The organism is Pseudomonas sp. 2,4-D, from assembly GCF_030418155.1.
Classification (GTDB): domain Bacteria; phylum Pseudomonadota; class Gammaproteobacteria; order Pseudomonadales; family Pseudomonadaceae; genus Aquipseudomonas; species Aquipseudomonas alloputida.
This window is the reverse complement of sequence record NZ_JAUHUI010000031.1, coordinates 1-57,671: the sequence shown is the minus strand read 5'-3', so window position 1 is coordinate 57,671 and position 57,671 is coordinate 1. Positions and strand designations below refer to the sequence as shown.

The following is a 57,671-nucleotide window of genomic DNA, read 5'->3' as shown; positions in this document are numbered from 1 at the left end:
GCACTGGTGTTCGACTTCAGCATGCGCCTGCTGCGGCTAAAGGTGACCGACCTGCTCGGCAAGCGCGCCGACCTGCGGGTGAGCGACCTGGTCTACGGCCATGCCCTGCGCCTGCGCAACTCGGTGCGGCCGAAGTCCACCGGCTCATTCATCTCGCAGTTGCGCGAGCTGGAGTCGATCCGCGACCTGATCACGTCCAGCACCGCCACGGTACTGGCCGACCTGCCGTTCTTCCTGCTGTTCCTGTTCGTGTTCTGGCTGATCGGCGGCGTACTGGTGTTCATCCCGCTGGTCGCGCTGCTGGCCATGGTGTTACCCGGGTTGCTTGCACAACGGCGCCTGGCACGGTTGGCCAATGCCTCGATGCGTGAGTCGGCACTGCGCAACGCCATGCTGGTGGAAAGTATCCAGGGCCTGGACGAGATCAAGGCACTGCAGGCAGAGGCACGCTTCGAACGACAGTGGAACCAGTACAACGCGGCCTGCGCGCACACCAACCTGCGCCTGCGCACCCTCACCAACGGCCTGGTGACCTGGACGCAGAACGTGCAGGGTGCCGTGTTTGCCGTGGTCATCGTGATCGGCGCCCCCATGGTCATCGCCGGCGACCTCACCACGGGTAGCCTGGTGGCGGCATCCATGCTTTCATCGCGGATGATGGCACCGCTGGCCCAGCTGACCCATGTGCTGACCCGCTGGCAGCAGGCCAAGGTCGCGCTGCAAGGCCTGGACAAGCTGATGCAGTCGCCGGTCGACCACCCCGAAGGCGAAGCCCGCGTGCACCTGCCGGCCATTCACGGCGAGTACCGCCTGCGCCAGGCCAACTTCCGCTACAGCGAAGACTACCCGCCAGTGCTGAACATTGGCCGGCTGGACATCCAGCCGGGCGAGCGCATTGCCGTGCTGGGCCGCAACGGCGCCGGCAAATCAACCTTGCTGCAGGCGCTGGGTGGGGCCATGGACCTGGTGCAGGGCGAGATCAGCCTGGACGGCATCGCCATGGCCCACCTTGACCCTGCTGACCTGCGCCGTGACGTCGGCCTGCTGCCGCAGTACGCGAGGCTGTTCCACGGCACCCTGCGGGAAAACCTCACCCTCGGCGCCGGCCAGGCCAGCGACCAGGAACTGGTGGCCGCGCTGGCCGCCACTGGCGCACTGGACTTCGTCCGCCGCCTGCCCAAGGGCATGGACCACTTGATCCTCGAAGGGGGCGTGGGCTTGTCTGGCGGCCAGCGCCAAGCCCTGGTGCTGTCGCGCCTGCTGGTACGCCAGCCGCAGGTGCTGCTGCTGGACGAACCGACCGCGTCGCTGGACGACATGACCGAGCGCAAGCTGCTGGATAACCTGGAGCGCTTCTGTCAGGGCCGTACATTGGTGATCGCAACCCATCGACTGAGTGTTCTGCAGCGGGTCGACCGCATCCTGGTGCTGGACGCCGGGCGCATCGTCATCGATGACGCGCGCGATGCCGCCCTGGCCAAACTGCAAGGAGCCCAGGCATGAGCAACCATGAACTCCCGGCCTCCTACCTGGACGGGCAGGACGACCAGGCGGTATTCCGCGCCGGCCGCATCATCACCCTCTGCGCGCTGATGCTGGCGGCGTTCCTGGCCTGGGCCGCCTGGTTCGAGGTGACCGAGGTATCCACCGGCACAGGCAAGGTCATTCCAAGTTCGCGAGAGCAGGTCATCCAGTCGTTCGAGGGCGGTATCGTCGCGCAGATGAGCGTGGCCGAAGGCGACCTGGTCGAGCGCGGCCAGGTGCTGGCCCAGCTCGACCCGACCAAGACGGCTTCCAGTGTTGGTGAAAGCGAAGCCAAATACCGCGCTGCCAGGGCCAGTCAGGCCCGCCTGCAAGCAGAGGTGACCGGCAAGCCACTGACCTTCCCGGAGAGCCTGCGCGACTCTCCTGACCTGATCGATGCCGAAACCGCGTTGTACCAGACCCGCCGCCGCGGCCTGGAACAGACCCTGGCGGGTATTCAGGACTCGTTGCAGCTGGTGCGCAGCGAGCTGAAGATCACCGAGAACCTGGCAAAGATGGGTGCCTCCAGCCGGGTTGAAGTGATCCGCCTGAACCGCCAGCGTTCCGAGCTGGAACTCAAGGCCAACGAGGCACGCTCGGACTATCTGGTGCGCGCCCGGGAAGAACTGGCCAAGGCCAGCGCCGAAGCGGACGCCCTGTCGGAAGTGATCCGCGGGCGCAGCGACTCGCTCACCCGCCTGACCCTGCGCTCGCCGGTGCGCGGCATCGTGAAGGACATCGAGGTCAACACCCTGGGTGGCGTGGTGCAGCCCGGTGGCCAGGTGATGAAGATCGTGCCGATGGACGAACGCCTGCTGATCGAAACCCGCATCGCGCCACGGGACATCGCCTTCATTCACCCCGACCAGGCGGCCAAGGTCAAGATCAGTGCCTATGACTACTCGGTATACGGCGGGCTGGACGGCAAGGTGGTGGGCATCTCGCCGGATACCCTGCAGGACGAGGTCAAACCGGAAATCTACTACTACCGCGTGTTCATCCGCACCGAACAGGACAACTTGCAGAACAAGGCCGGCAAGCGTTTTGCGATCGTGCCAGGGATGATTGCCACGGTGGATATCCGAACGGGCGAGAAAACCATCCTCGATTACCTGATCAAACCGCTGAACCGGGCCAAGGAGGCCCTGCGTGAACGCTGATCCAAGCGTTTACACACCTCCCCTGTGGGCGCGGGCATGCCCGCACCCGCAGGGGCCCAGGTACTCCTGGGTTCTGTGCAAATTGCCTAAAGCCTGACCCAAACAGGCCGATAACCGGTTATCCCCTGCTCCCCACCGAAGGTCACCATGGCCACGCAAAATGCCCGCGCGGATTCGCTATCCCTGCTGCTGTTCACCCTGCGCAGCGGCAAGCTGATGGCAATCAACCTGCTCAAGGTCAGCGAGATCATCCCCTGCCCGCCGCTGACCAAGCTGCCTGAGTCGCACCCCCACGTAAAAGGTGTGGCAACCCTGCGCGGCCACTCGCTGTCGGTCATCGACTTGTCTCGCGCCATTGGCGAACAGCCACTGGTCGACCCGCAGGGTGGCTGCCTGATCGTTACCGAGATCAGCCGCTCGCGCCAAGGCCTGCATGTACAGGCGGTCAGTCGTATCGTGCATTGCCTGAGCACCGACATCAAACCGCCGCCTTACGCCTCGGGCACCCGCTCGTTCATCACCGGTGTGACGCGCGTCGACAACACCCTGGTGCAGGTGCTGGACATCGAAAAAGTCATCCACGCCATCGCCCCGCCCGTCGCCGAGCCAGTGCACAGCACCTTGAACGAAGAAGATGCCAGCCTGCTGGCCGCCGCCAATATCCTGGTGGTGGACGACAGCCAGGTGGCCCTGCAGCAGTCAGTGCACACCCTGCGCAACCTCGGTATCGAATGCCACACCGCGCGCAGCGCCAAAGACGCCATCAATGTGCTGCTGGAGCTGCAAGGCACCGCGCAGGAGATCAACATCATCGTCTCCGACATCGAAATGAGCGAAATGGACGGATACGCCTTCACCCGCACGCTGCGTGAAACTCCTGACTTCCAGCACCTGTACGTGCTGCTGCACACCTCGCTGGACAGTGCCATGAGCAGTGAAAAGGCGACCCAGGCCGGGGCCAATGCCATCCTTACCAAGTTCTCCTCGCCAGAGCTGACCGATTGTCTGGTGGTGGCGGCGCGTACCGTGGTGTTCGCCGAGCACTGATATATTCAGCGACAAACTCCCCGGCTTACCGCCGGGGGTGACTCGGGCATAATTCGCGCCCCTCGCAAGAAAATTGCCGGAATCGCGTATGAAGCTTCTTAGCTCTATCTTGATCAGCTGCGCCCTCTTCAGCGGTATTGCCCAGGCCTCCAGTAGCCAGGCCTGGAACGAGCAGCGCCAGCAGATGCTCAAGGCTTGCCTGACAGCCAGCCAGTTCAAGGACGCCCATGCCCGCGGCAAGCCCGCCGAGTTCGATGACCAGGCAGGCATGAGTGCCCTGCTGATCGAAGGCGTCTACCCACAGAAGCACATGCAGCAGCGCGCCGGCACCGAACTGTGCCTGTACGACCGCCAGCACCAGCGTGCTTTCGTCAGTGAATGGAGCCCGGAAGCCAAGTGACCGACCGCTTACGTTTCGGCTGTACCGGCTGCGGCAAATGCTGCACCGGCCACCATGTGCCCCTGACGCTGGCCGAAGCGCGTCGCTGGGCGGACGATGCCGGCCAGGTGGTGGTACTGATCGAGGCCTTCGTCGTGGACGGCCCCGGCATGCCGCTGGATCAACGTGACCATGTGCTGCGACGCTCCCATCCGGTGCATTGCGGCGAAGGCGAGGCACGCGTCTCGGTGACCTTTGCTGCATTCAACCCAGGACGTTGCCGTAACCTCGACGCCAACGACCTCTGCACCATCTATGAGCAGCGCCCACTGGTCTGTCGCATCTATCCGGTAGAAATCAACCCGCATATTCCACTGCGGCCAGACAGCAAGGACTGCCCGCCGGAGGCCTGGCAACAGGGGCCGGAGCTGATTCACGGCACGCAACTGGTCGACGTGGAACTGCAGGCGCTGGTACAGGCTTCGCGCCAGGCCGATCGCGATGACATTGCCGCCAAGGTGGCGGTGTGCCAGGCGTTGGGCATGACGACCAGTGCGCTCAAGGGTAACGGTTTTACCGCCTACTTGCCGGATATGGGGGCGTTTGCTGCGGCGCTGGCGCAGGTACAGGGGAATGAAGGGGCGCAGTGGACCTTGCATGTGCAGGATGAAGCGCTGACGACAAGCTTGCAGGCACTGGGTTTGCGCACAACCCATGAAACCCCGGTTTATTACGCCTTTATCGGTTTCTAGCCTGGCCATTTTGCCCAAGGCGGCGCACTGTGCAGGCGCCCTAGCACGGGACTTTCGCCGAAAGCCCCGTTGTTTCCTCCAAGGATCGTTACCTTTTGCGCAACAGTGCTTATCGCACTTCGCTCTGTTTCGAGTGCACTGAAAGGACTAACTTTACCCCTGTCCTCATTAGCACTTGCACCGCAAGAAGGTAGTTTCAAATGTCCAACAGTATGGGTATTGCCAGCGTCTTCGTCCTGTCTTCCCTGTTGTTGTCGCCCCTGGCCATGGCCGAAGAATCCCCGGCATTCGTTGCCCGTAATGCAGAGTTCGCGGCTGTCCATCAAGAGGCCCGTGACGCTGTAGCCGCAAACAAGGCCGAAACCGTAAAAGACGCGAAACAGACAGCTTCCAAAGTCAGCGTCGATGCCAATGCCGACAGCTGATCACGCGCTGTCGCTGCTCCCGTTTTCCCTTGGCTACGCCATGGGCACCCCCGGTGCCGATATGTTAGCCTTTTAAAGCCGCTGCCGATCAGCGGCTTTTTTTATGTGCTTTAACGCTCAGCCCGGCTGTAACGTGTACCTATAAAAAAGACGCACATTCAAATATAAAAACTGCCCCACCGTCAGACCCAAGGAGCTAGTACCGGTGCCTTCCGCGTTTCGTTTTACCCCGCTTTTCATTGCGTTGTCTGCAACGATCCCTCTCGCCGCCCAGGCAGATGAAGACAAGGCTGATGGCTTCATCGAAGGTTCGTCCTTCAACCTGCATTTTCGTAATGCCTACTTCAACCGCGACAACCACAACGCCGGCGTGCGCGACACCCGCGAGTGGGGCCAGGGCGCGGTAGCGCGTTTCGAGTCGGGCTACACCCCGGGTGTAGTCGGCTTTGGCCTGGATGCTCATGCCATGCTGGGCCTGAAGCTCGACGGCGGTGGCGGCCATGCCGGCACCAGCATCCTGCCCGAACACATCAAGGACGACGGCGAACTGGGCGCTGCCCCGCATTCGTTCTCCACTGCCGGTGCTGCGGTCAGGCTGAAAGCCTTCGACACCGAGCTGAAAGCCGGTGACCTGTTCCTCACCAACCCGGTGATCGCCGGCGGCGAAACGCGCATGCTGCCGCAAACCTTCCGCGGTGTAAGCCTGACCAACACCAGCATCGACGGCCTGTTGCTCGAAGGTGGCCAGGTCAGTTTCACCCACCCGTACAACCAGAGCGGCCACCGCCGCATCGACACCTACTACGGGTCACTGGATGAGCACGACAAGAGCAAGCACCTGAACTGGGCCGGCGCGTCGTGGAGCGGTACCGAGCACATCACCGCCAACCTGTACGCCGCCGAGCTGAAGGACATCTGGAACCAGTACTACGCGGACTTCGACTACACCTATGTGGTCAATGACCTGGTCAGCCTGAACCCGGGCGTGCACTTCTATCACACCCAGGACACCGGCCAGGCCCTGCTAGGCAAGATCGACAACAACACCTACAGCGTGCACTTCACCGTCAACGCAGGCTTCCACAGCGTCACCGCTGCCTACCAGCGAGTGAACGGCAACACGCCATTCGACTACATCAACCTGGGCGACAGCGTGTACCTGGACAACTCGCGCATGTACTCGGACTTCAACGCGCCGAACGAGCGTTCGTGGAAACTGCAGTACGGCTATGACTTCGCCGGTGTCGGCGTGCCTGGTTTGTCCACTTCGCTGTCCTACTCGCGCGGCGAGGCTGACCTGACCAAGGCCACTCAGGACACCACTCACTACGACTACTACCGTGAGGATGGCAAGAACGCCATGCACTGGGAGCGCGACCTGGACGTGAAATACGTGTTCCAGGAGGGTGACCTCAAGGACCTGTCGGTGCTGGTACGCTATGCCACTCACCGCGGCAGCCAGGGTTATGCGTCGATCGACAGCAACAGCGACAACGATGAACTGCGGGTAATCGTCGATTACCCACTGAACGTGTTCTGATCTTGCGCTGCAAGCATCGCAAATAACCCTGTGGGAGCGGGTTCAACCGCGAAGAAGGCACCGCGGTGTTGGGCACCGGCTGCGCCGATGTTCGCGGGTAAACCCGCTCCTACAGGCGACGGCAAATCGAAAAGTACGGTACACCGTGCTTCCGTCGGACAAATCTTGTCCGACAATGCCCGCTTCCCTAGAATATCGCCGCCGCGAATGGCCCTGCCCACGCAGTAGCGAGCATGCCCACCCAATCCCCGCGTTTCGCAGTCTACAGGTCGCACCCCGAGCTGATCCTCAACCTGGGCAGTTGCCTTGCCGTGCTCGCCATCGTGGCCATCGTCAGCTACTTGCTTGCCCGCGAGCGCGAAAGTATCGAGCAGTCGGCGGTGCGCTCGTCGAACAACATCGTGCAGCTGATCGAAAGCGACATTCTGCGCAACGTCGAACTCTACGACCAATCACTGCAAGGCCTGATCTGGGCCGTCGGCCGCAAGGAACTGCCGGAAGTCCCCGGCCCGATACGCCAGCGCCTGCTGTTCAATGAAGCCTTCGTCGACCGCAAGCGCGGTGACGTGCTGTGGCTGGACAAGCAAGGCAATATCGTTGGCGACTCCACCAGCAGCGTGCCCCGCAAGGCCAACTTCGGCGACACCGGGGTGTTCAAGGCCCACCAGCACAATGCCAACCTCGGCTTGCTGGTGGGCCCCCCTTTCAAGGCCAAGCTTGGCGACCTGGACTGGTGTATCAGTTTCAGCCGACGTATCTCCGGCCCCAATGGCGAGTTCGCCGGGTTGGCAGCGGGTGCGCTGCGCCTGTCGTACTTCAATGAGTTGTTCCAGCGCCTGGACATTGGCCACGACAGCAGCATCAACCTGTTCAATACCGATGGGCAGTTGCTCGTCCGCCAGCCCTACCGCGGGCAGGACCCGCTGATTGGCACCTACTACACCGAACGGCCCAATTTCAAACGCATCCTCAGTGAACAGAGCGGTAGCTTCACCGCCCGCTCCCACAGCAGCGGCAAGCTGCGCATGTTCACCTTCGCCCGGGTCGCGCAGTTGCCACTGATCGTGCTGGTGGCGCACTCGGCCGACGAGGTGTTCGAGTCCTGGCGCCGCACGGCCATTCTGGTCAGCGTCGCCACCGGCGGTCTGTGCGTGGGCATTCTCTGGCTGACTTTGCTGCTGGGCCGCGAACTGCGCCGCCGCCACGAAGCCGAAGAAGACCTGGCCATGCTCGCTTCCACCGATAGCCTGACTGGCCTGGCTAACCGCCGCAGGCTGGACCATGTGCTGCGTCAGGAATGGGCCCGTGCTCAACGTAGCCGTAAGCCGCTGGCGGTACTGATGGTGGACGTGGACCACTTCAAGGCATTCAACCAGCGCCATGGCCATGCCGGTGGCGACCATGCCTTGCGCGAGGTGGCCAAGGCCATCGAGACATGCATTCGTCGCCCCGCGGACCTGGCTGCGCGCTATGGTGGGGAGGAGTTTCAGGTAGTGTTGCCGGAAACCGATCTGGCCGGTGCCCAGCTACTGGCTGAACGCATCCGCGCCAGCGTCGAGGCGCTGGCGCCGTTTGCGGATGATGCCCACGCCGTGACCGTGAGCATCGGTATCGGTCTGTCCGGCACCCAGCAGGACCTTGGCAGGCTGCTGGGTGCTGCGGACGAAGCGCTCTACCGCGCCAAGGCCAATGGCCGCAATCGGGTAGAGGGCCCGCTCGATTAGGAGCGGGCGCGAGCGGCGTTGCGCAGGGCCTTGACCTGGTCATGGTTGCGCTGCACGCCTTGCAGCTGCTTTTCCACCAGGCTGTAGGTCATGTCGCTGGCGGTGCGGCCCAGTTTCACCAGCTTTTCGCGGGCTTCCTTGTAGGCCTTGAGGGCGTGGTCCTCGCCCCGCTCCACCTCGTTCAGCACTGCTTCCTCGTCCTTGCCGGTGACCATCGACTTAAGGTTGACCCAGCCGCGGTGCAGGTCGCCACTGATGCTGGTAGAGGTTTCAGGATCGCCGCCCAGACGGCGCACTTCGCTCTGCAGCTCACTGGCAGCGTTGGCGCACTCGCCCGCACGCTGGACGAAGAACGCTTTCAGTTCGGGGTTCTTCACATCATCGGCCGAGGCCTTGAAACCTTTCTCGCCATCCTTGCTGTACTCGATCAGGTCGTTGAGTACATCGATCACGTCTTTGTTGGGGTTGCTCATGGTCGAACTCCTTGGCAGGTGATAGTCCTCTAGAGAGTTGCAGTGTTCGTGCCACGCTTTCAAAAAACGTAAAACCCTTACTATTCAATAACTTACAGCTTGATTGACGACTGATGGTTACGGCGTTCTGCATGATTGCCGCTTGGGGCTTCGTGCAGATTGCAGTATGGTCGGCGCCTTTCCACAGCCAGGTGCGCGAAGATGAAGCCGGAAACTCTCGAACTACTGGTGACCCGCAGCATGCCGTTCGGCAAGTACCAGGGAAGGATCATTGCCGACCTGCCCGGTGACTACCTGGCATGGTTTGCGCGCAAGGGCTTCCCGGCAGGGGAACTGGGCGGGATGCTGGCGTTGATGCATGAGATCGATCACAACGGGCTGGGTGATCTACTGGTGCCGTTGCGGCAGAAACATCGCCGTTGAAAGGCCAACGCGGGCTCTGTGGGAGCGGCCTTGTATCGCGAAAGGGCTGCGAAGCAGCCCCAGATTTTCAGCTTCGCAACTTAGATTGCCGGGGCCGCTTTGCGGCCCTTTCGCCACACAAGGCCGCTCCCACAGAACGAGGTCTGCTCATACACTTTTAGCAGGCGCCACGGCCAACTCCACACGCTCGCTCTTCTTGATAACCGCATACACCACCGCTGTCACCAGGCTACCCGCCACAATCGCCAGCAAATACAGCAACGCATGGTTGATCGCGTTGGGGATCAACAACACGAACAAGCCGCCATGCGGCGCCATCAGCTTGCAGCCAAAATACATCGACAATGCCCCGGTCAACGCACCACCGGCGATACTGGCCGGGATCACCCGTAACGGGTCCTTGGCGGCAAACGGAATCGCCCCCTCGGAGATGAAGCACAGCCCCAGCGCCAGCGCCGCCTTGCCCGCCTCGCGCTCGCTCTGGGCGAACTTGCGCCGGGCCAGGAAGGTGGCAATCCCCAAGCCAATCGGCGGCACCATGCCGGCGGCCATGGTGGCCGCCATTGGCGCGTAGCTCGACGATGCCAGCAGCCCCACCGAGAACGCATAGGCGGCCTTGTTGATCGGCCCGCCAAGGTCGACGCACATCATGCCGCCCAGCAACAGCCCCAGCAGGATCGCATTGGTGGTGCCCATGCTGTCGAGGAAGTGCGTCAGGCCTTCGAGCATCGCCGCTACCGGCTGGCCGACCACGTAGATCATCACCAGCCCGGTGAACAGACTGGCCAGCAATGGAATGATCAGGATCGGCTTGAGCGCCTCCAGGCTGCTGGGCAAGCGCGCCCATCGGGCAATGGCCTTGGCGCTGTAACCGGCGAGGAAACCGGCGACGATGCCACCGATGAAGCCGGCCCCCAAGGTGCTGGCCAACAGGCCGCCGATCATGCCCGGGGCCAGCCCGGGGCGGTCGGCGATGGACCAGGCGATATAGCCCGCCAGTAGCGGAACCATCAGTTTGAAGGCGGCTTCACCGCCAATCTGCATCAACGCCGCCGGCAAGGTACCCGCCTCTTTGTAGGCCTCGATACCGAACACGAACGACAGGGCAATCAGCAGGCCGCCGGCCACCACCATCGGCAGCATGAACGACACGCCGGTCAGCAAGTGCTTGTACACGCCGGTTTTCTCGCCCTTGGTCGGTGTGGTCGCCGCTGCGGCGTCGGCAGCGTTTTCCACCGTGGCTTGCGCCAGGGCTTTGTCCAGGGTAGCGCGGGCCTGCTTGAGGGCAATGCCGGTACCACAACGGTAAATACGTTTGCCGGCGAAACGTGCAGTGGGTACTTCAATGTCGGCGGCCAGCAGCACCACGTCGGCCGCAGCGATGGCGTCAGCGGACAAGGGGTTGCGCGCACCGACCGAGCCCTGGGTCTCGACGGTAAGCTGGTAGCCCAGTTGTTGTGCGGCTTGCTGCAAGGCCTCTGCGGCCATGAAGGTATGGGCTACGCCGGTCGGGCATGCAGTGACGGCAACGATGCGAGCGCCAGCACTGCCAGTTGCGGCAGGGGTGTCTGTCACTGCGGCCAGCAGCTCGGCGTTGGCCGCTGCTTCGTCGAGAAAGCCTTCGCGATCAGCCAGCGCCTGGGACGGCGTGCTTTGGTACAGGCGCTTGCCGACGAAGCGGGCCAGATCCACCGGCCCGGTGCTGACCACAAGCACCCAGTCAGCCTCGGCGATCTGTGCGGCGCTCAGTTGCCGCTCGGGGTGTTCAGTATTCTGCACTTCGACGCTGGTGCTCCAGCCGCGACGCTGGGCAGCGGCGGACAGCAAGCGTGCACTCAGTACACTCGATACCTGGCCATTGGGGCAGGCGGTGACTATGGCAATGTTCATCGGCAACCCTCTTGTTGTTCTGTCAGTTGCACGGCCGCCTCCAACTGCGCCAGGTGCTCGCGGTCATGGATGCCGAAGCCAACCTGGGTAACGGCCTGGGCGGCGATGGCAGTGGCCCGGGTCAACGTCTGCGCAGGCGCCTCGGCCAGCAGCAGGCCGTGGACCATGCCGGCCACCAGCGAATCCCCCGCCCCCACCGTGCTGGCAACCCGCACCTTGGGTGGGCGGGCCTGCAGGGCCAGATCGCGACTGAACCAACTGACGCCCTGCTCGCCCGCAGACACCACCACGTGTTCAACGCCACTGTCCAGCAGGCGCTTGGCGGCGGCGCGCTGTTGCGCCAGGTTATCCACAGCCAGGCCCAACACTTCGCCCAGTTCTTCGGTATTGGGCTTGACCAACCAGGGCGCGCTTTGCAAGCCGACACGCAGGGCTTCACCACTGCTGTCCAGGACTACCTTGAGGCCTTGGGCCTTCAACCGTTCGAGCAACTGGCGGAACCAGTCGGCACTGATTCCACGCGGCAGGCTACCGGCCACCACCACGGCATCGTGACCGGGGGCAATCTGTTCCAGCCTGTGCAGCAAGGCGCTGCGTGCCGCCTCGTCGACCTCCGGGCCCTGCCCGTTGATGTCGGTCACGCGGCCATCGGCCTCGACCAGCTTGATATTGCTGCGGGTTTCGCCCGGCACACGGACAAAGCAGTCGGTAAAACCGCGGCCGTCGATCAGCGCCTCGAAGGGCTGCAGATTGTCGCGCCCGAGGAAACCGCCCACGGTTACGCTGTGCCCCAGGTCGGCCAGTACCTGGGCAACGTTCAGCCCCTTGCCTGCGGCGTGACTGTGCTGCGCCTGGCTACGGTTGACCTGCCCTGGGCGCAGAGTGTCCAGGCCGATGGTGATATCCAGCGCAGGGTTCAGGGTAAGAGTGAGGATCTTGGCCATTCAGTAACGCTCCACCAGCGCGCGAACTGCTGCGGCGCTGTCCTGTTGCAGGGCCTCGCGCGCCAGGGCGCGGGCTGCCTGATGATCGGCCTGGCGAACCAGTGCCTTGACTTCGGCGATGCTGCGCGCGGAGACGCTGAGTTCGTCCACGTCCAGCCCCAGCAGCACGGCCACCGCCTGCGGGTCGGCCGCCAGCTCGCCACACACGCCCACCCACTTGCCGTGGGCATGGGCGGCGCGCACGGTCATGTCGATCAGGCTCAATACCGCCGGGTGCAGGCCATCGGCCTGTGCCGAGAGGCTGGGGTGGCCACGGTCGATGGCCAAGGTGTATTGAGTCAGGTCGTTGGTGCCGATGCTGAAGAAGTCCACTTCGCGCGCCAATTGCGCTGCCAGCAGGGCCGCTGAAGGGACCTCGACCATAATGCCCAGTTGCAGGTCGGCTACCGGGATTTCTGCACGCAGGCGCTCCACCATGGCCCGAGCCTCACGCCACTCGTGCACCTGGCCAACCATGGGAAACATGATACGCAACGGGCGCTGGTCGGCGGCCCGCAGCAACGCGCGCAACTGGTCTTCCATCACTTGCGGGCGCTGCAGGGTCAAACGCACGCCGCGCACGCCGAGGAAGGGATTTTCCTCGGCAGCGATCGGCCAGTAAGGCAACGGTTTGTCGCCGCCAACGTCAAGGGTTCGCACCACCAGCGGGCGCCCATCGAGGCCATCGAGCACGCGGCGGTACTCGGCTTCCTGGGTAGCCACATCCGGCGCTTGAGGGTGGGCCATGAAAATCAGTTCGGTGCGCAGCAGGCCGACACCTTCGGCGCCCTGCTCCACCACCTTGGCGATGCCGTTGCTATCGCCGATGTTGGCAAACACCTCAACGGCATGCCCATCACGGGTGATAGCCGGCTCGAAGCGGTTGGCCCAGGCGGCCTGCAGGCGTTGCTCGCGCAGGTCACGCTCGGCCAGCGCCCGCTGCAGCTCATCCGCTGGCGGTGCGACGCTGACCACACCACGCTGGCCATCGAGCAGCAGCGGCGTACCACTCTCCAACAGCAGTATCGATGCACCCGCGCCGACCACTGCTGGTATGCCCAACGCCCGGGCGACGATGGCACTGTGGGCCGTGGCGCCGCCCTGGGCGGTGACAATGCCGGCAACCCGGTTGGGATCCAGGCGAGCGACATCGGATGGACCGACTTCGGTCATCACCAGCACATAGGGTTGCTCGGGTTCAACCTGCGCCTGCACACCACACAACTGCGCCAGCACGCGGCGGCCAATATCGCGCAGGTCGGCGGCGCGCTCGGCGAGCAGCGCATCGTGCAACGCCTCTTGCTGACGGGCCGCAGCTTCGATCACGGCCATCCATGCGGCCGCAGCGCTTTCGCCCTGGGCCAGGCGCTGTTCGACATCGTCGGTCAGGGCCGGGTCGGCAAGCATTTCCTGGTGGGTGACGAAAATTTCGCCAATGGCTTTGTCGCTGCGCAGGACCAAAGCCTGCAGTTCGCCGTTGACGGTAGCCAAGGCTTCGCGCAGTTTCTGCCGCTCCAAGGCGCACGATTCACCCCGCAAGGGATAGTCGAACTCACGCTCGACACAGACATGCGCCGGGCCGCTGGCAATGCCGGGGGCGGCGCCCACACCCTGGATACGGCTGCCGGCCGCTGGCGCTTGCAGTACTTCGGGTACGTCATCGGCAATGGGCGCGACGCTCTGCGGTAGCGGTTCTACCTCTTCACCCAAGCCTTGTTCGATAGCAGCCAGCAGCACCGGCAAGGCATCGGCAGCGATGCTCGGTTCGGCGACCAGTTCCAGTGCCTGACCACGGCGTGCGCCGAGGCTGAGCAGCTTGCTCAGGCTCTTCACCGATACGGCTGGCTGCGCGCTATCGACCAGGCGCACACGGATTTCCCCTTCAAAGCCTTTGGCCAGTTGTGCAAGCACCTTGGCCGGTCGCGCATGCAAACCATGTGGATTGGCCAGCACGACACGTGCGCTAGGCCAGTCCGCCGGCACTTCGCCGCCCAGCACTTCCAGCACCGCACGGCTGCTGGTGGCTTGGTAGAGCATCTGCCCACGGCCTTCGATCAGCACTTCGCACAGCCGCTCAAGCAGGGCCTCGTGAGCGGCGCCAAGGCTGGCCAGGCAGAACAGACCGTTGAGCGGCTGGTCGCGGTAACGCAGCGGCTGCTGCGGGGTGATGAAGGCGAGGCCCGGCTGACGAACCTGGCGCTCGCTGTGCAGCCACCACAGGCCCTCACCCAGCGGCAGCGGCTCGGCCTGCTGCAGCACGGCGGCAAAGCCACTGTCGACACAGTCGGCACGTTGCAGCAGGCGGGCACCGCGCCAGGCCAGTTCGTCGAAGTCTTCTGCCGGCACGTTCAGCCCGACCAGCTGCGCATCCAGCGCCAGCGCCTGGGGCGCGCCCTGCAGCAGCTTGAGCAGCGCTTCGGCAGAGCTGGCCCGGCGCAAGGCTTCGGCCAGGTCGGTCTCGCCCAACGCCCGGGTCAACAGCTGCAGCAGGCGCAGGTGTTCGTCGGAGCGGGCGGCAATACCAATGGCCAGGTAGACCATTTGCCCGTCACCCCAGTCTACCCCCTCGGGGAACTGCAGCAGGCGTACGCCGGTGGCATACACCAGGTCACGTGTTTGCGGCGTACCATGGGGAATGGCGATGCCCTGGCCAAGGAACGTGGAGCCTTGTGCTTCCCGGGCCTGCAGCCCTTGCAGGTAACCCTCGGCGACCAGACCGTCCGCAACCAGCCGATCCGCCAGAAGGCGTAACGCCTCGGCCTTGTCGGCGGCCTTCTGGCCCATGGCTATCTGCTCATTGGCGAGCTCGAGCATGACCTTCTCCTTTTGCAGTTCCCGTTCGGGTACTGGAGTATTGTTGTGAAATTCACATAAAGGGCCAGTTCAGCAGCCTCGCGCGGGTGGCAGCCGAGGCAGAAAATTCGGCAGCTGAAACGTTTAATCTGACCAGACGGCCACGTTACTCGATAATCTGCCCAGTAAAAAGCCCCATCCTGTCGGACAATTGCGACAATGGTCGTCTGCGCGTGATGCCTGTACCGGGTCAAACTACCCGGTCCGGCCTTACAGCCAGCCCCGGTAATAACAAGGAAAATTCGGTGAAACTCAGCGATATCGCCCGTCTGGCCGGTGTGTCCGTGACCACTGCCAGCTACGTCATCAATGGCAAGGCTGAACAGCAGCGCATCAGTAACAGTACTGTCGAGCGGGTACGCGCGGTGGTCGAAGCCCACGGCTTCACCCCCAACCCGCAGGCTGCTGGGCTGCGCAGCCGGCATACCCGCACCCTGGGCTTCATTCTCCCGGATCTGGAGAACCCCAGCTACGCCCGCATTGCCAAGCAACTGGAGCAAGGCGCACGCGCCCGCGGCTACCAGCTGCTGATCGCCAGCAGCGATGACCAGCCAGACAGCGAGCGCCAACTGCAGCAACTGTTCCGTGCGCGCCGATGTGATGCGCTGTTCGTTGCCAGTTGCCTGCCGCCAGAAGATGACAGCTACCGCGAGCTGCAGGACAAAGGCCTGCCGGTGATTGCCATCGACCGCCGTCTGGACCCCGCACACTTCTGCTCGGTGATCAGCGACGACCGCGATGCCAGCCGCCAGCTGGCCACCAGCCTGCTCAGCTCGGCCCCACGCAGCATCGCCCTGATAGGCGCACGCCCCGAGCTGTCGGTTAGCCAGGCACGTGCCGGCGGATTCGACGAAGCCCTGCAAGGCTATACCGGCGAAGTACGCCGCTATCAGGGCGAAGCCTTCAGCCGTGAGTGCGGCCAACGCCTGATGCAGCAACTGATCGACGACCTGGGTGGCCTGCCGGATGCTCTGGTGACTACTTCGTACGTGCTGTTGCAGGGCGTGTTCGACACCCTCCAGGCGCGCCCGGTCGACTCGCGCCAACTGCAGTTGGGTACCTTTGGCGACAACCAGTTGCTCGACTTCCTGCCGCTGCCGGTCAATGCCATGGCCCAGCAGCATGGCCAGATTGCGGCCACCGCGCTTGAACTGGCACTGGCCGCCATCGAGGAAAAACGCTATGAACCCGGCGTGCACGCTGTTGGCCGCACCTTCAAGCAACGCATCTCAGCGGCCTGAACATGCGCCTGATCGACACCCACACCCACCTGGACTTCCCCGACTTCGACGCCGACCGACCGCGCCTGCTGGCCAACGCGGCGGCGCGTGGGCTGGAGCGAATGGTGGTGCTGGGGGTGTACCAGGCGAATTTCCAGCGGGTGTGGGAACTGGCCTGCGCCGAGCCGCGCCTGTTCGCCGCGCTTGGCCTGCACCCGGTCTACCTCGACCAGCATCGCCCTGAGCACCTGGTGCAACTGCGCGAGTGGCTGGAGCGCCTGCGCGACAACCCGCGGCTATGTGCCGTAGGTGAGTTTGGCCTGGACTATTACCTCGCAGACATTGACAAGACCCGCCAGCAGGCGCTGTTCGAAGCGCAACTGCAGATGGCTTGCGACTTCGAACTACCGGCCCTGCTGCACGTGCGCCGCAGCCATGCCCAGGTGATTGCCACACTCAAGCGCTACAAGCCAGCGCGGGCGGGGGTGATTCATGCGTTTGCCGGCAGCTACGAAGAGGCCCGCGAGTACATCAAGCTGGGGTTCCTGCTGGGGTTGGGCGGTGCGGGTACCTGGCCGCAGGCGCTGCGGCTGCGCAAGACCTTGGCGCGGCTGCCACTGGACAGTGTGGTGCTGGAGACTGATGCACCGGACATGGCACCGGCGATGTACCCGGGGGTTCGCAACAGCCCGGAGCACCTGCCGGAAATTGCAGCGGCGCTGGCGCACGTAATGGGGCTGGATGTGGAGGTGCTGGCACAGGCCAGCACCCGCAATGCTTGCACGTTGTTCGGCTGGTGAAACTCGGGTGACCGGGATTCCCGTGGGATGCGATCGGCCCCGAATCAGACCAGCACGGTCCACAGCGCGAACCCGGCATACCACAGCACTGCACAGCGCAACAGCAATTCCCACAGACTGTCCAGCCGCCCCAACCCGCGCTGGCTGTCCTCTTCCTCGGGAATGTCATCGGCAATCCGCCCTACCCGAGCCACCAGGTGCCCGGCGCTGATGTGCCAGTTGAGCACTTCGTGCAGCATCACCCGTGTCACCGCGAGGAAGTTGCCCACCAGGGCAAAGCTCAATGCCAGCGCCCGCACCGGCAACCAGTCCATGATGTGCCGCAACTGCTCGGCACGCGCCTTCAAAGCCGGCTGCTTGCTGTGCTCACTACACAGCGCCAACAATCGATAAGCCAGCGCAGCGCCAGGGCCCAGTACGAAATACCAGAAGATCACCGCAAAAAAGCCCTGGTACACCTGCCTCAGCAAGTTACCCTGCACCCGCACCAGCAAGCTGTGCGGTTCATCGGCCACCAGGCCCAGGTCGCGCTCGGCCGCGTGCAGCGCCGCCTGATCATCCCCCCGCCGCCAGGCATCACGAAACGCCCCCAGCGATGCCTTGGCATCGCCGCGGCCCAGGCTGTAGATCAGCACCAGCAAGTGCACCGGCAACGCCAGCAAACCATAGGCCACCGGCTCCAGCACATGCAGCAGCAACACCAGCAGCGCTACCGGTGCCAACACCAGGATGGCCAACGTCCACCAGGGGTGGACCTTGCCGTTGCGTTCCAGACGCACCAGTTCGCCAAGAAAGAACCCATCGCGCTGCACCTGATGGCGCAGGGCCGAAAACTTCTCGACCCACAGCGCCAGCAACAACACCAGAAAACTCATGCCTTGTCCTCGTTGTGCTGCAGCGCCTGGCGGTAGCGCGACCAGTCGAAGGCCGGGCCGGGGTCGGTCTTGCGCTGCGGGGCAATGTCACTGTGGCCCTGAATGCGGCTCAGGTCGATGGCCGGCCAGGCAGCGCGGATGTGCCGGGTGAGTTGTTCCAGCACCGCATACTGGGCATCGGTATAGGGCAGGTCGTCGGTGCCTTCCAGTTCGATGCCGATGGAAAAGTCGTTACAGCCTTCGCGCCCGTCAAAGCTCGACACACCCGCATGCCAGGCACGATCATGCAACGACACGAACTGCGTCACCGCGCCGTCACGCTCGACGAACAGGTGCGCCGACACGGTCAGGTGGTTGATGCTGGCAAAATACGGGTGTTCATCAAGGGCCAGGCGGTTCTGGAAGAATTGCTGCACCTTGCCCGTGCCGAAACAGGCCGGGGGCAGGCTGATGTTGTGGATCACCAGCAGGGAAATCGATTCGCCTTCGGGGCGCGAATTGAAGTTCGGCGAGGGGCAGTGGGTGATTCCGATTCCGTGGAACCAGCCAGTGGCACGGTCCAATTGCATGGGCAGATCCTGAAAAACGCCGTGAACATGCCCACAGTATGCCCTGCGGCCAACGCCGTGTGCATGTGAATGATTGTAATGCGTCGGCCTATTGCGCCTGCCCTTGCCGCAAGCTTTCAAGTACCGCCTCCAGCGCCCGTTCGAACAACAGGCGATCATCCAGCACGCGCACTTCGTGCCGCTGCAGTGCCTGGGCCAGGCTGGCGCTGCTCCACTCGCGCACTTTCATGCCGGTGCGGTTGGCGAACACCAGCCTGTCACTGCTGTCGATACGCGCGACCAGCTTGCAGCGCAGCGGCTCATCTTCGTCGAGAACCTCGACCCAAGTGCCGATGCGCAGGCGTTGCGCCTGGCGCAGCACTGCAGCCTGCCCGTCGGCAGCGTGCAGGGGCACGCAGGCGGGCTCTTCGGCAATCGCCAGCACAATCTCTTGGGCCACCCGCACATCGCCCAAGGATTGGCCCTCCCCTCCCGGCAGCGCCTCATTACCTGCGCAGGCGCGCAAGTGCAACTGTTCCAGTTGCAGGAAGAACTCGCGGGTCGCCACCGCGTCCAGGGCTACGCTGGCCAGGCCATCGCGCAGCGCCTTGAGCAGGCCTGGCACCTGCTGCAGCAAGGTTTGTGGCTCATGTGGCGGCGTGATGCTGGCCAGCAGCATGTCCATCGTCTGCACTGCGTCGCGCCAGGCCTGTGAGGCCTCACCCTGTTTCAGCCAAGCCAACAGCAGTACCTGGCTCCAGGCCTGCACCAGCATTTGCACCACCACCTGCGGCAATACCCGGCCGCGCAGGCGCTGGTTGAGCACGTGCTGCACCTGCTGCCTGGCCTGCATTGCCCGGGCACGGCCTTCTTCGGCGTCGCGAGTGCGTTGCTCCAGCAACTCGTTACGTCGCCGTTCGTCCTGATTGAATGCCAGGAAGTCGTCGAGCAACTCGGCGAACAAGCTGGCATCGTCGGCAAAATCATTGAGCAAGCGCTGGACGATACGCTCTACCCGCATGTGCAAGCTGTCACGCTGGCACTCGCTGCCGCACTCCCAGCCAATCGCGGCGCCGGCGATTTCGTTGAGCAAACGGCGCGCCGGGTGGTTACTCCGGCTAAACAGCCCCTTGTCCAGTAATGCCACCTTGAGCAAGGGAATATGAAGGCGCGCAATCAGCGCCCGCAGGCTGGCCGGCAGGTTGTCATCGTTGTGGATGAACGCGAACAGCAGGCCAACCAGGTTGATCATGTCTTCGTCAGCCACCTGAAGGCGCCGACGCGTACCGCTGCGCACACTGACCCGCAACAGCAGCTGCTCAAGCTGCTGGCCGAGCTCGAAGTCATCGGCCTCGTACGTGGCGGGCACATAGCGCTGCAAATGCGAAAGTAGCCGGAGCAGGTCGGCGGTACTGATCGGCTGGGCGGCAGCCACCGCTTGCAAGCGCGGAGCGAACTGCCCGCGCACCGGCGCCAGCAGTGCCTGCAACGAGGCAAACAACGTCTGCCCTGCGGCGTCCGCCCCCTCCTCCTGGCCAAGGTTCGCCGGCCCGGGTCGCGCACGCATGCGCCGGTCTTCGGCACGCCGGCGCGGCGCCGGTTGCAGCTCGGGCAGCACGCCGGCAGCGGCCAGCAACTGGTTGGCTTCGCCATAGATCACATCGACATCGCGCAGCACATAACGCTCGAACAGCTTCAGCAGCACCAGCTTGACCCGCAGGCCAACGCCCAGATTACGCCCGGCGTCGAGAAAGTAACGACACAGCGCGGCTGGCCCCAATGGGTTGTACTGCTCGTACAGGGGGCGGTCGAGCAATGCCTGCAGGCGCAGACCCAGTTGCTGCAGGGCGATGCCATCGCGTGACAGCACCCGCGCTACCATGCTCTCGATAGCGGCGGCCCGCTCCATTTGAGCCTTGCTGCGCGGGTTACCCGGCTGGGCCAGGTTTGCCAGCAAGTCCACCTGGCCGGCTCGGAGGAAAGCATCATGGAACGTATCCAGAAAACCACGCTCGATGCTCTTGCGCTTCAGGCGCAGGTCACGCATGGCCTCGAAGTACAGGTTCTGGTCACTGCGGTCCAAGGCCTTGTCGGCCATTTCGAAGAGCGTGTCATCGGCATTGTCGAACAAGTCCTGCAGGCCCTGACGCAACTGCAACGCGGCCTTGTCGCGCACCTGCAGCAACAAGACCGGAAGGCAAGGATGAGGCGTACGCCCCCCTCGGTCGATGGCTGCCGCCAAGGGCACCACCTTGCCTTCTTTTTGCATCCTGGACTCCTTGCAGGGTGTCTTGCCCGAAAGGGCTGGAAAATCGTCAAAGCCATGGCGCCAAATACTAGTCGCCATTATCGGTAAAAAATCGCATAGCTACCAGCGTCGTTTCGCTGGCTGGCTAAAGACCCTGATCTGCTCCGATTACTCACGACGTCCGACCAAAGGTCAGCGCCAAGGCGGCTGTACACACCGGCCCCCTGCCCTATAATCGCGGGCACCTAGCTTGTGGAGCCGACCATGCCGAACCTACGCCTTGCCGACCTGACCGCTGAAATTGAAGCCAACGTGCGCCGCGCGCTGTTGGAGGACATCGGCAGTGGCGATATCACCGCGCAACTGATCCCGGCCGAGCGCCTGGCCAAGGCGACCATCATCACCCGTGAAAACTGCGTGGTCGCCGGTACCGCCTGGGTCGATGCCGTATTCCGCCAGCTCGACCCGCGCGTTGCAGTGCACTGGCAGGTGGCCGACGGTGAGCAGGCCACTGCCAATCAGCCGTTGTTCCACCTGGAAGGCCCGGCCCGTTCGCTGCTCAGTGGTGAGCGCAGCGCACTGAACTTCCTGCAGATGCTGTCGGGGGTCGCCACCCGTGCGCGCTTTCTCGCCGACCTGGTAGCCGGCACCCAGGTGCGCCTGCTGGACACCCGCAAAACCCTGCCGGGCCTGCGCCTGGCGCAAAAATACGCAGTGACCTGCGGTGGGTGCGACAACCACCGCATAGGCCTGTACGACGCCTTCCTGATCAAGGAAAACCACATCGCCGCCAGCGGCGGCGTAGCCGAGGCTGTGGCCGCAGCGCACCGCATTGCGCCGGGCAAGCCGGTGGAAATCGAGGTCGAAAGCCTGGACGAACTGCGCCAGGCGCTGGCCGCTGGCGCGGACATCATCATGCTCGACGAGCTGAACCTGGACGAAATGCGCGAAGCCGTGCGCATTACCGCGGGCAAAGCCAAACTTGAAGCCAGCGGCGGGGTCAACGAAACGACCCTGCGGGTGATTGCCGAGACAGGGGTGGACTACATCTCGATTGGCGCCATGACCAAGGATGTGAAAGCGGTGGACCTGTCGATGCGACTGAGCCTGTGAGCTGATAGCAGGCAATAAAAAACCGGCGCTTGGCCGGTTTTTGATTGGGGGCGCTTTGCCCCCTTTTCTCAGATCAGAACGAGGCGTTGGCCAAACCGTCCAGGTAGCGCTCGACATCCAGCGCTGCCATGCAACCCGCACCGGCCGAAGTGATGGCCTGGCGGTAAACGTGGTCAGCCACGTCGCCAGCGGCAAACACACCCTCGACGTTGGTAGCGGTGGCGTTGCCTTCGCGGCCGCCGTTGACTACCAGGTAGCCGTCTTTCAGGGTCAGCTGGCCTTCGAACAGCGAAGTGTTCGGGGTGTGGCCAATGGCGATGAACACGCCGTCGACCTTGATTTCGTCGCTGCTGCCGTCGTTGTTCTTCAGGCGTGCACCGGTTACGCCCATGTTGTCACCCAGCACTTCGTCCAGGGTGGCGTTGAGCTTGAGCTCGATCTTGCCTTCGGCCACACGGGCGTTCAGCTTGTCGACCAGGATCTTCTCGGCGCGGAAGGTTTCGCGACGGTGTACCAGGGTCACTTTGCTGGCGATGTTGGCCAGGTACAGTGCCTCTTCCACGGCAGTGTTACCACCACCGACCACGGCGACCGGCTTGTTGCGGTAGAAGAAACCGTCACAGGTGGCACAGGCCGAAACACCCTTGCCCATGAAGGTTTCTTCCGACGGCAGGCCCAGGTAGCGAGCGCTGGCGCCAGTGGCGATGATCAGCGCATCACAGGTGTACTTGCCGCTGTCACCCTGCAGGGTGAACGGCTTGTTGGCCAGGTCGACAGCGTTGATGTGGTCAAAGACGATCTCGGTTTCAAAACGCTCGGCGTGCTCTTGCATACGCTGCATCAGGGCCGGGCCGGTCAGGCCGTGGGGGTCGCCCGGCCAGTTGTCGACTTCGGTGGTGGTGGTCAGCTGGCCACCAGCCTGCATGCCGGTGATCAGCAGCGGCTTGAGGTTGGCACGGGCGGCATACACCGCAGCGCTGTAACCGGCAGGGCCGGAACCGAGAATGATGACGCGCGAATGACGTACTTCAGACATGTCGAACTCCTGTCGAGCGGGCCGCAGGGCCGGCATCGGTGTACCGGCTGCGCCAGCCAAGAAATTAAAAAGGACCCACGCAGCACTTGGGGAAGGCTAAAACGCGCAGGCCCGCAAAGCGAAAAGTTGAGCGCACTGTAGCGAGGTCGCAAAGATTAAGGAAATATCCTTAGACAATCCACCTCATAGGCATCGCCTATGCTGCGATTTCATCGATAAACACCCCCGGGCGCTTTTGTTACATCCCGTTTCCCGCCGACTGCGTGCCTTTCGTCGGCGCGGCAAACTCGGTAAGGTCAGCGCGTTTTCCTTCTCTGCGGAGTATCTAGATGCAAGCCCCTGTCCTCTCTGGCCCCCAATACCTGCGCGAAGGCCTGAAACTGGTGCTGAGCCCCAACCTGCGGTTGTTCGTGCTGCTGCCCCTGGCGGTCAACCTGTTGCTGTTCGGTGGCCTGATCTACTTCGCCGGCCACCAGTTCGGCCTGTGGCTCGATGCCCTGATGCCCACACTGCCTGACTGGCTGAGCTTCCTCAGCTACATCCTCTGGCCGCTGTTCGTTGCGTTGCTGGTGCTGATGGTGTTCTTCACCTTCACCTTGGTGGCCAACATCATTGCCGCGCCGTTCAACGGTTTTCTGGCGGAAAAGGTCGAGGTGGTAGTGCGTGGCGAAGACACCTTCCCAGCCTTCAGCTGGGGCGAGCTGGCAGCCATGGTACCGCGCACCTTCAGCCGCGAAATGCGCAAGCTGGGCTACTTCCTGCCACGCGCCATCGGCCTGTTCGTCCTGTCGCTGATCCCGGTGGTCAACGTGGTGGCTGCGCCGCTATGGCTGATCTTCGGCGTGTGGATGATGGCCATCCAGTACATCGACTACCCGGCGGACAACAACAAGATGAGCTGGCAGGACATGCTCGCCTGGCTGCGGCAGAAGCGCTGGCAAAGCCTGGGCTTTGGCGGCATCACCTACCTGGCGCTGATGATTCCCGTGGTGAACGTGCTGATGATGCCGGCGGCGGTGGCCGGGGCTACGCTGTTCTGGGTGCGGGAGCGGAGCTGAAGGAGCGAGGGGCTGCAGGGCAGCCCCTTTTTGCGGATTGCTTTTTAGAAGTCGGAGAAACTGTAGGGTTCGAGGGTGGCAATCTGAGAAAGCAGTATTAGATGTTCCACTGCCTTAACCTTCTCGAGATTAGCAAGGTCGCTTGACCCGCCGAACGCCAAGGCTGGAACGAACCCATACATTTCATCATGCTTTAGCATGCCCAATTTCTTCTTTGCGGGCTCGAACATACCATCAAAGTCAACAGACGCCTTCTCTTTGCCAAGGAAGAAACCTTGCACTTCCCTGTCCATATCCGCCGCCGTCAACTCATATTCACTGCCCCTGTATCGTGAAATATGAGCCAAAATCTTTACTGAGAAACCCGTTTGCTCTCCAAAGAGATACAGGTCACCAAATGCGCCGCGAGCGATCAGGTGGTATCTATCCCGCTTCTCCAATATTGTGCCTTCGATAAGCGAGGCAGTTACCCCTTCATATTCCTGGGGATTGACAGTCCAAAATATCCCGTCACCATACCCGCACCAACCGTGCTCACTCCAATACGCTAACAATTTGTTCGGCAAGATCCCTCTGTATCGATCCAGACTTGAGGGAGGAACCTCCTGTCGAAAAAACGGCTCACCAACTTGCTCTACAAACAGGGAAAAAACCTCATCCACGGCGAAACCCTCAAGCGACTAGCATTTATGCAGTTTTACGTTCAACAAGCCTGATCCCACGCCCGATTTTGAAGCTTTCTCGGCAGCAGCTTTCAAGCCCTCAACTCTGCTTTTCCATTGTGGGCCTATGCTCGAGTTAACTTGCCTGTCGCCAAAATCAGAAATAGTATCCCGTCCACCGGCGATCAAGTCAGGATTATGCAAAGCTGCGAGAGATGACAGGGTTTCCTTTGCCTGCTTCACCGAGAGCTTTCTAGCTTCAATGGCATTCATAGTTTTCATCAGATCCCTCTGAATTCTCTCCTGTAACTTATCATAAAGTTACTTTCTCGCTATTTTTGCAATGCGCGGATCTCGCTTCGCCGGATTAGCGATATTTTCGAGAAACTCTTCAACCGTTAGCCGATTCAACCCATCCTGCTGTCCCTTCAGCTGCCGTTCAAACTCGCCATGCTTCGATGCTGGCAATTTATCCGCCTTGAAACATGCCACCGTATGCAAAGACATGCTACCGGGCTTACCTGTTGACGGCTCCTTGTCTTCTTCTGCCCGCCGATTCGGCTGAACTGGCTGCGGATCACCCATCGCCCCCTTGCGCCGCTCCGGCACTTGCAGATCCGGCCGTTTCTTCAACCCTTCCTCATGCTTGAGCATCCATTGCCCCAGCCGCGCGCCTTTGCGGCTGGCCGCCATCTCCTGGGCCAGCACTCGGGCATCGCCGCGTCCGCGGGTGAGGTACGACACGATCGCCCCCAACAACAGCACCACGACTTCCACATGGCCTTGAGCAATCTGATGCGTGGCCCGAGGTATCGCATAGGGGTCGTCCCGGCAGAACGGGCCGGTGCCTTCATTGCCGCAGGTGCCTTCCCAGGCGAAGCGGATGCCATCGACGTAGTACTCGCCGATACGCGGCAAGCCCTCGATGAAGAACTCGGCAATGGAAGCCAGCCCCAGCGCGCCAAGGATCCAACCACTGACCTTGAGGCCCATGGCCGCGCCTGCGCCAGCGAACGGAATGGTTCCGGCGCCGCCGGCGAATGCGCCGACCCCTGCGCCAAGCAGGCCACCGGTAATGGTGCTGCCGACGACGATCATCGCCATCTGCTGCACGACCCTCAGCAGTTCGTCGACGATGCTGTTGATGTCAAGGTCGGCGAAGCGCTGGCGTAGCATGTGCGCCGCCTGCCATTCGGCGTAATAGAAGGCTGTGCGGACAGCTTCGATCCGGCGCAGGTTAAGGCCCAGTGAGGCGACCTCTTCATTGAGGCTGGTGCGGAACTGGCCACCGCTTTGGTAGCCCACCATGGCGATGACACGTGTCTCGATCTCGTGCCAGGAGGGCACGAGGTAATCCAGGTACATGAGGTGTCTCCCTGACAACGTGTGCAGGGGGAAATCCCATCATGGATTCGGATCGGAGGTTTCTGAGTCAGTTGTAGGAAAATGCAACTTCGTTTCCGGCATGCTCGGCGAAGTTCAGCTGTTCAGTCGTTACCGTGGGTAAGGCTGGAAATTTTTATCGTTCTTGAGATCGAGCGCCGCGCAGGTGAAGCTCGATCCCATGGCCATTACAAACCCCAAGCCAAATCAAAGACTCAACCGGCTGGAAAACTGCCCCACTACGTCCACTACCCGCTTCGCCCCGTCCTGGATCTCGACAATCACGCTGCCCGTCTCATCCGCCAGCGCCAACCCCTGTTCGGCCTGGCGCTTGCTGGTGTCGATGATCGACACTGCTGCCTGCGCCAGTTGTTCGTTCTGCTGTACCACCCGGGCGATTTCTTCGGTGGCGGTGCTGGTGCGAGAGGCCAGTTGGCGCACTTCGTCGGCAACGACGGCAAAGCCCCGCCCTTGCTCACCGGCACGGGCGGCTTCGATGGCCGCGTTAAGGGCCAACAGGTTGGTCTGCCCGGCAATGTCGCTGATGGTCTTGATGATCGAACCGATCACCCGCGACTGGGTATCCAGCGCCTGGATCCCGTCGGCCGCCTCTTGCATCGAAGCCTCCAGTCCACGCATCACGGTGACAGTCTGGGTGACCACTTCGGTGGCCTTGCGAGCACTGACATCGGTACCCAGCGAGGTGTTGTAGGCGACATCTGCCGCCTCAGCCACTGCCAGCTCCTGATTGACCTGATCGGTGATCACGGTGGCGAACTTGACCACCTTGTACAGCACATCGTGGGCATCGAAGATCGGGTTGTACGAGGCCTCCAGCCAGATCACCCGGCCATGGGCATCGATGCGCTTGAAGCGCTCGGCAACATATTCGCCACGGCGCAGCCTGTCCCAGAACGCTTGGTAGCCAGCCGAGTTGACCTCCTGCGGTTCGCAGAACATGCGGTGGTGCTTACCGCGAATCTGCTCCAGGCGATAGCCGACGGTGGCCAGGAAACGATCGTTGGCAGTGAGAATGATGCCGTCGAGGTCGAACTCAATCACCGCAGTAGAGCGCATCAGGGCCTTGATCAGGCTTTCGTGCTCGCGTGAGGTCTCGATGGTTCGCGTGAGGTCGCTGGAATGCAGGGTGAAGTACTTGATGCGCCCCTCGCTGTTCTTCACCGGCTGCAGGATCGAGCGTAGCCAGGCTTCCTGACCATTGCCCCGCAGAAGACGGAACGCACCGTTCAGGTGTTCGCCACGGCTGATCGCACTTTTCATGCGCTGGTAGAAGTCCAGCGACTTTACGTGGGCGGGGACGATGTCCTCGATATTGCGTCCAAGCAATTGTTCGGCACGGTAGAGCATCTCGCTCTCGAAGTTGCCGTTGACCATCTCGATCCGTCCCTGAGGGTCGAGCTGCAGCACCAGCATCTCGCTGTCGAGACTACTCTTGACCTGTTCGATGGACATCAGGTCTTCGCGCAGTTGCCGGATTTCTTGCTTGAGCTTGTTGTTGAACATCACCGCTCTCCTGGAGCGCATCACGTAGTCGAATGCATCTTCATCGGCTGCCGGGGACACCTTCTTGAGTGCTGTGCGAGGAAATATTCATGAAGGCAAAAGTGCCGGCAGTCAGGCGTCATCTTTACGTCACAAGGCGGTCACATTAGCGCAACCCGGCAGGCGGAAACTTTTTGTCATGAATACACCCGCCCTACGCATTACCCTGGTCAGCGAAACCTTCCCACCCGAGATCAATGGCGTGGCCAACACCCTTGGCCGCCTCAGTGATGGGTTGCGCCAACGCGGGCACGAGGTCGAGGTGGTGCGCCCGCGCCAGGCCGGCGAAGGGCACGTGCACAACGATCCGCAGCTGATGCTGTGCCGTGGCTGGGCGCTGCCGGGCTACCCGGGTTTGCAGTGGGGCGAGGTGTCGATGCACAAGCTGTTGCGCCGCTGGCGCCGGCATCGCCCGGATGTACTGTACATCGCCACCGAGGGGCCGCTGGGGCTCAGCGCACTACGCGCGGCCCGACGCCTGGGGGTGGCGGTGGTCAGTGGCTTCCACACCAACTTCCCGCAGTATTCCGGCCAGTACGGCCTTGGCCTGCTGGCGCGCCTGCTCACCCACTACTTGCGCTGGTTCCATCGGCGCACGGCAATCACCTTGGTGCCAAGTGCCAGCCAGCGCCTGGAGCTGGAGCGTCGCGGTTTCGAACGCCTGGAGCTGCTGGCCCGAGGAGTCGATGCCTGCCTGTTCCATCCGGCCCGGCGCAGCCAGGCCCTGCGCGAAAGCTGGGGGCTAGGCCCGGAGGACATCGCCGTACTGCATGTCGGGCGACTGGCGGCGGAAAAGAACCTTGGCTTGCTACGGCCTTGCTTCGAGGCATTACGCAAGACGTATCCACAAAAGCGCCTGCGCCTGATCATGGTCGGCGACGGGCCTCAGCGCGCCAGGCTTGAACAAGAGATACCGGACGCCGTGTTTTGCGGCGCCCAGCGCGGTGAACGACTGGCCGAGCACTATGCCAGCGGCGACCTGTTCCTGTTCCCGAGCCTGACCGAGACCTTCGGCAATGTGGTGCTCGAAGCCATGGCCTCAGGGTTGGCGGTAGTTGCTTATGACGAGGCGGCCGCAGCGCAGCATATTCGCCATGGCCACAGTGGCGCGCTGGCCATGCCGGGGGACCAGGCGGCGTTTGTCGATGCAGCGTGCTGGTTGCTGGAAGAAGTGGAGACCTTGCGCAGGGTGCGCCTGAATGCGCGACAGCATGCCAGCCGCCAGGGCTGGCCGGCGATTGTCGAACAGTTCGAGGAGTATCTGAACAGCGCATGCCGGCAACCTGGTGCTACGGCTGGGCGTTCTGCGCAATGTTTGCAGCGCCTGTGAGATCGAGCGCCGCCCGCGCGGCACTCGATCTCACAGATGCCAAAACATCGCGTCAGGCACTCTTCAGGCCAGGGCTTTTTCGATGGCCTGCACCACCGCCGGGTCATCCGGCGCCGTGCGCGGCGAGAAACGCGCCAGCACCCGGCCATCCTTGCCCACCAGAAACTTCTCGAAATTCCAGGTAATGTCACCGGGGAACTCGGCCCCCTCACCTGCCAGCAGGCGGTACAACGAATGGCGCTGCGGCCCGTTGACCTCCAGCTTGCCCCCCAGCGGGAAGCTGACCCCGTAGTTGAGGCTGCAGAAGTCCTGGATTTCCTTTTCGCTACCCGGTTCCTGCCCGGCAAACTGGTTGCACGGCAGGCCAAGCACATTGAAGCCCTTGTCCTTGTAGATCTGGTAGAGGTTCTCCAGGGCCTTGTATTGCGGCGTCAGGCCACATTTGGAGGCAACGTTGACCACCAGCACCACTTGGCCCTTGAAGGGTGCGAGGGGCAGCTCTCCGCCGTTCAGCGCTTCCAGTTTCAGGTCGTGAAATGCACTCATGATGAAATCCCCTCTCAGGTTCCCGGTTGCCGTGCAGGCGAATTCCGCCCACTAAAAAGGCGCTCGTCCAAACCGTTCACCTCCCGTAGGAAGGCAAATCGGCTTGCCCGAGCGCCTGGCGACTTTCTGAGCTTAGCGCAGAAAATCAGTGGTGATGGCCACCTTCACCGTGGATGTGACGGTGAGCGATTTCTTCGTCGCTGGCGTCACGCACGTTGACAACCTTGACCTGGAAGGTCAGACGCTGACCGGCCAGCGGGTGGTTGCCATCAACGGTGACGTCGTCGCCGTCGATGTCGCGGATGGTGACGATCTGCATCTGGCCGTCCGGCGCCGAAGCGTGGAACTGCATGCCTACTTCCAGCTCGTCGACACCTTCGAACAGGCTACGGTTCAGGGTGCTGACCAGTTCGGCCAGGTACTCGCCGTAGGCCTCTTCAGGTTCAATGGAAACGTTCAGTTCGTCGCCAGCCTGTTTGCCTTCCAGGGCTTTTTCCAGGCCCGGGATGATGTTGCCGGCACCGTGCAGGTAAACCAGCGGCGCGCCACCGGCGGAGCTGTCGATGGTCTCCCCGGCGTCGTTGGTCAGGGTATAGTCGATGGAGACAGCCTTGTTGGCGGCGATCAGCATGGGGCAAGACCTTTTGCAAAAGAATGTAGAGCGGACAAGTGTAACCTTGCCATCGTCCGATTGCGAACGCGGTGCAGACGAGCAACGGCCCATCAGTCGGATCAACGGCTTTCATCAGGACGAAGAAGGCCACTGGGTGGCGGAACTTTCGTGCGGCCATACCCAGCACCTGCGCCACCAGCCGCCGTGGCAGGAACGCCCCTGGGTGCTCGACCCGGCACAACGTGCGCAACACATCGGCCAACCTTTCGCTTGCGGCTGGTGCGCACAAGGGGCCGATAGCGCTACCCTTGACCGTTAATTTCTTGCACCGCTTATTTCGAGAAGCACGCATGCAGACATTTTTCATTGCGCCGACCGACTTTGGTGTCGGCCTGACTTCGATCAGCCTGGGCCTGGTGCGCACCTTGGAGCGTGCCGGCCTGAAGGTCGGCTTCTTCAAGCCTATCGCCCAGCCCCACCCGGGTGACACCGGCCCCGAGCGCTCCACCGAACTGGTCGCCCGCACCCACGGCATCAAGCCACCGGTCCCACTGAGCCTGGCCCACGTCGAGCGCATGCTCGGCGATGGCCAGCTGGACGAGCTGCTCGAAGAAATCATCCGCCTCTACCAGCAAGCCTGCGTCGGCAATGACGTGGTTGTGGTCGAGGGAATGGTGCCCACGCGCCACGCCAGCTACGCGGCGCGGGTCAACCTGCACCTGGCCAAGAGCCTGGATGCCGAAGTAATCCTGGTATCGGCCCCGGAAAACGAAGTGCTCAGCGAGCTGTCTGGGCGGGTCGAACTGCAGGCCCAACTGTTTGGCGGCCCACGCGACCCGAAAGTGCTCGGGGTGATCCTCAACAAGGTGCGTACCGACGAGAGCATGGCGGACTTCGCCACCCGCCTGCGCGAGCACTCGCCATTGCTGCGCGGTAGTGACTTCCGCCTGCTTGGCTGCATCCCCTACCAGCCAGAGCTGAACGCCCCGCGGACCCGCGATGTGGCCGAGCTGCTCGGCGCCCAGGTGCTCAATGCCGGCGATTACGAGCAGCGGCGCATGAGCAAGATCATCATCTGTGCACGCACGGTGGCCAACACGGTCCCGCTACTGACCTCGGGCACCCTGGTGGTAACCCCGGGCGACCGCGACGACATCATCCTCGCTGTCAGCCTGGCAGCGATCAATGGCGTACCCCTGGCCGGCTTGCTGCTGACCAGCGACAGCAAGCCTGACGTGCGTATCCTCGGCCTGTGCCGCGGTGCCCTGCAGGCCGGCCTGCCGATCCTTTCGGTCAGCACCGGCTCGTACGACACCGCCAACCAGCTCAACTCGCTGAACCGCGAAATCCCGGTGGACGACCGCGAGCGTGCCGAGTTCATCACCGACTTCGTCGCCAGCCACCTCGACGCGGCCTGGCTGCACCAACGCTGCGGCACGCCACGCGAACTGCGCCTGTCGCCGGCAGTGTTCCGCTACCAGCTGATCCAGCGTGCGCAGCAGGCCAACAAGCGCATCGTCCTGCCAGAAGGCGCCGAGCCACTGCTGGTGCAGGCTGCAGCCATCTGCCAAGCCCGCGGCATCGCCCGCTGCGTGCTGCTGGCCAAACCCGAAGACGTCGACGCCGTGGCCCGTGCCCAGGGCATCACATTGCCGCCGGGGCTGGAGATTCTCGACCCCGAACTGATTCGCGGGCGCTACGTGGAACCCATGGTCGAGCTGCGCAAAAGCAAGAACCTCAACGCACCGATGGCCGAGCAGCAACTGGAAGACCCCGTGGTGATCGGCACCATGATGCTGGCCCTGGACGAAGTGGACGGCCTGGTCTCGGGCCTGGTGCACTCCACGGCCAACACCATCCGCCCGGCCCTGCAGCTGATCAAGACCGCACCCGGCTCGAGCCTGGTCTCATCGGTGTTCTTCATGCTGTTCCCCGAGCAGGTGCTGGTGTACGGCGACTGCGTGATGAACCCGCACCCAAGCGCTGCCGAGCTGGCGGAGATTGCCCAACAGAGTGCTGCCTCGGCGCAGGCCTTCGGCATCGCGCCACGGGTGGCGATGATCAGTTATTCAAGCGATTCGGCCAGCGATGAAGAAGTCGAGAAAGTGCGCGAAGCGACACGCCTGGCACAGGACGCGGCGCAGGAGCTACTGATCGATGGGCCGTTGCAGTATGACGCAGCGGCCAACCCGGCGATCGCCCGAGAGCTGGCGCCGGCTAGCCCGGTGGCCGGGCGGGCCACGGTGTTCGTGTTCCCCGACCTGAATACCGGCAATACCACGCACAAGGCGGTGCAGCGCAGTGCCGACGGGGTCAGCCTGGGGCCGATGCTGCAGGGTTTGCGCAAGCCGGTGAACGACTTGCCTCGAGGGGCGCAGGTTGACGATATCGTGCATACCATTGCCCTGACGGCGATTCAGGCCAGCGTGGCGCGCTAAAAGCAGAGGCTTCTTTGCAAGCGTGAGGGAGCGGGACTGCCCGCTCCCTCAGAGCCGCAAAGCGGCCCTGAAATTCAATCAGGGATACTGCTGAACCTGACCTTGCTGCTCATACTGCTGACCCGGAATCGGCTTCAGGTTCACTTCCACACGGCGGTTCTGCGCACGACCATTGGCGTCAGCGTTGCTGGCGATCGGCTGGTCCGGGCCCATGCCACGTACAGAGATACGCGAGGCATCCACACCCTGCGAAGTCAGGTAGGTGCTGACCGCCTGCGCACGGCGCTGGGACAGGTCCATGTTGTGCTGGCGGCTGCCCGTGCTGTCGGTAAAGCCAACCACTTCGATGGTGTTCTGGTTGAACTGCTTGAACGAGCCAGCCAGGTTGTTCAGCGGCGAGTAGAAGCTTGGGGCGATGTTGGCAGAGTCGGTGGCGAAGGTGATGTTGCCCGGCATGATCAGCTTGATCTGGTCACCCTGACGCTGCACTTCCACACCCGTGTTGGCCATCTGTGCGCGCAGCTCGGCTTCCTGCTTGTCGGCGTAGTAGCCGTAACCTGCAGCGGCAGCACCCACTGCTGCGGCACCGATCAGGGCCCCCTTGCCACGGTTGTTGTGGTCGATGGCGGCACCCGCGATGGCACCGGCCAGCGCGCCCAAACCGCCATACTTGGCAGTCTTGCTCATCCCTGTGGAGCCCTGCGCCTGACCCTGGTTGTCGTAGGGGTTCTGGCCGGCACAGCCGGTCATCAGTGCAGCGGCGGTTGCGACGATAATCAGACGACGCATGGTGAACATGGACAAGCTCCTACTGAAATTCATAAATGCGGCAGATCCCAAGGGGTTCTATGCCAGCCTTGGATCGCATCGGCAACGAAAAATTCCATGAAAGTGCCTTCATGTGCCATCAGGCACGCACGAATGGGTTTTCACGCATCTCGTCGCCCAAACGGGTGTCGGGCCCGTGGCCGGTTACCACGATGGCCTCTTCGTCCAGCCGGTACAGCCGCTCCTTGATGGAACGCACGATTGCCCGCTGGTCGCCACCCCACAAATCGGTGCGGCCAATCCCACGGCGGAACAGGGTGTCACCGGCAATCAACAACTTGGCGTCGGCGAACCAGAAGCTCATCGAGCCCGGGGTATGGCCTGGCGTATGCAACGCCACACCGCAGCCGCAGGCCAGTTCTTCGTCATCGCCCAGCCAGCGGTCCGGTGCCGGTACCGGGGTGTAAGGTACGCCGAACATCTGACACTGCATCTCAAGGTTGTCCCACAACACCTGGTCGTCCTTGTGCAGGTGCAGCGTGGCACCCGTCAGCTCCTTGAGCTTGCCTGACGCGAGGAAGTGGTCGAAGTGCGCATGGGTGTGGATGATGCTCACCAGCGTCAGGCCGTGGACCTGCAGGCGAGCAAGGATCTTGTCCACATCACCACCCGGGTCGACGACAATGGCTTTCTTGGTCAGGGGGTCGCCGATCAGCGTGCAGTTGCACTGCAAAGGCCCGACGGGGAAGGTTTCGCGTAATAACTGGGGCTTTGCGGCTTCCATGGGTATTCCTTTATGATATTTGGCACAATTTTGTCACACTGAGATTAGAAATGGCGACCTTTCGCAAGCGCGGCCCATTCCAATGGCAAGTGCAAGTCAGACGTAAAGGATGGCCCCTGCAAAGCAAGACGTTCAATACCCAGGCAGAGGCAAAAACCTGGGCGACCATGATCGAGCGCGAAATGGACGCTGGCGTGTTCGTCAGCCGCAACGAAGCCGAAGCCACCTCCTTCTCCAGCGCACTGGAGTTGTATGCCAAGGAGGTGACCAGCAAGAAGCGCAGCAGCGCCTCAGAGCTGTCACGCATCCAGGCCATGCAACGCCACCCTCTCGCCCTTCGCTCGCTCGCCAGCATTCGTGGCTCAGACATGGCGACTTACCGGGACATGCGCCTCGAAGAGGGCCTGGCTCCCTCCACCGTGCGCCGCGAGCTGGCCCTGATCTCTCACGTTTTCACCATAGCCCGCAAAGAGTGGCGTATGGAGTCGCTAAGCAACCCCGTCGAACTGATCCGCCAACCGAGCGTTGATGACGCCCGCGAACGACGAATCCTCAGAGCAGACGTATGGACATGCAAAGACGGGAAGCTGATAAGCGAGCACTTGGATGAGCTGGAAATGATCTGCCGCCACTCGCGCTCGGCCGAGCTGCCGAAAATCGTCGCCTTCGCAGTGGAAACAGCAATGCGCCGTAGTGAGATAACCGGCCTGCTACGCGCCAACGTAGATCTGAAAAAGCGGACAGCCCTCCTCCCAATGACGAAAAATGGTTCTTCACGCGGCGTACCGCTATCCAGCCGAGCCGCAGCGATCATTGAAAACCAACCTAAATTAGAGGGCGGCCGAGTATTCAAAAGCCAGCCGGACACCATCACTAAGGCGTTCCTGGATGCTCTGAGTGGTGCTAGGAATGCTTATGAGTGGGGGCTTGAGCTGCATCTCAAATCCGGGGGACTAACGCCGGAGCAGGTTGCAGAGCAAACCGCCAGAGATCCATTCCTGCTCGACCTTCGGTTTCACGATCTACGCCATGAGGCTACCTCGCGCCTGGCTGAGATATTCCCACTGCATGAGCTGACCAAAATCACTGGCCACCAAGACACGAGAATGCTCATGCGCTATTACCATCCAAGGGCCGAAGATCTAGCCAAGAAGCTTGGATAGTCAAAACAACGTCTTCATAATCCTTTGGCCAACGGTTCGAATCCGTGCTGGATAACCATATAAATCAAAGATTTAAGCTCGTATCAATGATGGGCTTTTTCGTTTACGGCATTTTTAGCCCCCGCTTTAGTCTCCATTTCTTTTTGCTGCCGCCCCCCCCGGAAAACGGCGATCTTGGCTGGAAACTGATCGAAGGTGAGACCGGCGATCAGTACCAAGCCTTGGAACCAGACTCGCAAGCCGGATGCTGAGCAAGCGCCGTCCGCCTCGGATCTATTAGAGCAACCGTCAACCTCAAACCATCCCCATACTTTAGACCGATCACAGACCCAGAAGCCGTCGCCATCAACAGTAGAATTCTTCTGCTTGCGCATTCCCCCGCTGGGTGCATATACTTCCCCCACCCAGAAACTGTAGAGCTCTTCTGCATGAATCTTTCCAAGCTTGCCCATGTCCGTACAGCTGTTGTGTTCCGCAGCCAGCCGCCCCAAGAGCAGCAGAATGGCAATGTGCGTGCCTTGGCGATCAGGGACTTGGTCGCAAGCAAGCCGCTTCAATGGAATGAACTACCGCGGATCCTCCTAGATGAAGGGCACCTCTCCCATTGCCTGCAACCAGGTGACGTCGTAATACCTTCGCGGGGCGACTACTACAAAGCGTGGCTTTTTGAGGGCGCTAGCGAGCCCGTGTTTCCCCTAGGGCAATTGAACGTGATCACGCCAGGGCCGCAACTGGATGCTCGCTACCTCGTTTGGCACCTCAACCAGAAATCGACGCAGGCCAGGATTGGCTTGATGCTGACCGGCACTAGTATCAAGGCACTCACAAAGGCTGCGCTGCTTACTCTGGAAGTGGAGATACCTCCCCTGCTCAAGCAGAAGCAGATCTCAGAGTTGGATCACACCAAGCAGCAAATTGTCGCCATCCGGCATCGCTTGAGCGAGTTGGATCAGGCAGAGATCGCCCACGTGACAAAGCAGCTTTTGCAAGACGGAGGCCGTCATGTCTGATCTGCAAATGCTGAATGCCATTAACGCAGCCATATCGAGCGTGTTGAGCGTCTTCCGAGGGGTTTGTGACCCTCATGACAGCGCAGAGTTTTCTATGGCAATGCTCATGCTCAAGTACCTCGCCGACACGGGCCTAGAAGACTCTCCTGAGAACAAGAAACTTCCTAGTGGAGTGCACTATTTCGTACCCGAAAAGGCGAACTTCTACGGCTTGCATGCAGCGAGAAATCAGCCTGGCAATGGGGCACGTATTGATAAAGCTCTCGAACTGATCGAAGCCTCCAACAGTGGGTTGGAAAAGATGTTTCTGTTCGTCTCATTCGACTCGCCCAGGCTCGGTAGCGCAGACCAGAAAGACCGCATCCTTTGGCGGTTGCTTGAGGCATTCAACACCCCAGCACTCGACTTTCGCGTGGGCCGTGGTGGCATACAGATCGCCGCTGCAGCTGCGTCTGAAGCCATTCTCAGACATACCGGAGAAGCTAGCGGTAAACGTGGCGGTGAGTACTTAACGCCACCTGAGCTTTCGCAGTTGATCGCCCGTCTGATGCAGCCAACGGAGGGGGAGAAAATCTATGATCCCTTCTGTGGCGCTGCCTGGACCCTGACCGCCTGCAATCAATTTGCGCGCCAGAATTCGAGTGGTAGAGGCTGCTTGTTGTACGGCCAGGACGCGAACGGCAACACATTGGGCCTAGCCAAGATGAACTTGCTCCTTCATGGCGAAACAGACTGCTTGCTCGCTTGGGGAGATACCCTACGCAACCCTAGTCTTCTCGACGCGGATAGCCAGTTGAGTCGGTTCGACGTTGTCGTGTCTCATCCGCCTTTCTCGCTACGCGAATGGGGGCATGAATGGGCAGAGAATGATCCATTTGGCCGCTACTGGCGCGGCATTCCCCCTCGGGCATCAGGCGACTTCGCGTGCATTAGTCACATGATTGCGAGCCTTGCGCCTGAGCGCGGTCGCATGGCTGTGATTGTCTCTCTCGGCGTTCTGTTCCGGGGCGGTGCAGAGCGCCAAATTCGGGAGCACCTTGTTAAGGAAAACCTAATTGATGCGGTAATTGCCCTACCGCCCAAGATGCTCGCCAACACAGGCATTCAGACGGCGATTCTGGTACTGCGTAGGAAAAAGGCAGATGACGGAATCTTGTTTATTGATGCCAGCCGTAGCTACCAGCAAGGGAAGATTCTGAACGTCTTGCGCGAGCCAGATCTGGATCAGATCGAAACGACCTACCAGGCTCGGATAGATGTCGACCAATATTCGAAGCTGGCCTCTCAGACTGAGGTAGCTGGCAACGACTACAACCTCTCAGTCGCGCGCTACGTAGAGATTCTTGAGGAAGAAGAAGAACTTGATCTTGCGAGTTTGAGGGCTGAGCGCGCCACACTCAAATCTGAGTTGAAGCGCCTGGAAGAAAAGCTAGCGATCCTGCTGAAGGAGGCCGGCCATGCTTAGAGCACAGCGCTGCCACGACCACTTCCACTTGTGTGTATCTCGACGCCTGATCTCCATCCAAACCTGGCCTCACGAACCATCTAGCCCAAGCGCCTGCGAGGCAAATACAACAAGCATGATCGATCAGAACCTCACCAATACAGCCGCGATTCAAACGTGCACTCAGACCCCGTCAGAGCTGTCCCTGGGCAACAATCGCAGCTTCTTCGGTGCTGCCGACGGTGCTGTGGAAGAAGTAGGCGAAAGGAAGTAGCTAATGACGGGATACCTCAAACCCTGGATGAGCTTCGAAGACCAGCTGAACCAGCTAATCCAGCGGGGCATGACCATCACCGACCGAGCGCTGGCACTGGAATGCCTTAGCCGAATAGGCTATTACCGGCTGAGTGGGTACTGGTATGCCTTCAGAGAGCGAAACGACGTGGTTATGCTCGATGGAGGAAAGAAACCGAGCAAGCTGAAGGTGACGAAAGTCCTCACGGACGATTTCAAGCCGGGCGCCACTTTCCAAAATGCCGTGGACCTTTACGTCTTCGATAAACAACTGCGCCTCCTAGCAATGGATGCTCTGGAGCGAATCGAAATCGGTTTGAGGGTAGATATTACCCACGGCCTCGGCGGCCTGGATCCGTTCGCCTACATGCAACCTGGCCTGCTCCATAAGGACTTTTGCGGGAGGATCCTTGCGAGTACGGGAATCAGCCGTCATCAAGATTGGCTGACCCGCCATAACCAGCTGATCTCCCGCTCCAAAGAGGACTTCATTCAGCACTGCAAAGCAAAGTACGGACTTCCACTACCGCTATGGATTGTTGCGGAGGTTTGGGACTTTGGCACGATGTCCACTCTGTTCAGCGGGATGCGAGAAGCCGACCAAGATGCAATCTCGGCAAAGTACGGCATCTCAAACGGGCGAACCTTTGCGTCCTGGCTGCGAAGCCTTAACTACCTTCGCAACGTCTGCGCTCACCACAGCCGGCTATGGAATAGAAACATTATCGACCAGCCGAAACTGCCGCCGGTGGGAGAGGTCCCCTGGGTCGCTCCCTTTGTAGGGAACGCACATGCCCTGGCACGGTGCTACCTGCTACTTTGCATAACGCGCCATCTGTTGCGAACGGTAAATCCTCGTTCCACTTGGCCGCAGCGGATGAAGCAGCACCTGCAGCAGTTCCCACAGTTGTCCCACTTGGGGCTCAACCATGCTGGTATGGGGACGCACCAAGGCTGGGACACCGATTGGTGAAAATTTCAGGCAATAAAAAACCCCTCAGCAGCTTCATCACCAAAGTGAGTCAACCGAGAGGGGCCGTGTTGGGTTCAATACTAGAGATCGAGTTAGGTGACGTCAACTCCATTGACAGCCTACCAAATCGATTGCGCCCCAAAGCGTAGCGGCTTTGCGCGAGTGGTAAGACGACCTAGAGGCTTATGCTAGAGCTGCTTCCAGGAAAGAAAAATGTGGTCGCAGACTAGCCCAGGTTGCGCTAAGTCCGGGTGTTGGGTTGCGCCCAGTGGACTGGGCGACTCCGCACCAGCCTTGGGCATGATCAGTTCGCGACTACAGCCACGTTGCTCCATCTGTGACGCCAGGGAGAACACGCATGGAATGCTTCCATATCGACGAGAGTGGTTACACCGGGTTCGATTTACTCAACCCTGAACAGCGCTTTCAGGGTGCCACCGCCGTGGCCATTACCGATGACGAGGCGGCGCGGCTGATTCGCAATCATTTCCCCAAGCTGCAGGCGCCGGAGCTCAAGTACCACGCGCTGGCAAAGCGGCCTGGCTATCGGCAACCCCTGCTAGACCTGCAGCGGGCCGTGCTAGCACAGCAGAAATGCGTAACCTACATCTGCGACAAGCGCTACCTGCTGCTGCTCATGTTCATGGACTACGCAGTCGAGCCGTTCTACTACGAGCGTGGAATGGACTTCTACCAAGACGGCCAGAACTATGCACTGGCTTCGCTGTTGTACACAGTCGGCCCCACCTTGCTAGGCAAAGAGGGCTTCGATGCAATGCTCGCAGCCTTCCAGCAGGCTATCAAATCGAAGACTCCACAAGCCCTGGAGGCGTTGGTTAGGGCAGTCAGAGAACTGGACTGGCAGCAATTACCCGAAGCGCTCGGCCCGCTCGCACTAGCGGCACCTGAATGCCTGTCTGCGATTGCCACACCGGGCGTTTCGACCGACGCGGCGATGGTGGTACTTCAATCTCTTATCAGCCGGATGGAGGTGATGGCGGCGGGACCGTACCGAGTCGAGCACGACCAATCGAAGAACCTACTCACGTACCACGAGCTTCTGCAGCGCTATATCGACCACCAAGATGAGGTCGAATTCAGGCAGACGCAGATCGCGGGCATCCGCTTTCCGCTCAAACTGTCTTCCGTGACCCAGGTCGATTCGAAGACCAGCCCCGCCGTCCAGATCGCTGACGTCATGATCGGGGCTGCCATCGAGGCAGCAAACGGATTGACCGGCCGGCGCACGCCCCTGCTAGACCCAGAGGCCGTGATGTCGCTCTACGCAGAGGATCAATTTATCCACATGTTGCCGTCGATCAACTTCGATGAACAGAAACGATTCCGTGAGGGGACTCAGGCGGCGGAAATGATCGATTACTTCGCCAAACACTTTGGCACCAAAACTTCCTAAGGCGCATACCATCACAGGAGCACCCAATGGCAAGAATCAGGAAAATCGAGATCGCCAACTTTCGCAGCATTCAGCGGTTGGTTTGGTGCCCGACGCCCGGTATCAACTGCTTGATCGGCCCGGGCGACAGTGGCAAGTCCACTGTGTTGGACGCAATCGACCTATGTTTGGGTGCTAGGCGAAATATCCAGATATCCGACGCCGACTTCTTCGGTCTGGACATCACGAACTCGATCAGCATCACGCTAACGCTGGGCGACCTCGACGACAGCATGAGGACGCTAGAGAGCTTCGGTGCCTTTCTCCGCGGCTACCACACCTCCACTGGTGTCGTCGAAGACGAGCCCTCCGCTGGCGCGGAGGTTGTGCTCTGCCTGAACCTGGAGGTTGCCAGTGACCTGGAGCCGTCTTGGACCCTCATCTCCAGCCGCGCCGCCCAGCAGGGCCTGGTGAAGTCACTAGCGTGGAAAGATCGCGTGGCGCTAGCGCCCACTCGGATCGGGGCTCTTGCGGACTACAACCTGAGTTGGCAACGGGGCTCGGTTCTGAACCGCATCTCGGAGGAGCGGGCCGATGCCTCGGCAGCTCTGGTCAAGGCAGCACGGGATGCGCGATCCACCTTTGGCGACCAGGCCGAACAGCAGTTGGGCGAGGCGTTGGGTATCGTCGCTATGACCGCCCAGGAACTGGGCGTCCACATCGGCGCGAAGGCCAGAGCGCTACTCGATTCGCATTCCGTGTCGTTCGGCGGCGGCACCATTTCCCTGCACAACGAGGGCGGTATTCCGCTTCGCAGCTTGGGGGTCGGTTCCACCCGTCTGTTAGTCGCTGGACTGCAGCGCAAGGCGGCCAGTCAGGCGTCGATCGTGCTGTCGGATGAGCTGGAATACGGCCTGGAGCCGCACCGCATCGCGCGGTTCCTAGGCTCCCTCGGTGCGAAGGAGGCGGCTCCGCTGCAGGTATTCCTAACCACGCATTCGCCTGTGGCACTCAGAGAACTCTCGGGGAGTCAACTCTTCGTGCTGCGCAGCGCCCCCCACGGCCACGAGGCTCGGGTGGTCGGGACCGACAATGACATCCAGAGCACCATTCGCCTGTACCCCGAGGCTTTCCTGGCACGTTCTGTGATCGTGTGTGAGGGAGCAAGCGAGATCGGGCTCCTTCGAGGCCTGGATCTGCACCGAATAGAACAGGGAGGCGTGTCCTTGGCGGCGCAGGGCGTTGCCATGGTCGACTGCGGTGGCGGCGATGCAGATCGTCCATACGCGCGCGCAGCGGTTTTCCAGTCCTTGGGCTACCGGGTCATGGTCGTGCGCGATGACGACAAACAGCCCACGGCCGCCATCGAACTGGCATTCCGTCAGGGCGGCGGTGCCGTCGTTGCCTACCGCGCAGGCAGGGCGTTAGAGGACGAGTTGTTCGGCAGTCTCACGCCAGTGGCCTGCCAGAAGCTGATCAACTACGCATATGAGCTACATGGCGACCTGATTCACGAGCACCTTCGGACGGTCTCGAACAACACGCTCACCATCCAAGCCGTCTGGGACGAGATTCAGAATACCAACGCGCTTTCGGTGCCAAGCCGAACCCTACTCGGGCAGGCGGCACGCATCCGTAAGGCTGGCTGGTTCAAATCCATCTCCTGGATGGAGGACGTGGCGAGAACCATCGTGGCGCCTGACCTACCTCTGTGCGACCCAGGCTTCAACGCATTGATGACCCAGGTATCAGGGTGGGCTGCTCATGGGCCCCGTTGAGATCGACCTGCGTGCGATCACCCGCGGCACGGTCACGGCACCGGCCGGCTGCGGTAAGACGCAATTGATCGCCCACGCGCTGGCCGGCCACCGAGGCAGCAAACCCATTCTCGTGCTCACGCACACGAACGCCGGTGTGGCAGCCCTACGCGGCAGGCTCGATCGAGCAGGCGTGCCGCACAGTGCCTATCGATTGAGCACGATCGACGGCTGGGCCATCCGCTTGATCGCGAGCTTTCCGGGCCGTAGCGGCCACAACCCCGACATCCTGCGGCTCGCCACACCGGCTCGCGACTACCCGGCGATCCGAGAGGCGGCCTGGAGGTTGCTGCAGACCGGACACGTCAGCGAGGTGCTGAAAGCGTCCTATACGCAACTCATCGTCGATGAATACCAAGACTGCTCGGTGCCCCAGCACTACATCGTCTACTTCCTCTCGCTGATCCTGCCAACCTGCGTGCTCGGCGACCCGATGCAGGCCATCTTCGGGTTTCGCGGCAATGCCCTGGCTGATTGGAACCAGCAGGTGTGCGCGCACTTCCCGGTCGTGGCCGAGCTGGCTACGCCCTGGCGATGGCGCAATGCAGGCTCTGAAGCGCTCGGGCTGTGGCTGCTAGAAGCCCGGCGCTTGCTAGCCGCCGGGCAACAGGTAGACCTGCGTAGCGGACCGGCAGGACATGTGACGTGGATTCAAGTCACACCACCCAACGATCACGCACAGCGGCTAGTTGCAGCTCGGACGCCATCGCCCACACCTGACGGCTGCGTGCTGCTAATCGCCGACAGCCGCAACCGTGCGATCCAACATAATTTCGCGAGCCATACTCCGGGAGCGTCGACAGTCGAGGCCGTTGACCTGCAAGACCTCATTGCCTTCGGTAGCAGCTTCGACGTGGCTTCGCCGGATGCCCTGGGACAGCTCCTGACACTGGCGCAGGGCGTCATGACCAACGTAGGTGTACCCGAGCTCACACGGCGTCTGGATTCGTTAGCGCGAGGAACCGCCAGGAATCCGCCGTCCGAAGCGGAGAGCAGCGCCTTGGCATTCCTGCGCGCACCGTCTATTGCTGCCGCCGCTACGCTGTTGTCGGACCTGCGCGGCATGCCGAATGTACGCGTACACCGGCCCGCCATTCTCTACGGCGCGCTCAAGGCATTGCGAGAGGCCGCGCCAGGAACCGTACCGCTGGCGGAGACCGCCAGGCGTGTGCGGGAAGAAAAACGACTGTTGGGCCGACCGCTGCCCAAGCGTGCAGTGGGCAGCACTCTACTACTTAAGGGGCTGGAAGCGGAGGTGGCCGTGGTGCTGAACACAGAGGGCATGAGCGCACAGCACCTATACGTGGCCATGACCCGCGGATCGATGAAGCTGGTGGTGTGTAGTCCCAATGCCATGGTTGGATAGTTCAGAGATCTGGAATGACAACAGAGAAGCAGTTCGGAGAACAGAGCACGAAGGAGACGCCTGTCCGTATCGTCAAACTACCGATGGACAAGAAGAGCTTGCTTAGACACACGATGGCAGCTTTGGCCACTCTCTGCCGGCCACCTCTTCGGCGTGTCTTGGTCAAGTCGAATGCCTGCAGTGGCCATCCATGTACGCGTGTTCACGCTTGAGTGATTGCTAAGCTTATCCACAACTGCTGATGCAAAATCAGCAATCCGCCCTGGGTCAATTTTCAATCGGCAGGGTGGATCAGTTTTCAATCAGCGCCAACAGTCGGTGCTGCTTGCTCAAATCATTATCATTTGGAGGGCTTTGAATGGCGATCGACAAATACTGGGAAGACAAATTCGACCCTGATGATTTTGATGATTACAAAATGGCTTGGGTCGAAAAGGAGCGGCTCAGGCAGGAAAACTCTGAAAACGGTTGGATTTACGTCGGAATGGATAGCCGCTCTGATGATCGAGCAAAGGTCGGCCTAACGAAGAATGGGCTAGCGACAAGGGCCAGCAGCAGCCATAACCCAGACTACATGCCCTATTGTGGTTTCAAAATCAAAGAGGGGGTTAGCCGCGAAGCGATTCGTAGGATCGAGGCCGAAACTATCTGCGAGCTTGAGCGGCGGTTCGCGCGCATCAAACACAAGGGCTCAGGTAAAGTTTCTGAGTGGTTTATGGCCTCGCCGGGTGAGCTTAGGGAAGCTTGCAATGAATTCCTCTCTAACCATCACAGCTCTTTCATGGATGGCTATCACTGCTTTGATCGCGATATGTATGTCGTCAAATCGTGGGAAAATGATAGGGTGCTTCGAGGCGGCGAGAACAAGCCATATGAGGCAAGCGATCTCAGTAATCCCCCGGTAGCCTTTGAGTGTTACATGCCTGGAGGGTGCGGGGCAGCTGATTGTGACTGCTTTGAATAGCTTCAAGAAAGGGCTAGTGATTTGGCCCATTCTCGCGGGTGATCCGTGTGGCAGGCCTGGGCGTTTGAGCGACCTCAACACACGAGCACAATGCACGCATCTACTCGTCAAGCCAGTAGACGTAGTTGAACAGAGCGTCTACCTCAGAGAGATTTTCCAACTCTAATTGAGTTTGAACCTCCCTGGCGTCTCGGCAGAATTGCTCGTAAAGCTCGGGGGTAACATTGGTTTTCAACGGCCGCAGGGGATATTGATCGTAACCGGCGACTATCAACCCGCTCACCGCATTCTGGTTCATCACCGCATATCGCTTGTTGTCCAAGGCATGGAGGATCTCCGTCAGGACATTAATACCCGCTCGATCAATACCCACGAAGTGCCTGTGCAATAACTCAAATGCTTGGGCGGGTGTTGCGCGGTTCAGCTCCAAGACCTCTGCAAGGGCGCAGATGAAGATACTTGAGTTCTGCGACACGATACGCTTCCCGCGATGCAGTCCTCCGGAATGAAAGCATTCGATCAGGCCTTCGTAAGTTTCGAGAAAATTATCGCGGGTGACCTTACCTAATCCAGCGATATCTTTGATTCGCCGCCTCGCCATGAGCCGATCCCTAGCACGGTAAGTTTGTTGGGCCGCAAACCCATAAGGCGAATCGTCAGCCTGCATGTCAGCCAGCCGGTCAGTCAACACCTCCAAGCTGTGCAAGTCACCGCGGCTGATTTTTTCCGCACGTCGACTTGCCATTTTCCGCCAAGCCTCGTGAACGGCATGGAGTTTTGCATACCCATCAATGCGCGCCGTCGTTGCACGAGTGAGCGCGCCCTCTTCGATCAAGCCACCAAAGTGCTCTTGGACAGATGCCATCAATGCACCGTCGCGATCATTGACGACGACCGATGCCTCGTAGTTGTTGGAGAAGCCACCAGCAGTCAGGTTGGCGGAGCCGACGATTACTCTGTGACCTCCAGGCTCGCGCACTGCGTAGATCTTGGGATGGAAGGTTTCTTCCGCTGAACTCAGGTAGAGCTCAAGTTTGTTCTGGGAATTCTTTTCCACCTTGAACAGCTCATACAGCATCGCGGGATCGGTCACAAACAGACTCAGGCCAACCGCCACCCGAGCTGTCATCCCGCGAGCAATCGCCTGCTTAAGAGGCTCTAGGATAGCCTCGCTCGCGGAAGACTTAGCAAACGCAACCATGCACTCCAAGTGTTCAGCATTAGCTAGTAGCCCGATGATCTCGTCGCCATGGCCTGAGTCATAGCCATTCAATAACAGCTTCAATCCTTGTGCCATTTTATCGCTCACAGTTTTTGCCACAGACGTGGCGTTATCGAAAATGACGATCTTTTGATTGCCCAGATGGAGACGCTCACGAAAAGCCTTCAGTCTAGCCGTGGACTCAAACTGCCCCAGCGAGACACACCGCGAAATGACTCGCTTTGCTGCAAGGCTGCGCTGCGGCGATCGCCAAGGTCGACCAGCGCATCAAGCACCTGCAGCAGCTTACGAGCCAGGGGGGCGGGCAGCGGATGCAAGCGATCAGCATGCGCCTGCACGAGAGCAGCAATCGCGGCCGGTATCGAGCTACCCTTCCAGCCCGTGGGCAATCGTCCATCAACGATCTGTGCGAGCACCTGGTCAGCGAACATATCGACCGGGTAGGCAGCGCCGGCACGTTCACATAGCGTGACGAACCGACACGCGACGTAGGGATTCCAACCAGCGGCACGCACCATACGGTCGATCAATGGCATGACATGGGAAACGTCGCCCCAATTGCCGTTGGCAAAGCGCGCAGCCCCAGAGGCGTGCTCCACAATCACGAAGAGTAGTGACTTGATCAGCTTCGGGAGGTCGAATCCACCGATGCGCCCATCGTTATACCGCGAGCGTCGCAGGTCATCGCTCTCTAGCGTTCGTTCGAGCACGACCTGCAGTAACTGTAGCGTGTCATCCCGGATCTCCAGCGCATCAAGAACTTCACTACAAACCAGCGATACAGTGAATGGGGCGAGCAGCCGCATTGCAATCTCATCGGGCTGCTCAAGGATCGGCCGTAGAAGTCTCCGCAAGGTCTCGTCGCCAGGAAGATGGGGTACAACGCTTGCCAACATCCTTCCCAACTGATCCTTCCACTCATAGAGGTTTCCGTCGCCACGCTCGCGCCCCCGGCGCCGTTCGGTTCGCCATGCCGGATTGATCGTGTCTAGCGTCCAGCTGACAAACGCCTCAAGAGCATCTACATAATGCGCTCGATACGAGCTCGCCATAACAGCCCCCACCGGGACGTTCTTTAGGACATTCGCGGCGTATTGGCCATCCCAAAGATCATCGGTGCTTGCCCAACCGTCTTCTTCGTCCTCATCAAAAACCGACAAACTCTCGGCATCCGAGGCGATCTGCTGCCAAGAAGGCAGGGGGCGTATCCAAACAGGCAATGGCCCTTGCCCCCTGTACTCATCGAGCGCAGCTGCTAATGCAATGACTCGGCGATCTGTTTCCATTTGCCGCCTCGCATCGGTGTCGAGTCGGTACATGTCTCGCCTGCCTACGAGTTGTGCCAACCGCAGCCCGAGGTTCATACCGCACCAGGCAAAGCGTGCATCGCACTCCCAGCAGCTGGCGACTTCTTCGAGCGCAACTAAGGAGATCGAGTCGAGGGGATGGGTGATGAGACGATAGAGCTCCTCGCGGTCACCAGGATATTCGCTCCCCGACTTAATACGCGCGGCCAATGCACGCACCACAAAGATCTTCGGGTGCCAAGGAATCACGGATCTGGCAAATATGTCGTCGGCCTCCTCCTCACGCATGAGGCAGAAACTCTCTATCGTGGAGTCAGCCCAAGCCCTATGCTCGCCCGCATCGGAAAAGCAGATTACGGCCGCAGCCGTTCCTGCGATTGCGCCTTCGGTCAGCCCGCTGCCTGGCATCAGCGAAATTGACCGTCCTGCAGCAGCTGCTTCAGCCAGCTCCATGGCACGCTCGACCGCCTCATCCGCCGTGAATCCTACCGCCCATTGATGCGAGCTGAAGCACTTCTCCACCCACAGCCACAACTCCGTCTCGCGGCCCACCTGCGCATGGCGCTGCAGAGCCTCTTGCACTTCAGCAGCTTCATGCCGGGGACTGCTCATCGAAATCTGGACCGCGTCGCTGCGGCCGGGGATTGGCTCAACTTTGTAGTTTTCGATATGGCCCAGCTCAGACCAGAGTTCGGCCATACGCCGAAGCTCAGCCACGTGCTCGGGATCCTGCGCCTCTTCCTGAGAAGCGAACTCCAGCCTATTCGGGAAATCATCTAGTGCCTTACGACATGCATCCCGCAGCATCGCATCACCACCAAGAACGAAGAACGGCACCAGGTCGCGCAGCTCCAAAGCGCGCGATGACATCTGCATGTTGTCAGCAACAGCTTGTCGGTGCGTTGCATCAATGCTTCCCTTCTCAAAGCCGATAAGTCCGGCACTCTGCAATTGGTGCTCTTGAACCTTGCGCTGCAAGTCGAGCCGACACAGCCGAAGGCTGCTTATCAGTGCCAACGTAGTAGTCGAAGCTTCCTTGGCTCGCAGAGCGAGGTGTACTGCAATGCCCAGAACGCCAATACTGTTGTGCCCATCCAGGATCTGTTGCAACACATCTTCCAGCGGGCGACCGGCATCGAGCTGAGCGATGGCCCAACGCTCCAGCGCCATAAGCGCACATTCCACAACCTGCGGCCCACCATGGCCACGGAACCAAACGTAGTGCCGGTCACTTCCCCAAAATTCGTGCCTTCCCCACGGAAACTCCAGTACGAGCGGTAACGGTGTATTACTGTGATGCCAGTGCCTATGCAGCTGACTCCATGCCGTGGTGGCGTGGTTAACCAGATCGCGGATCAGCGCGAGCGCCACTTCTGGATCGCGCATCAGCAATGAATGGAACGGTTCGCGCAGAGGCGAGGCAGGGAAGTAGCCCTGATGATCAGCGCCGATCGATAACCGATCCCAATCGTGATGGGAGAACGAGTGCCCTAGGAAGGGGCTCGAAATCTCTAGCTCGTCGAATCGAGTCCGTTTCTCTGGTGGAATCGCCTCGATTTCTTTGCGCCGGCGGCTCTGCTGGATCGCTTCGCGGCGCCACCTTGCCATCGTGTCATCGGGCAGCTCCTCCAAAAACCATTGGCAGGCAACTCTCGCTAGTTGTGCCGGGTGTGTTTCTGCCAACACCGGCGCGTAGGTCATGAGCTCGCAGAACGCACTATCGGACCAGCGTTCAACTGTCTCAACCCTAGCAAGATAATCGGCCACCACATCCGGGTAGGCCCGTGCCGCGCGCAGGATCAACGCCCGCAGTTCAGTCTGTAGTTCTCGGGGCGCGCACGGCGCAGAATTGCTCGTCGGCTTGCTGTACCTGCCCCGGCGATCCACCTCTTCATCCTCAATCGCATTCAACCAGGCTGCACACTGCGTGACGATGCGCTGCGACACTGCGTTGGGATAGTCCGCGCAAGCGATCTGCCAAGTTTCGAACAGTGTGACGAGGTCGCTTAAGTATGCATCCGGGATCGAGTCGATCTCTTGGATGACCCACACCAGCAAGCGACGCCATGCCGCGAAGTCCGATGGCCACCCTAGCGAATCCGCAATACGAATGCGTGCGACAGCATCAAGTTCGCCCCCAAGGACTCCGGACAACACCATAGGATTGGGCGTTGTCTTCTCGGCCTGCATCCACACCAAGAGCTTCCCGAAGAGCTGATGGGTGTTGCCTGCCAATGTCGCAGCAAACATGTCGACGTGCTCAGCGAAGCGTGGACTGAACACAGGCGATATGAGCCAAGCACGCAACCACTGCGGCCGCACCTGAGCCTGCTCAAGCGCGCGGAGTTCGCGCGACCACTGATCAGGTATCAGATAAGTCGCCTGCGACAGCAGTTCTACCACCCGAGCCAAGGCAGGCGGTTCACCGGCCGCGGTCAGGGCCGCGATCCAATCATCCCCCTGATCCAGCAACAGGTGGAGAAACGACCATTCGAAGAATATGTCGTGACTGAACTGCGCTGTATGCCCCTTGCGCACCTGCTGCACCAGGCCGTCCTCCTCTAACGCCGGAAGTACCTCTTGCGTCGCAGATGAAAGGTCACGTATGCGGATATTGCGCCCCAAATCCGGCGCGCTGCGCTGTGCTAGCTCAATTAGCCCCCGCTGCCTCGCTAGCGCCTGGGGCACATGTGCGTCGTAGCCACCGCGAGCCCACCAAGCATCTACGAGATCCACCTCCGACTGAGGCGCGAATCCTGATGGATAGGCCGCCTGCGAGAATCCTCGTGCCAGCACAGCTGCAAAGAACGGGCGGCGTGCCAGTGTGCGTACACGCTCGTTTCCGCCAATAAGGAGGGGCTGCAACGCCGGTAGCGAATCCGCGAGCGATCTCGCCTCTTCGTCCGTCAGGTTCTCCACATCGACATAACCCACACCACTACTTGCGAGCAGCGCAGAAGGAACCCAGTTGCGCAGAGGCTCGATACCGGCATCGCGCGCAGTAGCGACAACGCGCCAATTAGAAAGCGTCGGATTCGTCAGAAGCTGGCCAAACAAGTCGGTCACAATAGATCGCTGTTCCGGCGCAATACGGTCCAGACCATCGATGAGCAGCAAGGCATGGCCGGTGGCCGCAATCTCTATGAGCAGCGGCTCGATCGAGGTTGTCGTTAAGCCTATCGCGCGAGCATGCTCCGACCAGCTGCGGCTAGAAAGCCGGTTAGCAGTGAGGAACAAGGTGGTTCCATCGGCGGCCAGCTCGTGCACGAGGTCGCGTAACAGAACTGTCTTTCCGGTGCCCGGAAGACCTTTGATCAGCGTCAGGCGGTGGGCCGCAATCTGATCACCGAGCTGGTCGCGTAGCACCTGACGAGTTAGGTGCGTCCCTCCTATGTCGTTGGCCTGTTGATCGAGCCAGTGGCGCGTGCTGTCGCGCAAAACCTGCATGTCGCCGGCAAACGCGGGGGCTCCCGTGAAACGCCAGCCAGCCAACGCGCGCACCAGCGATGCTCGGGTATGCACGGCGCTGCTACCCGCACCATCGCGAGCAATCTGGCGCAGCAGACCCCACAAATCATTTGCACGCGCCACTTGCCCCGGCGCAAGCGCACGCTGCAGGCTGACAATTGCCTCCGCTTCGTGCGTCGACCCGACGTGAAGGAAGTCAAATCGGATCAGTACCAAATGCGAAAAAAGGCGATACAGCTGATCGTCTGACAGAGGTGTGCCTGTGTTCAGAGCGATCATTCGAACCGCCGCGACTACAGCACGGTGAGTGGCCGAGGCACTCCCTTCATCGCCAAACCGATGTATGAAGGACGCGGTTGTATCGGAACCCCGCGCCCATTCACAAACGGTCACGAAAGCCCGGGATGTCTCTTCCGCCACAGCCCCCGTCACCACTCCAACGCGATCTATGTGCTCGCGAAAGTCAGGCTTCTGCAACGTTTGCCAACTGTGCAGGACAACATCTCGGAAGTCGGTGTTGGTCTCCGCCCCCGAGACAGTGAGCGAACGCTTGACCTGCAGCGATAAGCGCATGACGGTTCCGTCCGCCAAGGAGGCCGCATCGACAATTACGTCGTCGAGCGGCTCGCCAAAGTCAGCCTGCTGCTGTGCGACCCGCTGCACGACCCTCCCATCAAGGGCGGCTGCCGTTGTGTCACCGACCATGGCCACGAGGTACTGCGCCGTAACGGCGTCCTCGTAGGTAAATCCGGCACCACCAGTAAGTTCAGGCGAAGTCATGCTTGTCCGTGCCTCTTATCGTCTCGTCCTAAAAGCTTCCTCAAGCATGACTGCCTTCGGAAGCTCTCAACTCGCTAGGGTAAAGGAGTGATCTTGAATGAGCAGCGAACAATCTTATACGATCAATGTGGGCTAGATCGAAGCCTGCTGCCCACCTTGGCAAACCCGAATGGGACGATTCTCTTCTTACTTAATGCGTTTGGGATTCCCTGTGCGGATCTCGGCAGTGGGCACCGGCACTCCGCGAACAGAGGAGCCTCAACATGCAACGTATTTTCCTAGTTTCGCAAAAAGCCATCTCTCGCCTGAAGCAGCGTGCTCGTCGCATGAAGCGAGAAAAAGATATCCCGCATCACGAAGCCCTTGAGATCACAGCGAGAGCTGCTGGTTTTGATAACTGGCATCAAGCAGCCGAAGCTGCGGAGAAGTGCAAGCCAATTGAGGATGCCTACTACCACGGATATCTGCTGGCTTTCGACCCATCAGAAGTGCCTGACACAGAGGATAAGGACTCCCCTCTCAGGTGGGAGCCTTACGCCTTCGAGCTTCTGCAAGATCGACTGTTTGAAAACTATGCCAGTCAGCTTGACGAAGAAGATCCTGAGGAAAGACCGATTTCGGAGACGCTAGATCCGAGTGACCTCAAAGAGTACTTCAGCGATGACTGGGGCAGCATGTTCTTCTTCCGGCTGAAGCGCTCCGACCAGGTGGCGACGATCGAGCTACTCTTGTCGCTGGTGAGCAAGCATTCGTTCTGGCCTCCACACTTTGTCTTCTTCAAGGGAAAGCTGGTGAATACACCGGGAGCCTGACAGGAAAATGGGGTGGGTGCACGAGGTTCATGTCTTGGGCGAAGTGGCGTCTGTGAAATCGAGCGCCGCCCGCGCGGCGCTCGATCTCACAGGCGCCAAATACCTCAAGGCAGGAACAACCTGAACAACCCGCCCCCAAGCGCCCCGCCGTTGGAGATCTCGATCCGCCCGCGCACCCCGCCGCTTTCATGCAACGCTGCGATCCGCGCCGCAAAATACAGCCCAAGGCCGGTACTGCCGCTGGTCGAGTCGATGCCCTGAATGTACTCCTCCTGGCGCTCGAGCATGTGCTTTGGATAACCCGGGCCGTCATCGTTGACGCAAATGGCCAACTGGTTGTCGGCCTCTTCGATGGTGATCAGCAAGGCGTGCCCGGCAAAGCGGGTGGCGTTGGTGATAACGTTGGCGATCACCGAGGCCACCAGTTCACGGTCGAAGAAACCCAGCGGGTTGTCGGTGTCGATACGCCAGGTGGCGAGTATGTCGTTGTGCTTGAGTACTTCCTCGTGCGCCGCAAGCTGAGCTTCGATGAAATCATCCAGCTCATGGTAATCCGGGCATACCGGCAACTGGTTCACACCCAGTTTGTATAAGCCCAGCAACTGCACCAGCATGCCGTTGAGGTGACGAAACTCATGCTCCATGATCCCCTGTTCGGCACCGCCGCGCAGCTCCTCGGGCAAGCGTTCCACCCACTGGCTGTGGGACTGGATCAGCGCCGACAACGAACTTTTGAGGTCGTGCACGGTGGAGGCGATCACCGTGGAAAAATCCAGCCCCTGATTCTCTTGATTCATGCGCCGAACACTCGGATGTGCAGTTTGCGGTAACGGTCGTAGCGATTGTCGCTGGCAGGGATACCGGCCACGCTGGTCAAGGCGTCGCGGCACTCCTGCATGATCGCAGGCTGAGGGTTGTCACCGCCGATGCGCAGCAGCGCCTGGGCGGTGTTGAGGGCGATACTGATGTTCTTCGGCTGTAAACCCAATGCCTTTCGGAACAGTTGCAACGCCTCGCCAAGCTGCCCTCCCTGGTAACTGCGCACACCCTGACGATTGAGGGTGACCGCTTCGGTAATGGCGTTGAGCACGCTGGGGTCATCCGTCAGCTTGCCCACTTTCTCCATGACCTTGGGGTCATCGCCATAACTTTCCACACAGCCCTTCAGCACGCCGATGGCAGCGGCGTCCTGCCCCATTGCCTGCAATTGCGCAGCGACGGTCAGGGCCGAATCGACAGAGAAGAACTGGTTCATCTTGTCCAGGCGCTGAATCGCCTGTTCTGTCAGTTTGCCGGCCGTTTCCGGGTCGCCGGCCTGCTGCAGGCTGGCAGCCTTCATCATCCGCGCACGCACCTGCAGGCCTTGGTCCTCGGGGTTTTCCTTGGCCACTTCGCTGAGCGTGGTGTTGATCTCGACCCGGGTACGGGCGTCCAGGCCGAAGCCTGCATTCTTGCTCATCAACGCCTGCACCAGGCCAAGGTTGTTTTCGGCATCTTTGTAGCGCGAACTCTGCCCCTGGTTCACCGCATGACGGAACGCCTTCGATGCGCTCTCGAAGTCTTCGTTCTCCAGCGCCAGCTTGCCCAGCGTCGACTGCCGACGCACCGACAAAGGCGACAGGCGCACGGCTTCTTCAAGCAAGTTCTGCGCGCGCCGGGTATCCCCCTGAGCCACCAGCACCTCGGCCATGCCATCGTAAAGGCCTGGCATGATCGGGAACGCCTTGAGCGCCTGCTCGTATACTCCCTGGGCCTGGGCATTCTGACCACGCTTGTGCATCAATGCGCCCAATGCGGCATATACCCACGGCTGCGGACGGCTGGCCAGGATGGCCTTGAGGAATTTTTCCAGTTCCTCGAAACGGTTGAGGTTGCGCAGGGCATCGGCCCGGTAGCGCAAGCACAAGGGTGCCAGGCGCGGATCCTTCTTGCACAGCTCGGCGCAGGCCGCCAGTACTTCGGCCGGACGGTTGCGGTCCAGCGCCTGCAGGATCGGCTTTAGCAACGTCTTGCGCTGGAACAGTTTCTCGACGCGCTGGGCAAGGCCAACCCGGTTGAACGGTTTGGTCAGGTAGGCATCGGGCTCGTGCTCGATGGCGCTAAGGACAATCGCCTGACTGCTCTCGGCAGTGACCATGATGAACACGCACTCATGGCTGATGTGCTTGTCGATGATCAGGTCTTCAAGCACCTGCTGCCCGTTCTTCTTGCCATCACCCAGATGGAAGTCCTGCAGGATGAAGTCATAGCGCTTCTGCGCGCACATGCGCAGCGCCTGCTCGCCGCTGTCAGCGGTGTCCACGTCGCGCACGCCCAACTCGCGCAGCATGGAACGGGTCGACGTACGAAAGTCGGTAAAGTCGTCGACGATCAGAAAGCTCTTTTGCCCGTACTGCAGCATCAACACGACCTGCCTTGGAATGATTGAAAAATCGCGCGAGGCGATGCCACCGATAGCTGTATCGGCAGCTGGTCGGGAAAGATGAGGGTAGAGCATTGTCGGCCAGAAATTATGGCGCCAGGCCATCACTTTAACGAGCAATGACTTACAGGGCCAGTATCACGCCAGCAACCCCAGGAATTTGGCCTTGGCCACCGCCTGGGTGCGCCGCTCCACGCCCAACTTGCTGTTGATATGGCTGGCGTGGGTCTTCACCGTGTGCAGGGAAATGAACAGCCGCTCGCTGATCTGTTGATTGGAACAGCCTTGGGCAATCAGTTCGAGCACAGCCATTTCGCGGCCACTCAGCGCTTCGCCGTTGCCCGTACTGGCGACTGGCACTGGCGGCAGGTGCTTGAGCAGTTCAGCCTGAACCGGGCAAGCGGCACCTGCCTGCAGTTGTTCATGAAGCCATTGCGGGTGTTTTTCCAGCAGGGGCTGCATCGGCTGCATCACGCCGCCATGCGCCGCTTCCAGCAAGCTTGGCAGCAACTGCGCGGCCTGCCCTTCCTTGCCTTCGTCCAACAGCAGGGAAAGCCATTGGCTCAGGGCGCTGACGGTGAGCATCATGCCGCCATTGGCCTGGCCGCGCTTTACCAGGCATGCCAGGCGTTGCACGGCATCGTCGCTACGCAACTGGATGCGATCGAGCGATGCCTGCTGCAACGCAATGTGCAATGGCAGCAGCGGATGGAACTCCGGTGCCGCCGCCGGCTGCTCGCCGCCATAGGTCTGGCCCAGGCGCTGCAGCCAGGACTCCGCCAGGTCGGTACGCCCCTGGGCCAGCCACAGTTCGCATTTGACCAGGGTAATCATGGCCAGGTAGTAGACCGGGGGCACATCCCAGATGTGCATCAAGCGCTCGGCCTCGGCCAGTTCGGCAAAGGCCTCGGCAAAGTGGCCTTCCCGGCCATCGAGCGTGGCAATCACGCAATGGCCGATGAGCACACTGATGTCCCGGCACGCTCGCGCCTCGCCCAGCCCTGCGCGCAAACGCGCGCGGCCCTGAGCTGGCTGCAAACGCGAGACCAGCAGGTAACCTTCGTAAAGCGTCAGCCGCGCACGCACGGCATACAGCCGCTGCGCCGAAAGCCCTTGCAGACGTTGCAGCCCCTGGCGCACTTCGTCCAGCGCGCGCAGCACCTCGCCACGGGCATGCAGCACCCGCGCCCGGTCGTAATGCGCCAGCGCCTCGAACAAGGGGTTACCGACCCGCTGGGCTAGCTCCAGGGCCTCGCGGTTCCAGCCTCGGGCCCGCCAGAAGTCGCCATCGGCAATGGCCAGGTTGGACAGCGTCGACAAACACACCAGCCGCTGGCCATAGCGCTTGCTCGGCAGGCTCTGCAGCGCTTCGCCGCAATAGGCCAGGGTGCGCTCGCGGTCGCCACGGCCACGGGCAATGACCCCACTGAGAGCCAGCCATTGGGCCAGCATCGACTTTTGCGCGGTCGCCGAAGGCGCGGGCAGAAAGCGACTGAGGTAGCCAGCCAGTTCCTCGGCAGCATCCAGCTGGCAAGCCAGCCCCAACGCCCAGCTGTACAGCACGATCAGCCGCGGCGTACTGATCAACAGACTGTCGGGCAGGTCCATCTTCCAGCGCAGCAACATGCCGACATTCTGCTCGGCCAGCAGTTGCTCCTCGGACAGACTTTGCACCAGGTCGGCGGCAACATCGAGGTGGCCGGCACGCAAAGCCTGCTCCACCGCCTCGTCCAGCAGGTCTTGAGCTTCAAACCAGCGGCAGGCCCGCAAATGCAGAGCGACCTGAGATTCGCTCGCCTGGCGGCTGCGCAGCAGGTCGGAGAACAAATGGTGATAGCGGAACCAGTGGCCATGCTCGTCCAGCGGCACAAGGAACACCTGATGCGCCTGCAGGAAGCTCAGGACGGCGGCACTGTCGTGGCGGCCACGCATCGCATCGCAAAGCGGAGCGCAGAATCGCTCCTGGCAGGCGGTTTCGTCCAAGAAGGCCTGCACGTCCGCAGGTAGCCTGTCGATGACTTCTTCAAGCAGGTAGTCGCGGATCAGGCCCTCGCCACCATGCAGCGCCTGGGGCAAGGCTTGCTCGTCAGCGCTGTCGCTGGCCGCCAACTGCCAGAAACGCAAGCCGGCCACCCAGCCGTCGCTGCGCTGGATCAGGTTGTCCAGTGCCTGGCCGCGCAGGCCGGTAGGCTGGCGACCGATCACCGCCAGCGACTCATCCGCGGTGAGGCGCAGGTCCTGTTCGTTAAGCTCGACCAACTGCCGGGACAGGCGCAGGCGCGCCAGGTGCCAGTCTGGCCGCTGGCGGCTGGTCACCAGCAATACCAGACCGGGTGGCAGATGATTGAGGAAGAACTGCAGGCAACGGTCGAGCACCGGCCCCTGGGCCAGGTGATAGTCGTCAAGCACCAGCAGCAGCGGCGTATCAGCTTGCAGGTACAGCGCCAGCTCGTCGAGCAGGCCGTCAAGCCACTCTTCAAAGGCAAACGGCTGGTGGCGCTGTCGCATTTTCAGCAGGCCCATGGCCTGGCCACCCAGTGCCGGGCAGTATTGCTGCAGGCCTTCAAGCAAGCGCTCAAGGAAGCGGCCAGGGTCGGCGTCCCGCTGGCTCAGGCCAAGCCACAGGCTGCGCCAGTGCTCGGGCAGTGTTTCGCAAAACTCGATGGCCAGGGAGCTTTTGCCGAAACCCGCCGGCGCATTGACCAGCAGCAGCCGCCCGCCCAAACCGGCTTCCAGCCGCTGGCACAAACGCAGGCGCGGCACATGGCCGTCCGGCAGCGGCGGCCGGAAGAAACGCCCGTCCCGCAGGCCAAGGGCCTGACTTGCGAATCCATGGGTGCGGGACAGATCTGTCATGGCCGGCTCGTTCTGGTTGGAAGACAACGGCGGTATGGATGTTTGCGAGACTAGCCGTTAACGCTGCGCATTTGAAGATGATGGGCGCAATAGGCATGGAAAAGACTGCGACAAAAAGCAACATGGCTGATGGACAGGGGCTGGGGCGGGGGTTTGGGGAGGTATTCAGGAGGTTTATTGCCTTGTCCGGCCTCTTCGCGGGTGAACCAGATCGGAAGAGCG

General features: G+C 61.1%; 45 protein-coding genes and 1 pseudogene (1 of these 46 running past the window's edge). 25 read left to right on the top strand and 21 right to left on the bottom strand.

Annotation, left to right across the window (positions count from 1 at the left end; all coding sequences use genetic code 11):
- From QYE47_RS19815 to QYE47_RS19780, 8 genes are all read left to right on the top strand, one after another.
- On the top strand, window positions 1-1,503 hold the 3' portion of the coding sequence (locus QYE47_RS19815) for a type I secretion system permease/ATPase (RefSeq protein ID WP_014589721.1). 666 nt of this gene lie to the left of the window's left edge; only the last 1,503 of its 2,169 coding nucleotides appear in the window; the start codon falls outside the window, past its left edge; the stop codon is at window positions 1,501-1,503.
- On the top strand, window positions 1,500-2,684 hold the full coding sequence (locus QYE47_RS19810; protein WP_070383474.1) for an HlyD family type I secretion periplasmic adaptor subunit: 1,185 nt from the start codon (window positions 1,500-1,502) through the stop codon (window positions 2,682-2,684). The genes QYE47_RS19815 and QYE47_RS19810 overlap by 4 nt, the downstream gene beginning before the upstream one ends.
- Before the next feature lie 147 nt (window positions 2,685-2,831).
- Entirely contained in the window at window positions 2,832-3,731 is a 900-nt protein-coding gene (locus tag QYE47_RS19805; protein WP_014589719.1) for a chemotaxis protein, read from the top strand.
- Between the two features lie 88 nt (window positions 3,732-3,819).
- Window positions 3,820-4,131, top strand: a complete 312-nt coding sequence (locus QYE47_RS19800; protein ID WP_070383473.1) for a hypothetical protein — start codon at window positions 3,820-3,822, stop codon at window positions 4,129-4,131.
- Entirely contained in the window at window positions 4,128-4,862 is a 735-nt protein-coding gene (locus QYE47_RS19795; protein WP_070383472.1) for a YkgJ family cysteine cluster protein, read from the top strand. Before QYE47_RS19800 ends, QYE47_RS19795 begins: the two co-directional genes overlap by 4 nt.
- 200 nt (window positions 4,863-5,062) lie before the next feature.
- Complete coding sequence (locus QYE47_RS19790) at window positions 5,063-5,287, top strand: hypothetical protein (RefSeq protein WP_019436955.1); 225 nt, start codon at window positions 5,063-5,065, stop codon at window positions 5,285-5,287.
- Between the two features lie 205 nt (window positions 5,288-5,492).
- Window positions 5,493-6,827: an OprD family porin gene (locus QYE47_RS19785; protein WP_070383471.1), complete on the top strand. Its 1,335-nt coding sequence runs from the start codon at window positions 5,493-5,495 to the stop codon at window positions 6,825-6,827.
- 233 nt (window positions 6,828-7,060) lie between these two features.
- Window positions 7,061-8,551 (top strand): sensor domain-containing diguanylate cyclase, encoded by a 1,491-nt coding sequence (locus QYE47_RS19780; RefSeq protein WP_019436953.1) that lies wholly within the window; start codon window positions 7,061-7,063, stop codon window positions 8,549-8,551.
- On the opposite strand, the gene QYE47_RS19775 is transcribed toward QYE47_RS19780, so the two are convergent.
- Window positions 8,548-9,024: a PA2169 family four-helix-bundle protein gene (locus QYE47_RS19775; RefSeq protein ID WP_014589713.1), complete on the bottom strand. Its 477-nt coding sequence runs from the start codon at window positions 9,022-9,024 to the stop codon at window positions 8,548-8,550. The genes QYE47_RS19780 and QYE47_RS19775 overlap by 4 nt on opposite strands.
- Before the next feature lie 201 nt (window positions 9,025-9,225).
- Here QYE47_RS19775 and QYE47_RS19770 point away from each other — a divergent pair, with 201 nt between their 5' ends.
- Window positions 9,226-9,447, top strand: a complete 222-nt coding sequence (locus QYE47_RS19770; RefSeq protein ID WP_014589712.1) for a DUF3820 family protein — start codon at window positions 9,226-9,228, stop codon at window positions 9,445-9,447.
- Window positions 9,448-9,594: 147 nt separating this feature from the next.
- On the opposite strand, the gene QYE47_RS19765 is transcribed toward QYE47_RS19770, so the two are convergent.
- The 3 genes from QYE47_RS19765 to ptsP are packed head-to-tail and all read right to left on the bottom strand — an operon-like array spanning window position 9,595 to window position 15,134.
- Window positions 9,595-11,337 (bottom strand): PTS fructose-like transporter subunit IIB, encoded by a 1,743-nt coding sequence (locus QYE47_RS19765; protein WP_070383470.1) that lies wholly within the window; start codon window positions 11,335-11,337, stop codon window positions 9,595-9,597.
- Complete coding sequence (gene pfkB, locus QYE47_RS19760; RefSeq protein WP_014589710.1) at window positions 11,334-12,281, bottom strand: 1-phosphofructokinase; 948 nt, start codon at window positions 12,279-12,281, stop codon at window positions 11,334-11,336. The genes QYE47_RS19765 and pfkB overlap by 4 nt, the downstream gene beginning before the upstream one ends.
- The gene (gene ptsP / locus QYE47_RS19755; protein ID WP_014589709.1) at window positions 12,282-15,134 is read right to left on the bottom strand and encodes a phosphoenolpyruvate--protein phosphotransferase; all 2,853 of its coding nucleotides are present in this window, start codon (window positions 15,132-15,134) and stop codon (window positions 12,282-12,284) included. It lies immediately after the preceding gene.
- Window positions 15,135-15,418: 284 nt separating this feature from the next.
- Between ptsP and cra the strand changes: the two genes are divergently transcribed.
- Together cra and QYE47_RS19745 are read left to right on the top strand one after the other, a co-directional pair.
- Window positions 15,419-16,414 (top strand): catabolite repressor/activator, encoded by a 996-nt coding sequence (gene cra / locus QYE47_RS19750; protein ID WP_070383469.1) that lies wholly within the window; start codon window positions 15,419-15,421, stop codon window positions 16,412-16,414.
- A gap of 2 nt (window positions 16,415-16,416) precedes the next feature.
- Window positions 16,417-17,193: a TatD family hydrolase gene (locus QYE47_RS19745; RefSeq protein ID WP_014589706.1), complete on the top strand. Its 777-nt coding sequence runs from the start codon at window positions 16,417-16,419 to the stop codon at window positions 17,191-17,193.
- Window positions 17,194-17,237: 44 nt separating this feature from the next.
- Here QYE47_RS19745 and ampE read toward each other — a convergent pair whose 3' ends face one another.
- The 3 genes from ampE to QYE47_RS19730 all read right to left on the bottom strand — a co-directional run bounded on the left by ampE (window position 17,238) and on the right by QYE47_RS19730 (window position 20,885).
- The gene (gene ampE / locus QYE47_RS19740; RefSeq protein WP_070383468.1) at window positions 17,238-18,068 is read right to left on the bottom strand and encodes a regulatory signaling modulator protein AmpE; all 831 of its coding nucleotides are present in this window, start codon (window positions 18,066-18,068) and stop codon (window positions 17,238-17,240) included.
- Window positions 18,065-18,637: a 1,6-anhydro-N-acetylmuramyl-L-alanine amidase AmpD gene (ampD, locus tag QYE47_RS19735; RefSeq protein ID WP_070383467.1), complete on the bottom strand. Its 573-nt coding sequence runs from the start codon at window positions 18,635-18,637 to the stop codon at window positions 18,065-18,067. Before ampD ends, ampE begins: the two co-directional genes overlap by 4 nt.
- Before the next feature lie 88 nt (window positions 18,638-18,725).
- Window positions 18,726-20,885: a DUF1631 domain-containing protein gene (locus QYE47_RS19730; protein ID WP_070383466.1), complete on the bottom strand. Its 2,160-nt coding sequence runs from the start codon at window positions 20,883-20,885 to the stop codon at window positions 18,726-18,728.
- Window positions 20,886-21,128: 243 nt separating this feature from the next.
- On the opposite strand from QYE47_RS19730, the gene nadC reads away from it, so the two are divergent.
- A complete protein-coding gene (gene nadC, locus QYE47_RS19725) occupies window positions 21,129-21,977 on the top strand; it encodes a carboxylating nicotinate-nucleotide diphosphorylase (protein ID WP_003247317.1) in 849 nt (282 codons plus the stop codon).
- A gap of 73 nt (window positions 21,978-22,050) precedes the next feature.
- On the opposite strand, the gene trxB is transcribed toward nadC, so the two are convergent.
- Complete coding sequence (trxB, locus tag QYE47_RS19720) at window positions 22,051-23,013, bottom strand: thioredoxin-disulfide reductase (protein ID WP_003247318.1); 963 nt, start codon at window positions 23,011-23,013, stop codon at window positions 22,051-22,053.
- A 329-nt stretch (window positions 23,014-23,342) separates the two neighbouring features.
- Between trxB and cysZ the strand changes: the two genes are divergently transcribed.
- Window positions 23,343-24,071, top strand: coding sequence for a sulfate transporter CysZ (cysZ, locus tag QYE47_RS19715; RefSeq protein WP_003247319.1), 729 nt, complete (start codon window positions 23,343-23,345; stop codon window positions 24,069-24,071).
- 44 nt (window positions 24,072-24,115) lie between these two features.
- Here the strand turns inward: cysZ and QYE47_RS19710 are convergent, their stop codons facing one another.
- The 3 genes and pseudogenes from QYE47_RS19710 to QYE47_RS19700 all read right to left on the bottom strand — a co-directional run bounded on the left by QYE47_RS19710 (window position 24,116) and on the right by QYE47_RS19700 (window position 27,640).
- On the bottom strand, window positions 24,116-24,733 hold the full coding sequence (locus QYE47_RS19710) for a GAD-like domain-containing protein (protein ID WP_003247320.1): 618 nt from the start codon (window positions 24,731-24,733) through the stop codon (window positions 24,116-24,118).
- Between the two features lie 18 nt (window positions 24,734-24,751).
- Window positions 24,752-26,098, bottom strand: a pseudogene (locus QYE47_RS19705) (DUF6861 domain-containing protein).
- A 225-nt stretch (window positions 26,099-26,323) separates the two neighbouring features.
- Window positions 26,324-27,640, bottom strand: a complete 1,317-nt coding sequence (locus QYE47_RS19700) for a PAS domain-containing methyl-accepting chemotaxis protein (RefSeq protein WP_003247322.1) — start codon at window positions 27,638-27,640, stop codon at window positions 26,324-26,326.
- Between the two features lie 178 nt (window positions 27,641-27,818).
- Here QYE47_RS19700 and QYE47_RS19695 point away from each other — a divergent pair, with 178 nt between their 5' ends.
- Entirely contained in the window at window positions 27,819-29,009 is a 1,191-nt protein-coding gene (locus QYE47_RS19695) for a glycosyltransferase family 1 protein (RefSeq protein WP_070383465.1), read from the top strand.
- 63 nt (window positions 29,010-29,072) lie between these two features.
- Here the strand turns inward: QYE47_RS19695 and QYE47_RS19690 are convergent, their stop codons facing one another.
- Window positions 29,073-29,555 carry a glutathione peroxidase gene (locus tag QYE47_RS19690; RefSeq protein ID WP_014589696.1) on the bottom strand — a complete coding sequence of 161 codons (483 nt, stop codon included), beginning with the start codon at window positions 29,553-29,555 and terminating at the stop codon, window positions 29,073-29,075.
- Between the two features lie 145 nt (window positions 29,556-29,700).
- Window positions 29,701-30,186: a peptidylprolyl isomerase gene (locus QYE47_RS19685; protein ID WP_003247325.1), complete on the bottom strand. Its 486-nt coding sequence runs from the start codon at window positions 30,184-30,186 to the stop codon at window positions 29,701-29,703.
- Here QYE47_RS19685 and QYE47_RS19680 point away from each other — a divergent pair.
- Window positions 30,185-30,487 (top strand): DUF3565 domain-containing protein, encoded by a 303-nt coding sequence (locus QYE47_RS19680; protein ID WP_019436945.1) that lies wholly within the window; start codon window positions 30,185-30,187, stop codon window positions 30,485-30,487. The genes QYE47_RS19685 and QYE47_RS19680 overlap by 2 nt on opposite strands.
- 31 nt (window positions 30,488-30,518) lie before the next feature.
- The gene (gene pta / locus QYE47_RS19675) at window positions 30,519-32,606 is read left to right on the top strand and encodes a phosphate acetyltransferase (protein WP_014589695.1); all 2,088 of its coding nucleotides are present in this window, start codon (window positions 30,519-30,521) and stop codon (window positions 32,604-32,606) included.
- A 78-nt stretch (window positions 32,607-32,684) separates the two neighbouring features.
- Here the strand turns inward: pta and QYE47_RS19670 are convergent, their stop codons facing one another.
- On the bottom strand, window positions 32,685-33,404 hold the full coding sequence (locus tag QYE47_RS19670) for an OmpA family protein (RefSeq protein WP_003247328.1): 720 nt from the start codon (window positions 33,402-33,404) through the stop codon (window positions 32,685-32,687).
- A gap of 109 nt (window positions 33,405-33,513) precedes the next feature.
- Window positions 33,514-34,158: an MBL fold metallo-hydrolase gene (locus QYE47_RS19665; protein WP_070383464.1), complete on the bottom strand. Its 645-nt coding sequence runs from the start codon at window positions 34,156-34,158 to the stop codon at window positions 33,514-33,516.
- 50 nt (window positions 34,159-34,208) lie between these two features.
- Here QYE47_RS19665 and QYE47_RS19660 point away from each other — a divergent pair, with 50 nt between their 5' ends.
- Complete coding sequence (locus QYE47_RS19660; RefSeq protein WP_070383463.1) at window positions 34,209-35,321, top strand: site-specific integrase; 1,113 nt, start codon at window positions 34,209-34,211, stop codon at window positions 35,319-35,321.
- Window positions 35,322-35,404: 83 nt separating this feature from the next.
- Here QYE47_RS19660 and QYE47_RS19655 read toward each other — a convergent pair whose 3' ends face one another.
- Window positions 35,405-35,773, bottom strand: a complete 369-nt coding sequence (locus QYE47_RS19655) for a hypothetical protein (RefSeq protein ID WP_155766695.1) — start codon at window positions 35,771-35,773, stop codon at window positions 35,405-35,407.
- On the opposite strand from QYE47_RS19655, the gene QYE47_RS19650 reads away from it, so the two are divergent.
- The 7 genes from QYE47_RS19650 to QYE47_RS19620 all read left to right on the top strand — a co-directional run bounded on the left by QYE47_RS19650 (window position 35,750) and on the right by QYE47_RS19620 (window position 44,582).
- The gene (locus QYE47_RS19650; protein ID WP_070383462.1) at window positions 35,750-36,331 is read left to right on the top strand and encodes a restriction endonuclease subunit S; all 582 of its coding nucleotides are present in this window, start codon (window positions 35,750-35,752) and stop codon (window positions 36,329-36,331) included. The two genes, QYE47_RS19655 and QYE47_RS19650, sit on opposite strands and share 24 nt — an antisense overlap.
- Entirely contained in the window at window positions 36,324-37,796 is a 1,473-nt protein-coding gene (locus QYE47_RS19645) for an N-6 DNA methylase (protein WP_070383461.1), read from the top strand. The genes QYE47_RS19650 and QYE47_RS19645 overlap by 8 nt, the downstream gene beginning before the upstream one ends.
- Before the next feature lie 256 nt (window positions 37,797-38,052).
- Window positions 38,053-39,042, top strand: coding sequence for an Abi family protein (locus QYE47_RS19640; RefSeq protein WP_070383460.1), 990 nt, complete (start codon window positions 38,053-38,055; stop codon window positions 39,040-39,042).
- 358 nt (window positions 39,043-39,400) lie between these two features.
- Window positions 39,401-40,456, top strand: coding sequence for a DUF3800 domain-containing protein (locus QYE47_RS19635; RefSeq protein ID WP_070383459.1), 1,056 nt, complete (start codon window positions 39,401-39,403; stop codon window positions 40,454-40,456).
- A 26-nt stretch (window positions 40,457-40,482) separates the two neighbouring features.
- Complete coding sequence (locus QYE47_RS19630; RefSeq protein WP_070383458.1) at window positions 40,483-42,213, top strand: ATP-dependent endonuclease; 1,731 nt, start codon at window positions 40,483-40,485, stop codon at window positions 42,211-42,213.
- Complete coding sequence (locus QYE47_RS19625; RefSeq protein WP_070383457.1) at window positions 42,200-43,618, top strand: UvrD-helicase domain-containing protein; 1,419 nt, start codon at window positions 42,200-42,202, stop codon at window positions 43,616-43,618. The genes QYE47_RS19630 and QYE47_RS19625 overlap by 14 nt, the downstream gene beginning before the upstream one ends.
- Window positions 43,619-43,976: 358 nt before the next feature.
- On the top strand, window positions 43,977-44,582 hold the full coding sequence (locus tag QYE47_RS19620; protein ID WP_070383456.1) for a GIY-YIG nuclease family protein: 606 nt from the start codon (window positions 43,977-43,979) through the stop codon (window positions 44,580-44,582).
- Between the two features lie 100 nt (window positions 44,583-44,682).
- Here QYE47_RS19620 and QYE47_RS19615 read toward each other — a convergent pair whose 3' ends face one another.
- Both QYE47_RS19615 and QYE47_RS19610 read right to left on the bottom strand, forming a co-directional pair.
- Complete coding sequence (locus tag QYE47_RS19615) at window positions 44,683-45,891, bottom strand: phospholipase D family protein (RefSeq protein ID WP_237141840.1); 1,209 nt, start codon at window positions 45,889-45,891, stop codon at window positions 44,683-44,685.
- Window positions 45,892-45,968: 77 nt separating this feature from the next.
- Window positions 45,969-51,359 (bottom strand): NACHT domain-containing protein, encoded by a 5,391-nt coding sequence (locus tag QYE47_RS19610; protein WP_070383454.1) that lies wholly within the window; start codon window positions 51,357-51,359, stop codon window positions 45,969-45,971.
- A gap of 263 nt (window positions 51,360-51,622) precedes the next feature.
- Between QYE47_RS19610 and QYE47_RS19605 the strand changes: the two genes are divergently transcribed.
- On the top strand, window positions 51,623-52,171 hold the full coding sequence (locus tag QYE47_RS19605) for a hypothetical protein (RefSeq protein WP_070383453.1): 549 nt from the start codon (window positions 51,623-51,625) through the stop codon (window positions 52,169-52,171).
- Between the two features lie 104 nt (window positions 52,172-52,275).
- On the opposite strand, the gene QYE47_RS19600 is transcribed toward QYE47_RS19605, so the two are convergent.
- From QYE47_RS19600 to QYE47_RS19590, 3 genes are all read right to left on the bottom strand, one after another.
- A complete protein-coding gene (locus QYE47_RS19600) occupies window positions 52,276-52,968 on the bottom strand; it encodes a sensor histidine kinase KdpD (RefSeq protein WP_070383452.1) in 693 nt (230 codons plus the stop codon).
- The gene (locus QYE47_RS19595) at window positions 52,965-54,572 is read right to left on the bottom strand and encodes a tetratricopeptide repeat-containing response regulator (protein WP_070383451.1); all 1,608 of its coding nucleotides are present in this window, start codon (window positions 54,570-54,572) and stop codon (window positions 52,965-52,967) included. The genes QYE47_RS19600 and QYE47_RS19595 overlap by 4 nt, the downstream gene beginning before the upstream one ends.
- A gap of 159 nt (window positions 54,573-54,731) precedes the next feature.
- Window positions 54,732-57,449: a LuxR C-terminal-related transcriptional regulator gene (locus QYE47_RS19590; protein ID WP_014589691.1), complete on the bottom strand. Its 2,718-nt coding sequence runs from the start codon at window positions 57,447-57,449 to the stop codon at window positions 54,732-54,734.
- Between the last annotated feature and the right edge of the window lie 222 nt (window positions 57,450-57,671).

Coding starts and splice junctions, on each gene's coding strand:
- QYE47_RS19695 (WP_070383465.1), top strand. CDS start 27,819: ATGAATACACCCGCCCTACGCATTACCCTGGTCAGCGAAACCTTCCCA.
- QYE47_RS19805 (WP_014589719.1), top strand. CDS start 2,832: ATGGCCACGCAAAATGCCCGCGCGGATTCGCTATCCCTGCTGCTGTTC.
- QYE47_RS19810 (WP_070383474.1), top strand. CDS start 1,500: ATGAGCAACCATGAACTCCCGGCCTCCTACCTGGACGGGCAGGACGAC.
- ampD (WP_070383467.1), bottom strand. CDS start 18,637: ATGCAATTGGACCGTGCCACTGGCTGGTTCCACGGAATCGGAATCACC.
- QYE47_RS19660 (WP_070383463.1), top strand. CDS start 34,209: ATGGCGACCTTTCGCAAGCGCGGCCCATTCCAATGGCAAGTGCAAGTC.
- QYE47_RS19640 (WP_070383460.1), top strand. CDS start 38,053: ATGACGGGATACCTCAAACCCTGGATGAGCTTCGAAGACCAGCTGAAC.
- QYE47_RS19625 (WP_070383457.1), top strand. CDS start 42,200: ATGGGCCCCGTTGAGATCGACCTGCGTGCGATCACCCGCGGCACGGTC.
- nadC (WP_003247317.1), top strand. CDS start 21,129: ATGCCGAACCTACGCCTTGCCGACCTGACCGCTGAAATTGAAGCCAAC.
- QYE47_RS19800 (WP_070383473.1), top strand. CDS start 3,820: ATGAAGCTTCTTAGCTCTATCTTGATCAGCTGCGCCCTCTTCAGCGGT.
- QYE47_RS19685 (WP_003247325.1), bottom strand. CDS start 30,186: ATGCTGATCGCCGCCAACAAGGCTGTCTCCATCGACTATACCCTGACC.
- QYE47_RS19645 (WP_070383461.1), top strand. CDS start 36,324: ATGTCTGATCTGCAAATGCTGAATGCCATTAACGCAGCCATATCGAGC.
- QYE47_RS19655 (WP_155766695.1), bottom strand. CDS start 35,773: ATGGGCAAGCTTGGAAAGATTCATGCAGAAGAGCTCTACAGTTTCTGG.
- QYE47_RS19610 (WP_070383454.1), bottom strand. CDS start 51,359: ATGACTTCGCCTGAACTTACTGGTGGTGCCGGATTTACCTACGAGGAC.
- QYE47_RS19630 (WP_070383458.1), top strand. CDS start 40,483: ATGGCAAGAATCAGGAAAATCGAGATCGCCAACTTTCGCAGCATTCAG.
- QYE47_RS19600 (WP_070383452.1), bottom strand. CDS start 52,968: ATGAATCAAGAGAATCAGGGGCTGGATTTTTCCACGGTGATCGCCTCC.
- pta (WP_014589695.1), top strand. CDS start 30,519: ATGCAGACATTTTTCATTGCGCCGACCGACTTTGGTGTCGGCCTGACT.
- pfkB (WP_014589710.1), bottom strand. CDS start 12,281: ATGGCCAAGATCCTCACTCTTACCCTGAACCCTGCGCTGGATATCACC.
- cysZ (WP_003247319.1), top strand. CDS start 23,343: ATGCAAGCCCCTGTCCTCTCTGGCCCCCAATACCTGCGCGAAGGCCTG.
- QYE47_RS19680 (WP_019436945.1), top strand. CDS start 30,185: ATGGGGCAAGACCTTTTGCAAAAGAATGTAGAGCGGACAAGTGTAACC.
- ptsP (WP_014589709.1), bottom strand. CDS start 15,134: ATGCTCGAGCTCGCCAATGAGCAGATAGCCATGGGCCAGAAGGCCGCC.
- QYE47_RS19665 (WP_070383464.1), bottom strand. CDS start 34,158: ATGGAAGCCGCAAAGCCCCAGTTATTACGCGAAACCTTCCCCGTCGGG.
- QYE47_RS19765 (WP_070383470.1), bottom strand. CDS start 11,337: ATGAACATTGCCATAGTCACCGCCTGCCCCAATGGCCAGGTATCGAGT.
- QYE47_RS19650 (WP_070383462.1), top strand. CDS start 35,750: ATGAATCTTTCCAAGCTTGCCCATGTCCGTACAGCTGTTGTGTTCCGC.
- QYE47_RS19620 (WP_070383456.1), top strand. CDS start 43,977: ATGGCGATCGACAAATACTGGGAAGACAAATTCGACCCTGATGATTTT.
- QYE47_RS19790 (WP_019436955.1), top strand. CDS start 5,063: ATGTCCAACAGTATGGGTATTGCCAGCGTCTTCGTCCTGTCTTCCCTG.
- QYE47_RS19595 (WP_070383451.1), bottom strand. CDS start 54,572: ATGCTGCAGTACGGGCAAAAGAGCTTTCTGATCGTCGACGACTTTACC.
- QYE47_RS19775 (WP_014589713.1), bottom strand. CDS start 9,024: ATGAGCAACCCCAACAAAGACGTGATCGATGTACTCAACGACCTGATC.
- QYE47_RS19730 (WP_070383466.1), bottom strand. CDS start 20,885: ATGCAAAAAGAAGGCAAGGTGGTGCCCTTGGCGGCAGCCATCGACCGA.
- trxB (WP_003247318.1), bottom strand. CDS start 23,013: ATGTCTGAAGTACGTCATTCGCGCGTCATCATTCTCGGTTCCGGCCCT.
- QYE47_RS19700 (WP_003247322.1), bottom strand. CDS start 27,640: ATGTTCAACAACAAGCTCAAGCAAGAAATCCGGCAACTGCGCGAAGAC.
- QYE47_RS19590 (WP_014589691.1), bottom strand. CDS start 57,449: ATGACAGATCTGTCCCGCACCCATGGATTCGCAAGTCAGGCCCTTGGC.
- QYE47_RS19780 (WP_019436953.1), top strand. CDS start 7,061: ATGCCCACCCAATCCCCGCGTTTCGCAGTCTACAGGTCGCACCCCGAG.
- QYE47_RS19605 (WP_070383453.1), top strand. CDS start 51,623: ATGCAACGTATTTTCCTAGTTTCGCAAAAAGCCATCTCTCGCCTGAAG.
- QYE47_RS19745 (WP_014589706.1), top strand. CDS start 16,417: ATGCGCCTGATCGACACCCACACCCACCTGGACTTCCCCGACTTCGAC.
- QYE47_RS19670 (WP_003247328.1), bottom strand. CDS start 33,404: ATGTTCACCATGCGTCGTCTGATTATCGTCGCAACCGCCGCTGCACTG.
- ampE (WP_070383468.1), bottom strand. CDS start 18,068: ATGAGTTTTCTGGTGTTGTTGCTGGCGCTGTGGGTCGAGAAGTTTTCG.
- QYE47_RS19770 (WP_014589712.1), top strand. CDS start 9,226: ATGAAGCCGGAAACTCTCGAACTACTGGTGACCCGCAGCATGCCGTTC.
- QYE47_RS19690 (WP_014589696.1), bottom strand. CDS start 29,555: ATGAGTGCATTTCACGACCTGAAACTGGAAGCGCTGAACGGCGGAGAG.
- QYE47_RS19635 (WP_070383459.1), top strand. CDS start 39,401: ATGGAATGCTTCCATATCGACGAGAGTGGTTACACCGGGTTCGATTTA.